Source organism: Leifsonia sp. Ger2509 (assembly GCF_055231915.1).
This window is the reverse complement of the sequence record NZ_JBUYVB010000003.1, coordinates 54,912-111,748: the sequence shown is the minus strand read 5'-3', so window position 1 is coordinate 111,748 and position 56,837 is coordinate 54,912. Positions and strand designations below refer to the sequence as shown.

The following is a 56,837-nucleotide window of genomic DNA, read 5'->3' as shown; positions in this document are numbered from 1 at the left end:
GCGACCGCGTCGCTGAAGGTCGCTACCAAGAAGCTCGACAAGGCTGCCAGCAAGGGCGTCCTTCACAAGAACCAGGCTGCGAACCGCAAGTCGGCCATCGCCAAGCAGGTCGCAAGCCTCTAAGTCTCCTCAGTGCCCGCCGGGGCATTGTGCGAAAGGGCCTCCGTCGAAAGACGGGGGCCCTTTCGCATTGCCGTCGCGCGTAAGCTGGCCCCGTGGCGTGTACGCCTGCACCCGGCCGCCGAGAGGGTCAGCCACGGTCGAGCGCGCCAGGCACACCCCTCACCGACCGCAGCTGTCACGGTCGACCGGCGGCTGAGGCACGCGCGTCAGGCGCGACCTCGCGCGCTGACGATGCGGATCATCCGCTCGAGTGCAAACACCGGATCGCGTCCTCCGCCCTTCACACTCGCATCGGTCTCGGCGAGAACCTCGATGCAGCGCCCGAGCCCTTCGTCGGTCCACCCCCGCAGGTCGCGCTGAGCGCGATCGACCTGCCACGGGGCAAGGCCGAACTGCGACGCGAGCTGCCCGGAGCTGCCCCGCACGCCGGACAGTTTGGCCATGGTGCGCACCTTGACCGCGAACGCTGCGACCATCGGGACCGGGTCGGCACCCGAAGCGAGTGCGTGCCTCAGGGTCACGAGAGCCTCGCCGTGGCGGCCTGCGATGGCCGCATCAGCGACCTGGAACGCGTTGGTCTCGACCCGCCCGCTGTAGTACTTGTCGACGGTCGCTTCGGTGACCTCCGCTCCGATGTCGGAGATGAGCTGCTGGCATGCCGCCGCGAGTTCGGCGAGATCGTCGGTGAACGCCGACGTTATCGCTCGCAGGGCGCCCGCGGAGATCTTCTTGCCAGCGGCAGCGAACTCCGCCTGGGCGAAGTCGTATTTGTCCGAGTCTCGCTTGAGCTCCGTGCAGACCACCTCGATGCCACCGCCCGTACCGGAGCGGATCGCGTCGAGCAGCTTCTTGCCGCGCACACCTCCGGCATGCCGGAGAACGACGACGGTTTCGTCGGCCGGGTCGGCGAGATAGCCGAGCATCTCGTCCAGGAAGACGTCGCTGCACTTCTCGACCGCGTCGACGCGGATCAGTCGGGGCTCGCCGAACAGCGACGGGCTGGCGAGCGAGATCAACTCTCCCGGCGCGTAGTCATTGGCTGCGAGATCGCTGATTTCGAGGCTCGGGTCCTCGGTCTTGAGCTGGTCGCGGAGCGAGCGGATGGCGCGGTCGGCGAGGAACCCCTCGGTGCCGGAGACGAGGACCACCGGTTTCGGGCGGATGGCGTTCCACGCGACCTGCGGAATCGCTGCCGCCGCCGCCCGGCCGGCGCCCGCTGTCGCCCTGCCGCCGCGGGCGCTTCCCGTGCTTCGTGCCGCCACGATCCTCCTTCGTCCGTTCCAGCATAGGTGCCGCCTCCGTCATCGCCCGCGCGGTCCGTCCACACCCGAAGGGCATCACCTCCGCTCGGCGGCGAGACCACCAGGACGCCCTGACGGTCGGTGCGGAGTGCACTCGTGCCGTCACGGGCGAGCAGCCCCAGCAGGGACCGCGTCGGGTGGCCGTAGTTGTTGTCAGCGCCCACGGAGATCAGTCCCACCTGTGCCGCCAACTGCTCGTAGAGGCGCGGCGACTGGTCGGCCGATCCGTGATGCGCGACCTTCACGACGTCGACGGGCCGCACCGCCCCGGTCGCGAGCAGCGCGTCCTGTGCCTTCTCACCCAGATCTCCGAGGAAGATCGACCGGATGCCCCTTCCTTCGAACTCGACGGTGACACTTCCAGGGTTGCCACTGGGCAGGTCGGCGGGGTCTCCCCCGCCGACGGGCCACACGACGTTCCAAACCAGGTCGCCGAGACCGCCGCCGACCCCGGTCATCCCTTGCTCGACGACCGCGCCGCCCTGGCGCAACCGGTCGAGCGCGCCCTCTTCGCCGGGCGCGACCGCACGTCCGACGACCGCCCGGTCGACACGCCCCACGACGGCAGCGAGCCCGCCGGAGTGGTCGACGTCGAAGTGGGTCAGTACGAGCAGGTCCAGCCTGGCGATGCCGAATCGCTCAAGGCACGCGCCGACCGCCTCCGGATGGCGGCCGACGTCGATGAGAGCATGATGCTCGCCGTCGCGCACGAGCAGCGCGTCGCCCTGCCCGACGTCGCACGCCGCGATCTGCCAGTCCGCGGGCAGGGCGAGCTTGTCTCCCACCTGCACACCAGTGACGGAACCGGCATAGACGCCGATGCCGCCGACGAGTCCCACGGTCGCAACGACGGACAACCACGCCGTGCCACGGCTTCTCGGCGCTGCGACCCGGATGCAGACGAGCGCCAGCACCACGGCCGCGAGTACGAGACCCGCGGCTCCTCCGATCCAGGGCAGCCTGTTGGCCGGGAGCTGTTCGACGGTGAGCGCGACCCGCGCGATCCATTCGGCCGGCAACCACGCCAGCCACGAGAGCGCGACGCCGACGACGGGAAGGATCGGAAGAAGCAGACATGCCCCGAGCCCCAGGATGGTGGCCACGGGCGCCGCCGGCTCGATGAGCACATTGGCCGGAACTCCGTAGAGGGGAAGCGACTCGTCCAAGAGGATGAGCACGGGCTGGCAGGCGAGCTGTGCGGCGAGCGGGATCGCGATGATCATCGCCAGCCCCGAGGGCATCCATCGGGAGAGCGCTGCTGCCAGAGGCCCCGCCAGGAGCAGGAGGCCCCCGGTTGCGAGCACCGAGAGCGCGAAGCCGAAATCAACGGCCTTCCACGGGTCCAGCAGGAGGAGCACGATCACCGCGAGCCCGAGCGCAGGCAGCCCTCGGGACGGCCGACCGGAGGCGAGCGCGCAGAGAACGATCGTGGACATGATCGCGGCCCTCACGACGCTGGAGTCGGGCGTCACGAGGATGACGAAACCTGCGAGGGCGCCGACCGCAAACACCACGCGGAGGCGTCGCCCCGCGCCCGCAGCCGCGGCGAGTGCGAACGCGAGGCCCGTGACGAGCGCGCAGTTCGAGCCAGAGACAGCGGTGACGTGGCTGAGCGAGCTGGTCTTCATCGCTGCGTCGAGCTCCGCGCCGACAGCGCTCACATCGCCGATCGCGAGGCCCGGAAGCAGGTGGCCACCGTCACCGGGAAGCCGGGAAGCCGCAGAACTGAAACTCGCACGGAGACCGTCGGTCCAGGACACCCACCATGGCGCTTCATCGGTGAGCGACGGAGCCTCCTTCGAGCTGACGAGGAACGCTGCCCGGTCGCCCTGCTGCGTCGAGCGCGGCAGGCCCGTGACGGCGACGGTGTCGCCGAATCCGATGCCGGCAAGGTCCCCCGAGTCGGCGCTCGCGAAGACGACGATCGGCACGTTCACCCCCACTTCACGCCCGCCGTCGTCGACTCCCACGGCAGTCCCGACGAGCCGCCACCGATCCGGAAGGCCTTGACCGCCACCGGTTCTGCTCGGAGCAGAGTCGAGCCTCACCAGAAGATCGACCGTTCGGCCCTGCTCGGCCGCCGTCACGAGGGAGTGCGGTGCACGCGCGGGGAGGTGGACCACAATCACTGTCGCCAGAAGCGCCACCACGATCACGGAGAGGGCGGAGGCCCGCCCCGCGACCCGAAGCCGCGGGAGCACGACCGCACCCGCCACGAGCAGGACCGCCAGCAGCCAGGCACCCATCAGGACGACGACGGCAGCACCCGGGACGAATACCAGGATCAGCGAAGCCAACCAACCCACGGCCGCCGGCACGACGAGGCGAAGATCGACCCTCATACGGTGATCAGGTCTTTGAGCCCGTCGAAGAGCGTCTGCCCGATCCCGCTCACCTTCATCAGGTCTGCGGGGACGGTGAAGGGGCCGTTCGCCTCGCGCCAGTCGACGATACGCTGCGCGAGGGCCGGGCCTATCCGCGGAAGCGCCTGCAATTCGGTCACGGATGCACGATTCAGGCTCACGGGCGCACCCGCCGCACCGCCCGGAGCCGCCGCTCCGCCACCGCTGGGGCCCGCGGGCGCGATCGTCTCCCCCTCTCGCGGAACGACCAGTTGCTCACCATCGGAGACAGGACGCGCGAGGTTCACTCCGGCCGCGTTCGCGTCCCCGGTGAGTCCGCCCGCTGACGCAATCGCGTCGACGACGCGCGACCCCGGCCGCAGTTCAACGATCCCCGGCTTCTGCACCGCACCGAGCACATGGACGAGCAGAACAGGTGCGGACGATTGAGCGGCGCCTCCGCCACGCGTCGAAGGAGCGACCGACGGCGTCGCGAAAGCCGCCGCCGGTACACCGGCGAGGTCGCGAACCCCTCCGCGTGGTGCAAAGGTCGTCACGAGGACGGCGACAACCATCGCCACCAACAGGAGGACGACACCCGCTCCGACCCCGATGCGGATGCGCGCCCCGCGCCCGGGGCGGGCCTCTGAAGCGAGGTCGCTCAGTCCGCTGTCGGCTCGATGTCGCACACCTGAACGCTACGGTCCGCGTGATGACCGCGGTGCCGACGGCCAGCCGATTGTGGAATCGACGCCAACCGCCGGCACTGGGGAGGACTCGCTAACCGGCTCAGCCGACCGGGCGGGTAGCGATGTTCACCAGTCGCGGAGCACGGACGATGACGTTCACGATCTCCCGATCGCCGACCGAGCGCACGACCGCCGCCGACGACCGGGCGAGCGCTTCGAGTTCCTCGGTCGAGATCTTCGGTGAGACCTCGACGCGGTCGCGGACCTTGCCGTCCACCTGCACCACCGCTGTCACCGCATCCTCGACCAACAGGTTCGGATCGGGTTTGCGCCACTGGGCGAGCGCGACGGACGGCTCGTAACCGAGAGTCGCCCACATGTCTTCTGCCGTGTAAGGCGCGTAGATGTTCAGCGCCATGGCCGCGACCTCCGCCGCCTCGCGGACAGCGGGATCTCCCGCACCCGCGCCGGTGTCGATCACCTTGCGCGTGGCGTTCACGAGCTCCATGAGCCTGGCCACCACCACATTGAACTTGAACGCCTCGATCAGCCCGGGTGCATCCGCCAGGAACCGATGCGTCACGCGCCGCAGCGACGCATCGCCATCCTTCCAGAGCACGTCGGGTGAACTCGTCACGTCGTTCGCGACCCGCCAGGCCCGTGCCAGGAACTTCGCACCGCCGGCAGGCGAGACGTCGGCCCAGTCGATGTTGTCCTCCGGTGGCCCGGCGAACGCCATCGTCAGACGCACCGCGTCCACGCCGTGCTCGTCGAGCTGGTCGGAGAGCTTGACCAGGTTGCCGCGGGACTTGCTCATTGACGACCCGTCCATGAGCACCTGCCCCTGGTTGAGCAGGGCCGTGAACGGCTCCGTGAAGCTCAGGTAGCCCAGATCGAACAGCACCTTGGTGATGAACCGGGCGTACAGCAGGTGCAGGATGGCATGGGTCACCCCGCCCACGTACTGGTCGACGGGCGCCCACTTCTCGGCTTCGGCAGGGTCGAACGCCCGGGTGTCATCCCCGACCGACAGATAGCGCAGGAAGTACCACGAGCTGTCGACGAAGGTGTCCATCGTGTCGGTGTCGCGCTTGGCCGCCCCGCCACAGCTCGGGCAGGCGACGTTCACCCATTCCTCTGCAGCACCGAGCGGGCTGGTGCCCTTGGGCTGCAGGTCGAGTCCGTCTGCCGGGGGAAGCAGGACGGGCAGCTCCGCTTCGGGCACGGGAACCTCGCCGCACTCCACGCAGTGGATGATCGGGATGGGCGTGCCCCAGTACCGCTGGCGGGAGATCAGCCAATCACGCAGGCGGAAGTTCTTCGCCGAGCGGCCGAGCGAACTCGCCTGCAGTGCCTCGGTGACGCGACGGATGGCGTTCGACTTGCTCAGGCCGTCGAAAGGCCCCGAGTTGATGAGGCGCCCTTCACCGGTCAGCGCGATCCCCGTCTCCGCCGGGTTCAGCGGTGGGAAGTCGTCGGGCAGGATGGCCTCGCCCGTCTCCGGGTCGGTGTGGATGACGGGGATGGCGCCCGTTACGGGCTGGTTGGTGTCGACGACGACGCGCACCGGAAGATCGAAGGCACGGGCGAAATCCAGGTCGCGCTGGTCGTGGGCGGGAACCGCCATGATCGCGCCGTGTCCGTAGTCGCTGAGCACGTAGTCGGCGGCCCAGATCGGCAGCCGCTCGCCGTTCAGAGGGTTGATGGCATGCCGTTCGAGGAAGACTCCGGTCTTCTCCCGGTCGGATGCCAGACGGTCCATCTCGGTCGTGCCCCGCACTGTCTCCAGGTAGGTGTCGAACCGTTCCTTGACCTTGGCCGGCGCATCCGTCACCAGCTCTGCAGCCAGGTCGGAATCCGGCGCGACCACCATGAAGGTCGCGCCGTAGAGCGTGTCGGGGCGCGTCGTGTACACCGTGACCGGCTCGTCGCGGCCCTCGATCGCGAACTCGACGTCGGCACCCATCGAGCGGCCGATCCAGTTGCGCTGCATGCTGATGACCTTGCTCGGCCAGGCACCCTCGAGCTGGTTCAGGTCGTCGAGCAGCCGGTCACCGTAATCGGTGATGCGGAAATACCACTGTGTCAGCTTCTTCTTGGTGACCAGGTTGTCGCAGCGTTCGCACCGGCCGTTGACGACCTGCTCGTTCGCGAGCACCGTCTGGTCGAAGGGACACCAGTTGACCTGGCTCGCCTTGCGGTACGCCAGGCCCTTCTCGTACAGCTTCAGGAAGAGCCACTGGTTCCAGCGATAGTACGACGGGTCGCTGGTCTGCAGCACGCGATCCCAGTCGAAGCTGGGCGCATAACGGCGCATGCTCGCCTTCTGCTGAGCGATGTTGTCGTTCGTCCACCCGTTGGGGTCGAGGCCGCGCTTGATGGCCGCGTTCTCTGCCGGGAGGCCGAATGAGTCCCAGCCGATCGGGTGCAGCACGTTGAAGCCCTGCTGTCGCCAGTAGCGGGCGATGACATCGCCCAGCGCGTAGGCCTCGGCGTGGCCCATGTGGAGGTCGCCCGACGGGTACGGGAACATGTCGAGCACATATTTGCGCGGACGCTTGTCGGCAGGGTCGTCGGTCGCGAACGGCTTCAGTTCGTCCCAGACTGGAAGCCACTTCTCCTGGATCGCGGCGAAGTCGTACTGCGCGCCGTCGGTCGGCGCGCTGGCTGAATCGTGCTCGTGTGCCACGTAACTCTCAATCATCGTGTTGATGGGCCCGTCGACGCTGAAGGTGGCCCGCATTCACCAGCGGGCGACGCCCATCGTCAAGGGTACTAAACGTTCGGCGGCCGCCGTTTGTTGCACGGAACCTCACAGTCGCAGCGCAGCGATGAGCGCCGATGCCTTGACCGCGACCTCGTCGAGCTCCTCCAGCGGTACCGAAAGCGCCGTGATCCCGCCACCTGCCCCGATCGACACGCGCTCCGGTTCGACCACGATACTGCGGATGACCATCGCGAGATCGACGCTTCCGTCGAGGCTCAGGTAGCCGAAGCATCCTGAATAGACCCCGCGCGGACCGCGCTCGAGGTCGTGAAGGATGCGCATGGCGCTGATCTTGGGCGCTCCGGTCATCGAACCGGCGGGGAAGCACACAGCGACAGCATCGAGAGGACCTTTGCCCGCCGCGAGGACGCCCTCGACCGTGCTGACCAACTGGTGGACCTGGGCGTAGCTCTCCACGGCGAGAAGGTGGTGCACCTCCACCGATCCGACGACGCAGACGCGCCCCAGATCGTTGCGCATCAGGTCGACGATCATGACGTTCTCCGCGCGCTCCTTGTCGCTCGCTTCGAGCTCCGCGCGGAGGTCGAGATCGCGCGAGACGGTCGCGCCACGCGGCCGTGTTCCTTTGATCGGTTTCGTGCGGATGCGCCGGCCGGGCGTGATCGAGAGGAACTGTTCGGGCGATGCGCTCAGGAGGGCGACGTCACCGAACCGGACGAGCCCGCCGTGATGGGTCGGGCTCGACGCGCGCAGCCGGCGATACACCTCGACCGGGTCGACCGCCGTTTCGATCGTCGCTTCGTTCGTCAGGCACAGCTGGTAGGCGTCCCCCCGGCGGATCGCCTCCTGGCATGCGCCGATCAGCTCCAGGTAGCGGGTGTTGTCGTGTCGCCACCGCAGTCGCCCCCCTACAGACCGTGGCCCGGTCGGCGGGGTGTCCGCGTCGCGCAGAGGCCCGGTGGATGCGCGGAGCGACTGACGCAGTCCGCGTGCCCACTCCGCTGCCCCGCCGCGGTCGAGCGCGATCAGTTCCACCGACCGCGCGGAGTGGTCGAACACGATGGCGCGTTCGACGAACAGCATCGCAGCGTCGGGGATGCGCGTCGGCGAGACCGGTATGCCGTTGGCCGCCGCGCCGTACTCGTACCCGAGCCAGCCGAGCCAGCCGAGGCTGAACTCGGTCGCCTGCGGATGGCGTGCGACGAGATCGTCGAACTCGCGCAGCGACTCGGCGAGAACGGCCAGGAGGTCGCCGGGGCTCGTCTCTGCGGGCTGCCCCGGGCGCCCGACGGAGACCGTGCCGTCCACCACCGAGGCGGTCGCGAACAGCGAGCCTTCGGTGGCCGCCGCGATCACGGACACGCCCGTCTCGGCATCCGCACCCGCATCCAGCCACACGGCAAACGGTTCCTTCGCGAAGACGCTGAGGAAGACGTCCTCGGGCTCCAGCCATTCGTCGAGCGCAAATCGCAGGATCCGGGTGGCCACCGTACTAGCCTAGAGCGGCTCGGCCCACCGGCGAGCGGCGAGAACACGAACGGAAGGAGGACCGCGATCATGAGCGAGATCTCCGCCATCTTCGACTGGCACGCCGGGTCGCTCCGCCTCCTCGAGGACTGCGAGCTCTTCGCCTCCCGTCTCGAGGTCGCCGACTCGTTTCTCGTGCGCGACGGTCGCGCGCTCGCGATCGGCGTCCATCGGAGCCGATTCATCGAGTCGGCCATGCTGCGCGGGTACCCGGATGAACGCGAACTCGACGCCTTCTACAGCTCTGCGCTCCAGCTCGTTCCGCGCGAAGCCTACTGGTTCCCGAGGCTGGAGGTCTCGTCGCACGAAGGTTCCTTCGGCCTCCACTTCCGGCTTCGGTCCGCACCCGAACTCCAGCGATCGGTGGTCGTAGCGACCCATCACGGACCGGACCCGCGCACTGAGCCCACGGTCAAGGGACCCGACCTGGAGTCCATGCTGCGTCTGCGCCAGGAAGCCCAGCGGTCCGGGGCGCGCGAAGCGGTGATCCTCGACGACGGCCTCGTGTCGGAGGGATCGACGAGCAGCCTCCTGTGGTGGCGCGGCGACACGCTGATGGTTCCCCCTGCCCGGCTGTCGCGCATCCCCAGCGTCACCGCCCGCTCGATCCTCACCATCGCCTCCGCGACCGGTGCCCAGGTCGCGGAGGAGGAGGCGACACCGGATGAGCTCACCGGCTGCGAGGTGTGGGCCGTCAATGCGCTGCACGGTATCCGAGTGGTCGAGGGCTGGATCGACGGTCCCGCCGTCGACGCCGGCGGACATCAGGCCGTTCGCTGGCGCCCTCGGCTCACGGCGCTGGCGCGTCCTCTGGACTGAGCTGCTCCAGCAGGCCGTGCTCAATCCGGACCCGCCGGTCGATGAGATCCGCCGCAACGGCAACGTGCGAGATCAGGATGACCGCGGTCCCCGACTCCGCGGCAACCGTGACGATGTCGCGTACGATCCGGTCGGCGACATCCACGTCCACGTTGGCCGTCGGTTCGTCGGCGATCAGCACGGAGACATCGGCGAGGAGCGCCCTGGCGAGCGCGATGCGCTGCGCCTGGCCGCCGGACACGAGGGCTCCGCTCTCACCCACCCGCGCATCCAGACCGCCGCGTTCGCGCAACCAGCTGTCCAGCCCGACGCGCGCGAGCACCGCTTCGAGCTCGGGGTCGGTCGCGGTATCCCGCGCGAAGAGCAGGTTCTGCCGGATGTCCGAGTCGAAGAGGTACGGCTGCTGTTCGCACAGTCCGACGATCGTTCGGACGTCGTCCTGTGCCAGGTCGCGCGCCTCGACACCACCGAGGCGGTAGCTGCCGCTGTAGTCGATGAAACGGGTGAGCACGTGGGCCAGCGCCGTCTTGCCTGAACCCGTCGGCCCCTCGATCACCAGTCGTTCGCCCCGGGCGAGTTCGAGGCTGACGCCGCTGAGGACGTCAGGCTTCTCGCCGGGCCAGTGCGCCGAGACTCCGTCGAGCACGAGGACGGGTTCGTCGTCGGAGAGTGCTTCGAGCGGCGTGGGCTGTGGCCCATCCACCGGGATGCCCGCCGGAACCACCTCGGGCACCGTCTGCGCGATGCGCGCGGCGCTCGCCATGACCTGCCGACGCGCACTGAGCGCGAGCGGTACCGCAGCGAAGATGTCGAAGATCGCGAGCGGCACGAGGGCGAGCACGGCGAGGGTCGGCGCGTCGATCGTGTGCGCGCCGAGCGCAGGGACGCCCACGAGGAGGGCGCCGACCGTGGCCCCGCCCGCGAGCACGGACACGACCCCGGCCGTCAGTGCAGCTCCCGACGCACGCGAGCGGGTGGCGCGGGTGAGCCGCACGCCTGCCGCATGGGCCGAATCGGTCGAGGCGGTGAGCGCGCCGAACGCTGCGAGCACCGGGAGGTTGGTCATCAGCTCGAGAACGCGATCGTTGAGCTCCGCACGCAGGGGCGACAGCCTCCGTTCGGCCGTGGAGGCCAGTGACCCGTTGACGAGGGTGCCGAGGAGGCCGGCGAGGAGCAGCGCCACGGCGAGGACGACGCCGGCGACCGGGAGCAGGATCGCGACCCCGACGACGGTCACGATCGAGATGGTTCCCGCGGTGACCAGCGGCTGCACCACCCGCAGCGACCGGTTCTGGAGTTCATCCACGTCATCGGCCAGGGCCGAGAGGAGTTCCCCGCGTCGCGTGGTGCCCAGACCGTCCGGAGCGAGGGGCACGAGCGCGTCGACCATACCCGCGCGGATGGTCGCGAGCTGGTGGAACGCGGCATCGTGCCCGACGAGCCGTTCGAGGTAACGGAAGAACGCCCGCCCGAGCGCGAAGGCCCTGACGCCGACGACGGCGACCGAGATGTAGATCAGGGACGGCTGTTCGGATGCGCGGGTGATAAGCCACGCAGAGACAGCCAGCAGGGCGACCGCCGAACCTGCGCTGAGGACACCCAGGGCGACAGCGGGCCAGAACCTCCGCAAGGGAGGCTGCGACCCGCGCAGGATGGAGCGGACGCGTGCGTCAGGCATGGGTCAGCTCCCCCACCGGAACGACGGCGTGGGCCGCCGCGATCACGGCCGCTCGGTGACTGACGACGATGACCGTGCGCCCCTCGGCCGCGAACTCCCGGAGTCGGAGGATGAGGCGCGCTTCGGTCGGATCATCGAGAGCGGATGTCGGCTCGTCGAGCACGAGCACAGGACAGTCGCGCTCGATCATCCGGTGGATCGCGCGTGCGATGGCGACGCGCTGGGCCTGCCCGCCCGACAGCCCCGTTCCACCGACCCCCAGCACTGTCGACGGTGAGATCTCTTCTGCAGCAGCCGCCCTCAAAGCCGCAGTGACGCGCTCGTCGCTGTACTGGTCGGTCCCGAGCGACACGTTGTCGGCGACTGTCCCCCCTACGAGACCCGGCCGTTGCCCGGACCACGCGATCAGCCGGCGCGTGTCCGCTCCGGCGGCGGGATGCGCATCCGCGCCGAGACGGATGTCCCCCTCGAACGGCGTGAAGCCGAGCAGGGCGGCGACCAGGCTCGACTTGCCTGCACCGCTCGGGCCGGCCAGGACGGTCACGGTGCCCGGTTCGAATCGAGCTCCGAAGGCGCGCACTCCTGTTGTGCCCCCGTAGTCGATCGAGACCGCATCCATGACCACCGTTCCAGGCGTCAGGGACCCGTCCACCCACGGCACCCGGCGCGCATCCCCCGCGCCCGCTGCGCGGTCCTCGTCGAGAATGGAGAAGGCGCTCTCCGCGGCGGCGATTCCCTCGGTCGCTGCGTGATAGCTGGTGCCGATGCCGCGTACCGGAAGGAAAGCCTCCGGCGCCAGGAGGAGGACGAAGAGGCCGACGGCGAGGTTCAGGTCGCCGGACAGCAGGCGCAGCCCGACCTCGACCGCCACGATCGCGACCGCCAGGCTGGCCCCGAGCTCCAGGACGAATCCACTGAGGAACGAGACGCGCAGGACCTTCATGGTCCGCACGCGATACTCCTCGCTGATGGCCCTGATCCGACCGGCCTGCCGGTGTTGTCGTCCGAAAAGCTTGAGGGTGGATAGGCCGTTGACGATGTCGAGGAACGCACGCGAGAGTCTGCCGAGCGTCTCCCACTGGCGCTGCTGGGCGCTCTGCGTCGCCCATCCCACCAGCACCATGAACAGCGGGATCAGAGGAAGCGTCACGATGACGATCACGCCGCTCAACGGATCGCTGACCAGCATGACCACGACGATGAGCGGCGTCGCCACCGCTGTCATGACCAGTTGGGGAAGATAGCGGCCGAAGTATCCGTCGAGGGCCTCGAGACCACGACCGACGGTCAGCGTCACTTCTGCTGTGCTTCGCGACGCCAGCCACGACGGGCCCAGTCGACCGATCGCGGCGAGCAGTGCTGTGCGCAGCTGGCGGATCGATTCCGCGCCGCCCCTGCTCGCCGTGCGGTCGGCCAGCCAGAGAACCAGGCCGCGCACCACGACGACCGCCACGAGAGCGGCAAGCGGGCCACTGAGTTCGTCGACGCCATCACCCGCGATCGCGCGCACCACCACCTGCGTGACGAGCCACGCGAACGCGACGATGCAGGCCGCCTGCGCGAGCGCGAGGAGGGCGCCGGCGGCGAGCATGGTGCGCGCCGCCGACGCGTAGGCGAGAAGCCGCCGATCAAGAGGTCGCATGTGCTCAGCCGGCCACGGTCTCCGTGTGGTCGGACGGGATGCTCGTCCGGGACAGCCGTTTGCGGAACGTCCAATACGTCCAGCTCTGGTACAGGATCACCAGCGGCAGGAAGATCAACGCCGTCCAGCTCATCACCGTGAGGGTGTACGGCGTGCTCGACGCGTTCGCGATCGTCAGACTGTTGGCGGGATCCGTCGCCGGCATGACGTTCGGGAACAGATTCGCGAACAGCGAGACCACCGCGAGAGCGATCGTCAGCGCCATGAAGAGGAACGACACGCCCTCCGCACCGCGCAGATTGGCCACCCACGCGAGGACGAGGGACACGGCGGCGAGGAGCGCGAGGATCACGAATGCGACACTCGGGTGCGCAATGCCCGTCCACAGCAGGAAGGCGGCCGCGACGACGATCGCGAGGAGCCCTGCGCGGCCGGCCAGCTTGGTGGCGCGTCGCCGGATGTCGCCCTCGGTCTTCAGGGAGATGAAGACCACTCCGTGGGTGAAGAACAGCAGAAGCGTCGTCAGGCCGCCGAGCAGAGCGTACGGGTTGAGAAGGTCGAAGAGGGTACCCGTGTAGTTGTGGTGCGCGTCGAGCGCGACCCCCTGCACGATGTTGGCGAAGGCGACACCCCAGAGGAGAGCGGGAACCGCCGACCCCACGATGATCATCCCGTCGAACCACGCCTTCCACCGCGAGTCCGGCCGCTGGTGACGGTACTCGAACGAGACCCCGCGGACGATCAGGGCGAGGAGGATGAGCAGGAGGGCCAGGTAGAACCCGCTGAACAACGTCGCATACCACTCCGGGAACGCCGCGAAGAGGCAGGCGCCGGCCACGATCACCCAGGTCTCGTTGAGATCCCAGACGGGTCCGATCGTGTTGATCATCACGCGTCGATCGACGTCGTCCTTTCCGAGGAAGGGCAGGGCCATCCCGACGCCGAAATCGAAACCGTCGAGGACGAAGTAGCCGACGAAGAGACCGGCGACGATCCAGAACCAGAGAATTGTCAGATCCATCACGCGCTCCTAGTACACCGTTGCCAGCGGGGCGATCTCGCCCGATTCGTCTGTGTGATCCTCGATCGGATCGGGACCCTTCTGCGCCGCCCGTTTGATCAGCCGGAACTCGACGACCGCGAGGATTCCGTAGATCAGCGTGAACGCGATGAGCGAGATGAGCACGGTGAGGCCTGTCACATTCGGCGAGACCCCGTCGCTCGTCTTCATCAGACTGAAGACGATCCACGGTTGACGGCCCATCTCCGTGAAGACCCAGCCCATGATCATGGCGCCGAGAGACAGCGGGAACGCCCAGATGGCCACTTTCCAGATCCAGACGCGTTGTGGGGAACGGCCCTTCCGTGTCACCCACAGGCCACCGATCGCGACCGCGACGTGCAGGAGACCGAGGCCGATCATCCAGCGGAACGCCCAGTACGTGACCCAGATGATCGGGGTGTAGTCGCCCGGCCCGTAGAGCTGGACGTACTGCGCCTGCAGCTGGTTGATCCCTTCGACGGTGCCATCGAACGTGTGGGTCGAGAGGAACGACAACAGGTACGGGATGCGGATCGAGAACAGTTCATGGACGCCGTCCGGCGTGCCCCACGTGAAGATCGAGAACGAGGCATCCGCGCCGGTTGCCGTGTGGTAGAGCGCCTCTGCGGCCGCCATCTTCATGGGTTGCGTCTCGACCATCACCAGTGCCAGTTGGTCCCCGGTGAGCACAGTCAGGACACCGGCTACGACCATCGTCCACAGCCCGAACCTGAGCGCGGGGCGCATGGTGTCGACGTTGCGGCCGCGGGACAGATGCCACGCCGCGACCGTGATCACGAGTCCGGCCGCCACCATGAAGCACGCGACGAGCGTGTGCGGGAAGGCGGCCAGCGCGACCTTGTTCGTCAGCAGGGCCCAGATGTCGGTCAGCTCGGCGCGGCCCCGCGACCGGTTGAGAGTGAAGCCGACGGGCCACTGCATGAACGCGTTGGCGGCGATGATGAAGTAGGCAGAGAGGATCGAACCGATGGCGGTCGCCCAGATGGTGGCGAGGTGAAGGCCACGCGGCAACCGGTTCCAGCCGAAGATCCACAGGCCGATGAACGTCGCTTCGAGGAAGAAGGCGAGAATCCCCTCGAGCGCGAGCGGCGCGCCGAAGACGTCGCCGACGAAGCGCGAGTAGCTGGACCAGTTCATACCGAACTGGAACTCCTGGACGATCCCGGTCACGACACCCATCGCGAAGTTGATCAGGAAGATCTTGCCGAAGAAATGCGTCAACTGCAGGTAGTGCACCTTGCCGGTGCGGTACCAGGCGGTCTGGAAGATGGCCACCGTCGAGGCCATCCCGATCGTGATCGGAACGAACAGAAAATGGTAGATGGTGGTCAGGCCGAACTGCCAGCGAGCCAGCAGCAGGGCGTCCAATGCATCGTTCACACCGCACTCCTCAGGAACGCGACCGAATCTCGGCCGCATCATCGACAGAGCTTCCGGGCAGGATGGTCATTCCTGTGGAGGCGGGCGCTTGTGGCGCCCTCCTCCAACCTAGCAACGCTCGCACAGTCGCGGCCAATCGACCGGGTGTCAGGATGCCAGTACCATCGTGTCCATGCCGAAGAAAGGGCCGTACGCCAAGGGCCTCGCCAAGCGCGAGGAGATCCTGACGACCGCCCTCGAGGTGTTCGCCGAGCGCGGCTACCGCCGGGCGTCTCTCCGGGAGATCGCCGAAGCGGTCGGACTCAGCCAGGCAGGACTCCTGCACCACTTCAGTTCGAAAGAGGAGCTCTTCGCCGAAGTGCTCCGCAAACGCGACGAAGCCGACCTGAATTCGTCGGTCGACCGCAGCGACCCCTTCCAGGGGATCATCGACGCGATGCGCCATAACGCCGAAGTTCCCGGCCTCGTGCACCTCTACGCGACGATCTCAGCGGAAGCCGCTGACGATGGCCATCCGGGCCACGACTACTTCGTCCAGCGCTACCAGTTCTTCATCGATGAGCTCGCCCGGTACATCGCGGGCGCTCAGGAGACCGGCGAGTTCGACCCCACGCTGGACGCCCGCGAAGTGGCGCGGCTCACGATCGCGGTCGCCGACGGCATGCAGGTGCAGTGGATGCTCGACGAGACCGCCGACATGGCTGGCGCTCTCGAATACTTCCGGATGCTGATCCGGCGGCTGCGGCCCGAGTCGGCCGAGTAGACCATGCGAATCGCAGGCGGCGACCCGCATGGTCCGGATCGCCGCCTGCGCCGTTCGAACGATCAGCTGAGGTTGTGGTCGCTGAGCCACTTCTTCGCTGCGTCGGCCGGGGAGACCTTCTGGGCACCCTGGTTCTCGCTGTTCAGTTCGATCAGGTCAGCGGTGGTCAGGGCCGCGGACACCTTGTTCAGGACGTCCTTGACCGTGCTGGTCACCTTCTTCGAGTTGATCAGCGGCAGCACGTTCTGGGCGAGGATCATGTGCTTCGGGTCAGCGAGCGTCACGAAGCCGTTGTCCTTGATGGCGGGCGTCGTCGTGTAGATGTCGGCCAGCTGCACGGACCCATCCTTCAGCGCGGCGACGGTGGCGGGGCCGCCGCTGTCGTTGATCGGCTTGAGCGCGGCCGTCACGCCGTACTGGCTCTTCAGCCCGGGAATCCCGTATGGCCGCGTTGCGAACTCAGGGTTGCCTGCGACGGTGAGCGCAACCTTCGCGGCCGCAAGATCGGCGAGGCTCTTGACGTTGTATTTGTCGGAGAACGCCTTGGTCACGTTGTACGAGTCGGCGTCCTGCGCCTGCGACTGGTCGAGGACCTCGAAACCGGCCGGGAGTGCCGTCTTGAGCGCCGCAAACACGTCGTCACTGGACTGCGCCGTGGCCGTCTTGTCGTAGAACTGGAGCAGATTTCCGCTGTACTCCGGAATCAGGTCGATCGACCCGTCCTTGAGCGCTGCGAGGTAGACATCGCGCTGGCCGATGCTGAGATTGCGGTTGACCTTGACCCCCTTCGCCTCGAGGGCCTGGGCGTAGATCTCGGCGACGATCTGGGATTCGCCGAACGCTGCGGATCCGACCGTGATGGTGCCAGCGGAGCTCGAGGAGGTGCTGCCGCTGTCAAGCGCATTACCGGACGAGCAGGCGCTGAGGGCGAGCAACGCCCCCGCGGCGAGCACGCCTGCGGCGATGCGGCCTCTTCTTGATGCAAACATGATTCTTCCTATTCTCTTTCTCTACTCGGTGGTGCTTTCCTGGATGGGCACACCTACCACCGCGCGAGGACGCGAGGTCTTCACACGGACATCTGCGACGCGGGAGACGATGACCCCGCGTGGGACGACGAGGCGCTGGATGATCGCGAAGACCCCGTCGGTGATGAGCGCGAGGACCACGACCAGGATCGACCCCGCGAGCATCTCGTCGTATGCGCGAACGGACAGTCCGTCGATCAGGTATCGGCCGAGACCGCCGACGGGCAGGAATGCTGCGACAGTCCACGTGGCGATGACCTGGAGCATCGCGGACCGGAGTCCCCCGATCATGAGCGGGAGCGCGAGCGGCAGTTCGACCTTGCCGAGGATCTGGAATTCGGTCATGCCCATTGCGCGCGCGGCATCGACCGTGCCCTTGTCCACCGCATCGACGCCGGCGTACGCCCCGGCGAGCACCGGCGGGATCGCGAGGATGGTGAGGGCGATTAGGGGCGACGTGATGTCGAGGCCGCCGAGCTCGAGTGCGAGGAAGACGACCAGTCCGAGCGTGGGGATCGCGCGTAGCGCGCCGGAGATCGAGACAGCGATCCCGCGACCGCGCCCCGTGTGCCCGATGGCGAGCCCGATCGGGATGGCGATGACGGCCGCGATGAGCAGGGTCAGGCCGGAATACCAGATGTGCTCCCACATCCGTGTCGGAATCCCGTCGGGCCCGACCCAGTGGGCCGGGTCTCCCAGCCAGGCGAAAGCGGCGACGAAGTTGATCATGCTTCCGTCACCAGCCTCAGCTGCTGTCGGCGGGCGGCCCGGCGGCCGCGGCGGTCGATCCGGGTCCACGGCATCAGGAAGCGACCGGCGAGAAGGAGAATGCCGTCGAACACGAAAGCAATCGCCATCACCGCGAGGATGCCGACCACGACTTCTTCGGGGAAGGACCGCTGGTACCCGTCGATGAAGAGGTTGCCGAGGTTGTTGACGCCGATCAGGGAGCCGACACTCACAAGGCTGACGGTACTCACCGAGACCACACGGAGGCCGGCCAGCAGCACGGGGCCGGCCAGCGGCAGTTCGACGGTCCAGAATCGGCGCCACGCCGAGAATCCGACAGCCGTCGCCGATTGCAGAACGTCGCCGGGAACCGATCCGAGCGCGTCGGCCGTCGTTCGCACCATCAGCGCCAGCGCGTAGATGGTGAGCGCGACGATCACGTTGACCGGGTTCAGGATCTTCGTGCCGATCAGGGAAGGCATGGCGATGAAGAGCGGGAGGGACGGGATCGTGTAGAGAATGCCGCCGATGGTCAGGAGGGTGCCCCTGGTCGCGTGGTACCGGTTGGCCACCCAGCCGATCGGAAGCGAGATGAGGAAGCCGAAGACGATCGGCGGAATGCTCAGACCGATATGGGCGACGGTGAGCTGCCAGACCTGGCCGTAGTCGATGAGGCCGAAATTCGACCACAACCAGCTCACGGCGCTTCCTCACCCTGCGCCGGAGCACCCGCGCCCTGAAGGGTCACGGCCTTTGCTTCGTGGGTGGATGCGCCGGAGAGCACGCCTGCTGTGCGTCCGTCGCTGTCGACCAACACTTCGCCGGCCGGCGTCTGCTCGATGTGGAGCGCCCGCTTGCCCCGTTCGGCGCCGACGAACGTCGCGACGAAGTCGTCGGCGGGATTACTGAGGATCTCGGCCGGGGTGCCCTTCTGCGCCACGATTCCGCCTGTGCGGAAGATGACCACCTGCTCGCCGAGCAGGAACGCCTCGTCGATGTCGTGGGTCACGAAGACGACCGTCTTGTCGAGTTCGCGCTGCAGGTGGAGGAGCTCCTGCTGCAGGTCGTCGCGAACGATCGGGTCGACCGCGCCGAACGGCTCATCCATCAGCAGGATGTTCGGATCGACCGCAAGGCCGCGCGCAACTCCGACACGTTGCTGCTGGCCGCCCGAGAGCTGGCTGGGGTATTTGTCGGCGAGAGAGCGGTCGAGCCCGACAGTGTCCATCAGGCCGAGTGCGTTCTCGCGGGCGACGCGCTTCTTGACACCGCGCAGCAGAGGGACGGTCGCAATATTGTCGACGACTTTGCGGTGCGGGAGAAGGCCGGAGTTCTGCATCACGTAACCGATGCCGCGCCGCAGGTGAACGGGCGCGAGCGTCGAGATGTCTTCGCCGTCGATCTCGATCGTGCCGCTCGTAGGGTCGACCATGCGGTTGATCATGCGGAGGATCGTCGTCTTGCCGCTGCCGGACGAGCCGACCAGCACCGTGATCTTGCGCGAAGGGATGACGAGCGAGAAGTCACGGACCGCCACAGTCCCGTCGGGGAACTGCTTGGTCACCGATCGGAACTCGATCATCTTTGCGGCTCATTCCTCGAGAAGTCTTCGGATCAACACGTGCCAGATGTTCAACCCAAACACCATTCGGAGCGTTTGGCAAAGACGGATTGCAATTTGTGAAGATGATCTTCAGCTATCACAGACCGTCTCGCCGCGCGTGTCTTCAGGAGAAACGCTGCCGCAGGCCACCGACATTCCCGCCGTATCGCGTGTGATCAGGACCGACTCAGGAGACCGCGCTCTCGTCGTAGCGCTTCGCGAGGTATTCACGGATGACCACGCGTGCTTCGTCGATGAACCGCTCGTCCCCCTTCGGATCGAGAAGGAAAGCCCGCGTGATCAGCGAATCAGCGATCTCGACGGCGACTTCGAGCCGGAAGTTTAGCTGTTCCCCCGCAGGCAGCCCGAACTCCTCAGCGAGGATGTCCGCGAACCGGTGCGCGAAGAAGTCGTCGACGAATCCTGGCTCGGCCGGTGCGGCCTGGCGCTGCGCGTCGGTGAACCGGATGATGCGGAAGCCAGGCTCGGTGCGGAACATATCGACGAACGCGTCGATGGCGCACTCCATCGCGTCCCACCAGTGGTCGGGCGATGCCTTGTGGATCCGGTCCACAACCGCGTTGCGATAGCGCTGCAACGCCCGGTCGCGCAACGCCTGGAGGAGAACGATCCGGTCGGGGAAGTATCGGTAGACGGTTCCGATGGACGCATCCGCCCGCTCCGCCACCATCGCGGTCGTGAGACGGTCGAATCCGATCTCGTCGACGACGTCGGCCGCCGCATCGAGGAGCGCATCGATTCGCGCTGCACTGCGCTCCTGGATGGGCTCGGTACGAACGAGAGGTACTCCCGACTGGCTCTGGCTGGTCGCGAGATCATTGATGGGCACTAGGGCAACTCCTTCTTTCCTGCATGTCCACAATACGGCGCTACGGGTCCCCAGCCCTGCGACGGGTGGGCCGTCGCGTTGATTGGATCATAAACCGGGAATCCCTCATTTTTGCTGTAAAGCTTGTGGCGCGCCGCAGGAAGGTGGCCGGAGTCGGAGCACTTCGCGCCCGCCGCCGCGTCCGGAAAGCCGGCCCGTTCATGAGAAACTGGCACATATGGCCCGTTCACCCGTGAATCGCGGCGCGAGCGTCGAGCCCATCATGCATCGCGCCGCGCGCATCGAGGACGCCTTCCATGATTTTCGTGCGAAGCGCGCGCGCAAGCGTGGTTTTCTCTCCACGGTTCTTCCGTACACCGGTTACGGCGCACCCACCTGGGCGCGCATCCTCGGGCGTGTCGTCCTCGCGGGCGAACCGCGCCCCGGTAGCCGGGCGGAGCGCGCGAACCGCAGGCGCGAGGAGAGCATCCGGGGCTGGCGGTCGTTCATCAGCGTCCCCGTCAACGATGTGACGGTCTCCATCGAGATCGAGGGGATGACGCACGAGGTCCGGCCCGACCGCGGCGGGGTCATCGACACCGTCATCCCTGTCCAGCTCACGCCGGGATGGCACACCGTCCGCATGTACACGGCGGATTCCAGAGGCGCCGTCGAGTCGCCCGTCTTCATCGTCGACCCGTCCGCGAGGTTCGGCGTCATCTCCGACATCGACGACACCGTGATGGTCACCGCCCTCCCACGCCCCCTCCTGGCCTTCTGGAACACCTTCGTCCTCGACGAGCACGCCCGCGTGCCGACACCGGGGATGGCGGTGCTTCTCGAGCGACTCGCAGCAACCCACCCGGGGACGCCCGTCATCTACCTGTCGACCGGCGCCTGGAACGTCGCGCCGACGATCAAGCGTTTCCTCTCCCGGAACCTGTTCCCCGCCGGCGCGCTGCTGCTGACCGACTGGGGTCCGACTCACGACCGCTGGTTCCGGAGCGGTCGCGAGCACAAGGAGTCCAGCCTGGTGAGGCTGGCGAGCGAGTTCCCCGGCCTGCGCTGGCTTCTGGTCGGCGACGACGGGCAGCACGACGAGATCATCTACGGCGAGTTCACGACGAAACATCCCGAGAGCGTCTCCGCCGTCGCGATCCGGCAGCTCTCGACAGGTGAGGCCGTCCTGGCCGGTGGCCGTTCCAAGGCCGAGAAGCACTCGGAGACGAGCGGCGTTCCGTGGGTGTACTCCCCCGACGGCGCAGGGCTCAGCGATCAGCTCAGCGAGCTCGGCATCCTGACCTGACGCAGCACCGGTGTCGGCGGTGCCCGGCATACTGATGCCATGCCGACGCACGCCGGGTACGCCGACCTTCTCCGATTCCGTCAGGCCGCCCAGGCCCTGACCGACCCGCTCGAATCACCGACCGCCGTCGCCGAGCGGATGCTCGCAGTGCAGGCGCAGGACTTCGCGGCGGCCTGTTGGGCGCTCGGAGTCCGTTCCCTCGGTGTGACGCAGGCCGATGTCATCGGCGCGCTCGAGCGGGGCGAGATCGTGCGCTCCTGGCCGATGCGCGGGACCCTGCATTTCGTCCCGGCCCGGGAGCTCGGGTGGATGCTGAGCCTCACGACGCGGCGGATGCTCGCCGGCCTCACGCTCCGTCACCGGCAGCTCGAGCTCGAGGAGGCCGATTTCGCACACGCGCGCGACGTCGTGGTGAAGGACCTGGAGGGAGGGCGCGCGCTCGGCCGAACCGAGCTGATGGAGCTGTGGGAGAGCCACCGCATCCGTACCACCGGACAGCGCGGGTACCACCTCATCTACTATCTGTCGCAGACCGGAGTGCTCTGCTGGGGGCCGCCTCACGGCACCCAGCAGTCGCTCGTCCTCCTGGCGGAGTGGGCTCCCGACCAGCGGCAGCTCGACGAGGATGAGGCGCACGCGGAGTTCCTGCTGCGCTACCTGGTCGGGCACGGCCCGGCGACGCTCAAGGACTACGTCTGGTGGACGAAGGGGACGATGGCGGGTGCGAAGACCGGGCTCGCGCTGATCCGTGATCGGCTCACGTCGTTCGACATCGACGCGACGACCTACTGGATGACGACGGAGCTCGCGGATTCGGCACCGCCTGCGCGCCGAGCGGTCCACCTGCTGCCCGGTTTCGACGAGTACCTCCTCGGCTATCAGGATCGCAGCCCTGTGCTCGCGCCGGAGTTCGCCGAGCGGGTGGTCCCGGGCTTGAACGGCATCTTCAAACCGCTCGTCCTCTCCCGGGGTCGTGTCGCCGGAACCTGGCGGCGCGCCGCCAACGGCTCGCGCGTCGCGATCGAGGCCGAGCCGTTCGACCGGTTCACGGCGACCGAGACGTCCGGCGTTGCGACGAGTGTCCGCCGCTACGGCCGATTCCTCGGGCTGCGCGGGGAGGTCGCAGCACCGAAGTAGCCTTGAGTCGTGCGACTGCCAACGAACCTGCGAGCATCGGCGCGCATCCCTCTGCTCCAGGTGGCGAAGACGGCCGTCGCCATGATCCTCGCGTGGCTCATCGCCGGCGCGTTCCTGCCGACGCAGTTGCCGATCTTCGCCGCGATCGCGGCCCTCCTGGTCGTGCAGCCGAGCGTCAACCAGTCGATCGGGCGCGCCATCGAGCGCAGCATCGGCGTCATCGTCGGAGTGGCGATCGCCTATGCTGTCGGGCTCCTGTTCGGCACGACGAGCTGGATCGTTCTCCTCGCCGTCGTGGCGGCGATCTTCCTCTCGTGGGCGCTTAAGCTCACGCCGGGCACCGCGAACCAGGTGCCGATCACGGCGATGCTGGTGCTGGCGATCGGCGCGGCCTCGCCTGGGTACGCCTTCGTCCGCATCATCGAGACGGTGATCGGGGCCATCATCGGCGTCATCGTGAACATCGCGATCGTCCCTCCTGTACTCATCGGGCCTGCGCGAACGTCGGTCAACGGTCTCGGAAACGAGGCCGCCGCGACACTCGACCGGCTCGCAGCGGCGTTGACCACGCCGCAGTCGCAGGCTCTGCTGGACGAACTGCTCATCACGGCTCGGCTGCTGCGGCCGATGCAGGCGAAATCGGAGGCGGCCCTGGAACAGGCGCGTGAGAGCCTCACCCTGAATCCCCGCCAATCGCGCCACCGGCGGGATCTCGACGCAGTCGACGCATTCTTCCGCCGGCTCGGTCCAGTGATCACCCGCACGTTGGGCATGACGCGCGCCTTCCACGACCGTTACGACGACAGCATCTCGCGGGAGCCGACCGTGCAAGCGATCGCCGATGAGCTCAACCGGGCGTCGCACGACCTCAGGCTGCTGTCGAGGGAGCCGGGCGACGTGCCGTCGGAGCCGGACACGGTCACCGCCGATATCCCCGTGCTCACCGCTCCCTTATCGGTCGCGGCACCCAACTCCCGGCATTGGGTGCTCATCGGTTCGCTCGTCGAGGATCTGCGCCGCATCCACGACGAGATCACCGGCGACGACGCCTCCTGAGACGAACTCAGGGGCCCCGAAAGTGCGGGACCCCTGAGAGAAGAAGTGTAATGCGGAGGACTAGTCCTGGGCGAGGACCGCCTGGAGCTCCAGCGTGATCGTGACCTTGTCGCCGAGCAGCATGCCGCCCGTCTCGAGGGCGGCATTGTAGGTGAGGCCGAAGTCCTCGCGGTTGATCTCGGTCTTGGCGGTCGCGCCCGCCTTGTAGTTGCCGTACGGGTCCTGGCCGAACCCACCGAAGTCGAAGTCGAAGGTGACCGGCTTGGTGACGCCCTTGATCGTCAGGTCGCCGTCGACGAGGAAGTCGCCGCCCTCGACGCGGACTCCGGTCGAGACGAAGTCGATGGTCGGGTGCTCCTCAGCGAGGAAGAAGTCGCCGGTCCGCAGGTGCGCGTCGCGGTTCTTGTCCTTCGTGTTCACCGAAGCGACCTCGGCCTTGGCGCTCACGGACGACTCGAGCGGGTTCTCGGCGGTCACGAAGGTCGCGTCGAAGTTCTCGAACACACCCTTGACCTTGCTGATCATGAGGTGGCGGATGCTGAAGCCGACCTCGCTGTGCGAGGGGTCGATGGTCCAGGTGCCGGCCTTGTATCCGGGAATGGTGACGTTTTCGGACATAGTGATCTCCTGTGGTTGACTCGGTGGGAGTGTCGGACTTTCTCGTCCGATCTATGCAAGCGCATAGATCGCGGGCTTATTCCGAATTCGCCGAATTTCTTCGGATCAGTCGCCGCGGACCGCGAGAGATCGGCGCAGTTCGAGCAGTTTCCGCGCATCCGCGTCGATTTGCGCGAGGGGAATCCGCCCCGTGTCCACCGCCGCGACCACGGAGTCGATCACATGGCCCGGATCGACGCCGTCCTCGCCGGCGTCCGCCCCGAGGACGAACAGCAGCATCGTGTTCCCTGCCACCAGCGCACGAACCGCATTCTCCCCCGGGTCCTGGTATTGCGGCACACCCGAATCCTGGAGCATCCGCAGGTCGTCGGTGATCGTCACGCCATCGAACCCGGTCTCGTCGGAGAGGATGCGATGCCACGCACCCGAGAGAGACGCCGGTGCGCTGTCCACCGCGCTGTAGACGAGATGCCCGAACATGACGATGTCGGCCCCGCTGCGCACCCCCGCCGCGAAGGAGGGCTCGTCGCGTTCCCGCCACTGGGCAAGCGAGACGGGGGTCGTCGGGATGGTCAGGTGCGAGTCGGCGTCGACCTCGCCGTGCCCCGGAAAGTGCTTGAGCGTCGAGAGTACCGCGCCCGTCTGGCCGGCCACGGACGCCGCAACCCGACTGCTGGCATCGGCCGGGGTGGTCCCGAGCACCCGGTCGAAGATGAACGAATTCGGATCGGCGGTGACATCGGCGACCGTCCCGAAATCGATGGAGATACCGGCATCCTTCAGCAGTGCGGCGCGGCTCGCGAAGGCAGCGCGGGTCGCCTCCGGTGGCTCGGCCCTCAACTGCTCAGGACCCGGCGCCGTGTCCTCGGGCAGCCGCCTGACGATGCCGCCCTCCTCGTCCGTTGCCGTGAGCACCGGAAGACCGGGATCGGCGCTGATGGCTTTCGTCTCCGCCCGGAGCGCCGGCATCCCCGGCGGGATGTTGTCGCCCATCAGGATGAGCCCGCCCAGCCCGTAGCCGTCGACGAACGCGCGCAGGGCCGCGCCGTCGACACCGGGACGGTGAAGCATGAGAAGGCTCGCCACCTTCTGCCGGAGAGTCATCGACGCGAGGCGGGCGTCCGCGTACGCCTCGATCGGATTCGGCGCTGACCGTTGGGGCGAGCTCGACGAGGTCGGCGACGTGGTCTGCTCGGGGCCGGCTACGCCTGACGATGCGCATCCGGCGAGCATCAGCCCGGCGACAGCCAGGATCGCCGCAGCGCGCTGGACGCGCCTGCGGAGCACTGGGAAGGTCGGATGCGCTGGCATCGTCCGATGGTAACTGCGCTCCCCGGACGGAACCTGCGGATAGGCGGGTCACCGGATCACCCCTTAACGGCACCGCCGAGCCCGGCGCTGCGGAGGAACAGCCCCTGGAAGACGAGGAACAGCCCGATCGGGATGAGCGTAGAGATGGCGAGAGCGGCGAGATACACGTCGAGCTCGATCGCCGCCTGCAGATTCGGCAGGCGGACCGAGAGCGGCTGGATGGCCGGGTCCTGGAGGACGAGCATGGGCCAGAGGTAGTCCTTCCATGCGGCGATGATCGCGAACACGGAGACGACCCCGAGGATCGGCTTCGACATCGGCAGCACGATCGACCAGAACAGGCGGAACGGGCCGGCCCCGTCGGTGCGCGCGGCCTCGAACACCTCGCGAGGCAGGTTGTCGAAGAACCGCTTGACGAGGACGACGTTGAACGCGTTCGCGCCGGCCGGCAACCACACCGCCCAGAACGTGTTGATGAGCGACGTACCCAGCAGCGGCGGGTTCAGGATCGTCAGGTAGAGCGGCACGAGGAGCACGACCGCAGGCACGAACAGCGTCCCGAGGACCAGTCCGTAGATCACGGTGCCGTATTTCGGCCGCAGCACGCTCAGCGCGTAGCCGGCGGTCGTGGCGACGACGATCTGGCACACCCACGAGCCCGCGGCGACCCAGATCGTGTTCACGAACTGGACATCGATGTGCACGGTCGACCATGCCGTCGCGACGATCGACCAGTCTGCACCGTGCGGGAACAGCGCCATCGGCGTCTTGAGCGTGTCGACGGTCGGGGTGATCGCCGACTTGGCCAGCCAGAGCAGGGGGCCGAGGCCGACAATGATGAGGACGACGAGCAGCACGATATGAAGGGTCTGGTTGGTCCAGCGCGTGCTGCGGCTGCGCCAGTCGGACGGCGAAAGGATGCCGCGTTCCGTGCTCTCCTGCACCCGCCTCACGCGTCGCTTACGGCGCGGAGGGCGTGGGGGTCCTCCCGCGATCCCTGAACTCCCGAGCTCGTCGGTCATCAGGTTCATGACCTCGGGCGTGAAATCGGTCGAGGTCGTCAATTCTGGCTCCAGGACTTGGTGAGGCGGAAGTACACGAGGGACAGGACCGCGAGGAAGACGGCGAGCATCAGACTCAGTGCCGTCGCGGCCCCGTAGTTCCCGCCGAGACTGTTCTGGAACGCGTAGCGGTAGATGAGGAGCAGGATGGTCACCGTCGCGTTGACCGGACCGCCAGAGGTGAACAGGAACGGTTCGAGGAACACCTGTGCGGTGCCGATGATCTGCAGGATGAGGGTGATGAGCAGGATGGCGCGCAGCTGCGGCAGCGTCACGTGCCAGATCTTCTTCCAGATGCTGGCGCCGTCCACCTCCGCCGCGTCGTACAGTTCGGGTGACACTCCGGTGAGAGCCGCGAGATAGATGATGATGGTCCCGCCCGCGGCCGCCCACGTCGCCTCGACGACGAGCGACGGCATCGCCTGGGTCGCATCCTGGATCCACGGCTGAGGCGGTATCCCGACCCAGCCGAGGATCGTGTTGAAGACACCGGTCGGGCTCGCGTCGTAGAAGAACTTCCAGAGGAGCACGGCGACGACCGGCGGCACCACGACGGGAAGGTACGCCAGCGCACTGTAGAGGCCCTTCGCCCGCTTGACCTCGCTCATCAGGACGGCCGCGATCAGGGGCACGGGATAGCCGAGGATGAGCGCGAGGAGCGCGAACCAGGCCGTGTTGCCGACCGCGGTCCAGAAGAGCGGGTCGTTGACGACCTGGACGAAATTGTCCCAGCCGACCCAGGTCGGAGCCGAGACGAGGTTCGTGTGCTGGAAGCTCATGATGATCGCCCGGACGATCGGGTACCACGAGAAGACGCCGAAGATCAGGAGCATCGGCAGGAGGAAGACGAGACTGCTGAGGCCGCCCCCTCGCAGCCAGGTGACGGGGGTTCGGCGTCTTCCGACTCCGCGCGAGGTGGTTCTCGGCCGGTCGATGGCTGTCATGGGTGTGCCTTTTCTCTGTTCGGTGCAGGGTTCGCCGAAAGCGGCTGAAGGCTGGCGGAGCGTCGTGCGCCCCGCCAGCCTCGCAGCGACCGGTTACTTGTCTGCGTCGACCAACGCCTGGATGTTGGTGTCGACGGTGGTGAGGAGCTTGTCGATGTCCGCGTTCTTGTCGGTGAGGACGGCCTGGACCACCGAGTCGAGCGCCCCGTAGAGCTCCTGCGTGTGCTTGTTGGGCTCAGGCACGAGGTTCGCGTCGAAGATCTTGTCGGTGAACGGCGCCACGTTCTCGAGCGGGATGTTCACTTCGTCCTTGATCCACGACAGTGTCTGGTCGTACGTCGCCTTGTCGAACACCGGCAAAGTCGGGACCCCGACCGGCTGGTTGGACGCAGCCAGCACCTTCGCGTCGGCCACGGCCTGTTCCTGGTTGAGCAGCTTCTGCATGTAGTAGAAGTCGATCCACTTGACGGCGGCCGCGCGCTGCGCATCCGACGACTTCGGGCTCACCGCTGCGACGTTGCCGCCGACGAGCACGCCGGCGTCGCTGGAGTCGGCCACCGGGAGGATCGTCAGTCCGTAGTTCTTCGGGTCGACGTGGTCCTGCTGCACGAGCGAGGTCAGCACGTCGGAGCCGCTCGGGTACATCGCGAGCTGCCCGGCGCCGAAGGCCTGGTTGATGCCGCTCCAGTCGAGCAGGAAGTTGTGCCCGACCGAATTGTCCTCCCAGCGCATGTCGTGCAGGAACTGCAGCGCTTCCTTCGTCTGCGGATTGTTGGTGGTGACCTTCGTCTTGCCGTCGCTGACGGTCTCCATCCGCCCTCCACGGGTGTAGACCGAGGTGGTCAGTTCCCATCCACCGGTGTTTCCCTTGGTCATCTGCATGTAGCCGGCGACGCCGGGAAGCTTCTGCGAGATGATCTTCGCGTCCTGGCGGACTTCGTCCCAGGTCGTCGGCGGCTTGTTCGGGTCGAGCCCCGCCTTCTGGAAGAGGTCGCGATTGTACGACAGTCCCATCGCGTAGGGGCCGTACGGGATGCCGTAGATCTTGTCGCCGCTCTTGGCCACGGCGAGGATGTTCTCGTTGAACTTGTCCGCGTACGGAAGTTTGTTCACTTCAGCCGTGATGTCCGCGAGCTGGCCCGCCTGCAGCAGCGACTGCGAGTCGGTGAAGGGCACGTTGAACACATCCGGCAGCGTTCCGCCGGCGAGCTGCGTGGCGAACGTGGGGCCCGTCCACTGGTACTCCTTCGACGTGACCACGATGTCGGGGTTCGCCTTCTCGAACTCCTTCACGCGGTCGTCGAACGCCTTGAATGCGGACTTGTCGCTGCCGGGGATCAGGCTAGCAACGGTGATGTGCACCTTGCCGTCGTTGCTGCCGCCACTGCCCGAGCTCGAGCAGCCGGCCAGCAGGCCGACGCCGGCGAGTGTGATCGCAGCGACTGCAGCGACCGTTCTTGGTGACCTCATTGTCGGTTCCTTTCAGAATGTGTTGTATTGCTGATGTGGTTTGTCATCGCTGGTTGGTGCGTTGTGCGCCGCGGCGGGGTTCCGCGGCGCGCTCCGGCGGCTCGTGCTGTGTTCGTAGCCACGCCGTGGAGTCCGGGGGCAGGAGTCCGTGCTGGAGTGGACTGCTGCTGAGCAGGATGGCCGTGTGCTCCGGCAGCGCGACCGGCGCATCCGAGAGATTGGTGACGTTCACGAAGCGGTCGCCACGAGCGAATACGAGCACGTCATCGGCGCTGCCACGCCAGCTGAGCGGACCATCGCCGAGCCCGTCGGTCTTGCGGCGGATGCGCAGGGCCTGCCGGTAGAGCCAGAGCATGGACGCCGGGTCGCTCTGCTGCGCCTCGACGGTGAGGTGCGCCCACGATTCCGGCTGCGGAAGCCACGGTTCGTCGGATGCGCCGGCCGGGCTGAAGCCGAAGGGAGGCTGGATGCCGCGCCACGGCAGCGGCACCCGGCATCCGTCGCGCCCGGGGTCGACCCCGCCCGACCGGAAGTGCATCGGGTCTTCGAGGCGGTCAGCCGGGAGGTCCTCGACCTCGGGCAGACCCAGTTCGTCGCCCTGGTAGATATAGAGAGACCCGGGCAGCGCTGCCGTGAGCAGGGCGGCCGCACGCGCGCGCCGCTCACCGACGGCGAGGTCCGTGGGCGTCCCGACCCTTTTCTTCAGGAAGGCGAACGACGTGTCCTCGCGACCGTACCGGGTGACGGGTCTGGTCACATCGTGGTTGGAGAGTACCCACGTCGATGGCGCATGGACCGGTGCATGGGCTGCCAGCGTCTGGTCGATGGATGCGCGCAGCTCTGCGGCGTTCCAGGGCCGCGCGAGGAAGTCGAAGTTGAACGCCGTGTGGAGTTCATCGGGCCGCAGGTACATGGCGAACCGTTCGATGTCGGGGAGCCAGATCTCTCCGACGAGCACACGGGTGCCCGGGTAGGAGTCTGCGATGGCGCGCCAGCTCCGGTAGATGTCGTGGAGTTCGTCACGGTCCTGGTTCGGATGCTCGCCCGGACCGGGATCCTGCGGCACCTCCGGCAGCGTCGGGTCCTTGACGAGCAGTGCCGCCGAGTCGATGCGCACTCCGGCGACCCCGCGGTCGAACCAGAAACGGAGGATCGCCTCGTGTTCGGCACGGACGTCGGGATGATTCCAGTTCAGGTCGGGCTGCTGGGGCGTGAAGAGGTGCAGGTACCACTCGCCGGGGGTGCCGTCGGGGTCGGTGGTCTGCGTCCAGGTCTCCCCGGAGAAGTTGGAGACCCAGTGGGTGGGCATCCGGTCACCGTCCGGACCTCCGCCGCGGCGGAACCAGAATCGCTCGCGCTCTGGCGAGCCTGGGCCGGCAGCCAGCGCCGCCTGGAACCAGGGGTGCTGGTCGGAGATGTGGTTCGGCACCACGTCGATGACCGTGCGGATGCCGAACTGCAGCGCCTCCTGGATCAGCGCTTCCGCTTCGGCGAGCTGTCCGAATGCCGGGTTGATGGTGCGATAGTCGGCAACGTCGTAGCCGCCGTCGGCGAGCGGGGACTCGTACCACGGCGTGAACCAGATGGCGTCGACTCCGAGGTCGCGGAGGTAGCCGAGATGCTTGCGGACCCCGGCCAGGTCGCCGATGCCGTCGCCGTTTCCGTCCGCGAAGCTCCGGATATAGATCTGGTAGATCACCGCGCTTCGCCACCAGAGCGGGTCGTTCTGCGACGGCACGGCCGTCCGCGCGATCGCGGTCTGCGCCGCGCCTGCGGACGCTGGAGACTCCGGCTGGGCGTCGAGCACGGGAAGATCCACTCGGAGTCCTTGTCAATCGGGCGGCTCCGGATGCTCGGGCTACGAGTGCCGGGTCGACGGGTTCGTTCGGTCGGTGCGACCGCGTCGAACCATCCGGCGCCGTCGTCGAACGCAAACGTAGCGTTATCGACAAATTGATGCAAGAACTAAACAGTACGTAAGTTATTTGCGTACTTTTGCGTTGCGTTGCGGGCGAATCAGCCCACGCGCACGGGCCCGGTCGACCCCCGGACGACCAGCTCGGGCTCGAAGAAGAGTTCATCCGAGGTGGCCGAATCACTCGAGATCTGTCGCAGGAGCAGCTCGATGATCGTGCGTCCCATGGGCTCGATGGGCTGCCGGACCGTCGTGAGCGGCGGCTCCGTGCAGTTCATCAGAGCCGAGTCGTCGTAGCCGATGACGGAGACATCGCCGGGCACAGAGAGCCCCGCCCTCCGCACGGCGCGAATGGCGCCGAGCGCCATCGGATCGCTGGCGCAGACGATCGCCGTGACCCCGGCAGCCAGGAGTCGCGTGGCGGCCGCCTGCCCCGCTTCGAGCGAGTAGAGCGAGTGGACCACGAGCTCGTCCTGGAACGGCAGCCCCCAGCCGGCGACCACCCGCTTCGCGGCCGCGAGCTTGCGCTGCGACGGCACGTGGTCGCGCGGCCCGAGGAGGAGCCCGATCCGCTCGTGACCGAGCTGCCGCAGGTGATTCAGCGCCTGTTCGGTGGCGACCGCGTCGTCGCAGGAGACGGTCGCGAACTCCAGGTCATCCACCGGCGCGTTCACCAGCACCGTCGGTAGATGGAGGTCTGTCAGCCGTGCGTAGTGGTCGTGCGAGGCATCCCGCTGCGCATACGCGCCGCCCACGAAGACCACCCCGGAGACCTGCTGCTGCAGGAGCAGCTCCACATAGTCGGCCTCGGAGATCCCGCCCGCGGTCTGTGTGCAGAGCACCGGCGTGTAGCCGTTCTGCGCGAGCGCGCCGCCGATCACTTCGGCGAATGCGGGAAAGATCGGGTTCTGCAACTCCGGCAGCACGAGGCCGACCAGCCGAGCCCTCTCGCCGCGGAGCTTGCTCGGGCGTTCGTAGCCGAGGATGTCGAGTGCGGTGAGCACTGCCTCCCTCGTGGCGTCGGAGACGCCCGGCTTCTCGTTGAGCACGCGGCTCACGGTCGCTTCGCTCACTCCGACTTTGCGAGCCACCTCGGCCAGACGCTTCGACATGTCTCGATCATACGCAATTCGTTGCAAGATCACGCAAGTTCTTTACAGCTTGGTTGTCACTAGCATGTGACCATGCCGAAAACGGTCCGATCCCTGCTGCTCGCCAGCCACCCGGGTCCGACCGTCGTGGTCACCGCGGTCGCCGGCGTCCTCGGTTTCGGTCTCGCGTACCAACCCGCGCGGCTCATCCTCCTCATGGCGGCCGTGCTGGCCGGCCAGCTGTCGATCGGATGGTCGAACGACTGGATCGACGCCGGTCGCGACGCCGCGGTCCACCGCCCCGACAAACCTGCCGCACAAGGCGCCGTCGCCGTGACTGTCGTGCGCGCTGCGGCGTTCGTCGCAGCAGCCGTCATGGTCGTTCTCTCGTTCCTGCTCGGGCCGCTCGCCGGAATCACGCACATCATCGCCGTCGCCATGGGCTGGGCGTACAATCTCGGTCTCAAGAACACGCCCGTCTCCGTGCTCCCGTATGCGGTGAGTTTCGGGCTGCTCCCCGCGGTCGCGACCCTCGGTCTGCCGGTTCCGCAGTGGCCGGCGCCGTGGGTGATCGTCGTCGGCGCGCTCCTCGGCATCGCCGCGCACTTCACCAACGTGCTTCCCGATCTGGCAGACGACCGCGACACCGGAGTCCGAGGTCTTCCCCATCGGCTCGGGGAACGAGCGTCCGGCTACACCGCGTTCGCCTGCGTGGCGATCGCAACGGTCATCCTGACCTTCGGCCCTGGACCTCATCCCGGACCGGTCCTGCTGGCCGGTCTCGTCATCGGCCTCGCGATCGCGATCGTCGGCGTGGTCCTCGTGACGCGGACCAACACCACGCGGATCCTCATGCGGCTGATCATGGCCTGCGCACTCATCGACGTCGTCATGCTCGCGCTCGCGGGTCAGTCGACCGCGCTCTGAACCTCCGCGCCGTCCTCCCAGTGAACGTACGGCCGGTATGGGACCGAGCGGAAGCCCGCACCCAGCCGGATCGAGCGTACGCTGGGTTTCGCCATGGCAATGGATCGACCAGCTGAGTCGGAACGCGCCGAACAGGTCGGCACGCGGTCCGCAACATCCACGCGCGTCGCCTGGGTCGTTATCCTCTCGCTCACCGGGGCTTTCCACGTGTTCCGCGGTGCTCCCGTCGACGGGCTGATCTTCCTCGGCGGTGCCCTGGTGGTCGCCGCGGATGCGTTCGGCTGGCTTCGACTCCGCATCCTGAACCGCGAACGGCACCCCCGGCGGATTCTCCTGGTGGTGCTGATGGCGGTGCTGCTTCTCGCGCTCGCGCTCGCTCCGCTCTACGGAGGCGTCGACACGGTCGTCGTCGTGGCGATCGGCGTCGCGCTCATGCCGATCGTCTGGCCACAGCCCGGGGTCCCGGCGCCTCGGGCCCGTCCCGATGCGGTGCGCCGCGCCGCGGTCGCGTGGTCCGTCATCGCGGTCACCAGTGCGGCTTGGGAGATCGGCGCCTATTTCATGAGCCGACCGTCGCTGGCGGCCGAATACGCCTTCCCGCCGCTCTCCGACCTCATCGATCCGATCGTCGCCTCACCGATAGGACGGGCCGTGCTCATCGCGCTCTGGCTCGCCGGCGGCTATGCGCTGATCAAACGCGGGAGGGCCGCATGAGCCGGATCGTCACCATCGCAGGATTCGTCGCCTGCGGCGTCGCCATGCTGGTCCTGGTGCTGACCTCGCGTCGCGAGGAGTCCCGCCTGGCGAGCTTCGGCGAGCTGCTCGACGGTGTCATGCAGGATCGTGCTGCGAGGGTGACGATCGTGCTGTTCTGGTGGTGGCTGGGCTGGCACTTCCTGGTGACGGCTCCGCTGGCTGCGTGATCCGCGGGTTCGCCTCTCTCAGCCGTTCCCCTTGGTGCACGTCTGCTGGATCGCGGTCTGCCCTGTGATGGAAGGCGGCAGCACCACGGGAGCCGGACCGGACGGCGCCGGGGTCGAAGTGGGGGTCGCCGCCGGAGCGGGCGTCGTCGTCGCGCCCGGCGTTGCCGGGGCTGTCGGCCCGCTCGGCGACGGCGTGGGCGTCGGAACGGTCGGGGCGAGCTCCGCGGCACGCCCGGGCGTTCCGGTGAGCTGGATGGGCTGGTCCTGCACGAGCGCATCGTCGAGGATCTGAGCGGCGTAGCTCTGAGGAATGACCCGGTTCACGTTGTCGGGGTCCGAGATCGTCGGGTACTGGACGAAGGTCATCTTGTCGAGACCGGTGTCCTTGAGCGCGAGGGCGATCTGCACCATCGTGGTCGGGTTCGTCAGCGTGTCCGAGAGCGTCATGTTGGTCGCTGCGGCCTTGGCGAGCGGATACAACTGGAACGGATTGGCGAGGACCCCACCGCCGACGATCTTGCGTGCGAGCGCCGACAGGAAGACCTGCTGGTTGCTGATGCGCCCGAGATCGCTTCCATCGCCGACGCCATGGCGGCTGCGCAGGAAGGAGAGGGCCACCGGGCCGACGAGCGTCTGCTGCCCCGCGGCCAGGTCGAGCGGCGGATTCGTGTATTTGTCCACCACCGGGCTCGCCAGGCAGACCGTCACTCCCCCGACCGCGTTCGACATCGCGCTCACACCGTCGAAGCTGATCTCGGCCGCGAAGGGGATCGATACACCGGTGAGCTTCTCGATGGTGAGCACCACGCACGACAGCCCGCCGCGCGAGAGGGTCGTGTTCATCATCGCTTTGTCCACCGACGAGTACGTGCCGCCGTTCGGCGACGGGCACTCCGGGATGGGGATCATCAGGTCGCGCGGAAAGCTCACGACGGTGACGCTCTGGTGGTTCTGGGCGATGTGGAGCAGCATCGTCACATCGTTGTTCCCCGCCCCTGAACTCGCGTCGAGCTCATCCGCGGTGTTGAAAGCACCGCCCTGGCCACTTCGGGTGTCCGTGCCGGTGAGCAGGAGGTTGACGCCGCCCGCAATGGCTCCGATGCTCGGGATCGGCACAGCGGTCTTGCCCGGCGCCAATGCGAGGTGCACCCCCGGCTTGATGGTGCGGGCGACATCCCACGCCGCGATCGCAGCGATGGACCCGCCGCTCACGATCAGCACTCCGAGCGTCGCGACCAGTACTTTGGCGATCGTCGCGAACGGCCTGCGCTTGTGCAGGCGGCCATGGCGGATGGACGGGGACCCGTTGGATCGCCGCCTCCGCTGGGGCGCGTCGTCGCTCATCTCACTTTTCCTCGTGGGCTGCTGTGCCGCGGGAACCGCGACGCGTGTCTATCGACACATCGCGAGCACTATATTCGACCACCGTCATGTATTGCCTGTTAAACACACAACTGAAACCATCCGGTTATCGCAGACTTCGCAAAGGACAGTCAGAACGCCCGGTCAGGCAGAGTTTACTCCAGCAATCGCGTCATAGGCGGTCGCGTATGCAGGTGGGACTCCCTCGCCGGCCTTCGCGGTTGACGCGGATCGGTCAGGGTCGGTCATGCGCAGTCGTCAGCCGCCCGGGCTGGCGAACACGAAGGTCATGTCGCGACGGGGCTCGAAGCCGAGTCTGCGGTAGAGCGCGACCGCTCCGTCATTCCCCTTCTCGACGTGTAAGAAGGCACGCTGTCCGTCGCCGTGGATTCCGTCGACGACCGCGCGGACGAGGCGTGCGCCCATCCCCCGCCCACGATATCCCTCGTCGGTACAGACGGCGCTCACCTCGATCCAGCCGTGCGGATTCATGCGTCGCCCTGCCATCGCGACGAGCCGGCCGCCATCCCGGATCCCCACGTATCCGCCGAATTGCACGGTGCCGAGCAGGAAGGGACCGGGCTTCGTGCGCTCGGCCAGTGCGAGCATCTCTGCCGCATCCTCCTCGCCGAGCGCGACGATATCGTCAGCCCAGGCTCCCTCGGCCCCCGACTCGACGAACTGGATGCCTTCGAGAATCCGGAGCGCCTTCCAGCCGTCCGGCAGGCGGATGCTGCTTCCGACGAGCAGCACACCGCTCTCCGCACCGAGCAGAGCGGCCAGGTCCGTCCACTCCGCCGCGGTGGGCTCGGTCGGCATTCCGCCGAAGAGCGCGACCTGCGGGTCGTAGATGCGAGCGTCGCCGTGGATGCGCGCCAGCGACGAGTGCGCTCCGGTCAGCGATGACCACACCGGGTTCTCGAGCGCGTGAGTTGCGGACGGTTCTGGCATGGTCACGGCTCAGGCTAGTGCATCGCCGTGCGACGGGGCAATCTGCTAACCTCAGCTCGTTGGGATCGTTACCAACACCGGACGACCTGGCTGCGGACTCGCTCCGGCTGTCGATCAAGGAAGATGTGATGGCTCAGATCAAACGGCTCCTCGTGGCGAACCATACGCACCACGACATCGGATTCAACGACTATCAGGATGTCTGCTTCCGCCAGCACGGGGAATTCGTCCGCGACGCCCTCGATCTCATCGAGGCGACCTCATCCCGAGAACCGGCGAGCCAGTATCGCTGGGTCTGCGAAGTCACCGGTCCCCTCGTGCGCTACCTGAAAGAGGCCGGGCCCGGCGAGGTCGAGCGATTCCGGTACTGGCAGGAGCGCGGCGCTATCGACGTCGCCGCGATGCAGTACAACCTCACTCCCCTGCTGTCGCCGGAGCAGATGCGCCGGAGCCTCTATCCGGTCCGCGTTCTCCGCGAGGATATGGGCATCGACGTAGAGACGGCCATGCAGGACGATGTCAACGGAGTGAGCTGGATCTTCGCCGACCTCCTGCCGTCGATCGGCATCGACTTCCTCACGATGGCCATCAACCAATCGCGTGGCCGCGCTCCGCGACCGTTCCCCGGCGCATTCTGGTGGGAGGGTCCTGCAGGTGGCCGGTTGCTGACCTGGAACGGCTTCCACTACCTGTTCGGGCGGAGTCAGGCGAAACTCGGAGACTGGCGCTTCGTCGACGAGTCCCTCCCGTACTACCTCGACGCCCTCGAGGAGTCCGATACGTTCCCCTATGACTTCCTCTACGTGGAATCAACCCACCCGATGCGCGTCGACAACGGACCGCCCGACGTTCGCATCGCCGACTTCGTGCGGGAGTGGAACGACCGCGGACGCCAACCGCGGATCGAGTTCAGCACGCCGCGCCTGTTCCGCCAGGAACTCGAACTGCACGGTACGGACGCCCTTCCGACGGTCCGCGGCGACTGGACCGACTGGTGGTCCGACGGGGCCGCCTCGAGCGCATACGAGACCGGCATCAACCGCGCGTCGCACGAAATCCTCGCGTCCGCCGAAGTCCTCGCCGCGTGGGTCGTCGCGAGCGGTCGAACGCCCCAGTTCGGAAAAGAACTGGTCGAGAAGACCTACGAAGCGATGTCCCTGTTCGATGAGCACACGTGGGGCGGGTTCTCGAGCATCGATGCGCCGGATTCGCTGTTCACCCGGGCCCAGTGGAACCGCAAGGCGGGTTTCGCCTACCAGGCGGCGATGGAGTCGCACGACATGCTCACCCGATCCGCCCGTCAGCTGGCCGATGCCCATGCCGACCGCGCGACCGAGGGACGGTTCGACCTCGGCGATCTGGGAAGCGATCGCGCCTACCCGACGGAGGAAGACAGCGAACTGCTCGTTTTCAACACCCTGCCGTTCGAGCGGACGGTCAACGTCGAGGTGCCCGAGTTCCGCGCGGGAGGTGCGCCCGCGGGCATGCTGGAGAGCTTCTTCCCGCGCGAGGTCCCGTGGGGCGGCCCGCCGACCACTGACATCGCGACGGTCAGGCTGACGGTTCCCGGATCCGGTTTCGCGTTCATCCACCCCTCGAGGCACGCGGAGTCCGACGATCTCGTCGCCGAGGGCACCGTGATCGAGAACGAGTTCTACCGCGTCGAGGTCGATCCGGGCACGGGACGGATCTCGTCCTGGTACGACAAACAGCTCTCCCACGAGTTCGCGGACTCGAATGAGCTCGGCGGGTTCGGCAGCTACCTCCACGAGACGGTCGACAGCCCGTCGGGGCGCGACGCCCTGTTCGTGAATGACTTCAGCGACTGGGACTTCGGGCACTGGGTGAAGAACCCTCCGTTCGATCGCCAGGGAGTCTCGACGGTCGAACTCTCCCCCGCCCGCATCGAGGCGGGTAGCGCGATCATCGACCTCGCCATCACCGCACGAGGAATCCGTGGTGGCACCTGCCGCATCAGCCTGCCGACGCAGACCAGCACGCTCCACGTCGACTGGATGCTGGACAAGGAACCGCAGACGAACCCCGAATCGGTCTACATCCTCTTCCCGGTGCAGCTCGACGGGCACGAGTACATTGTCGACCTCAACGGGACCCCTGTCCGGCCCAACGACGACCAGGTCCCCGGCTCCGTGTTCGACTGGTACCCGACGCGGCGCTGGACGGATGTGAGCGACGGGACCCGCGGAGTGACCGTCGCCGCTCTCGATGCACCGCTCATGCAGCTGGGTGGCATCACCACCAATGTGGTCGGCGACCGGGTCGAGCCGGAGCGCCCGGCCCTCGTGTCATGGGCACTGAACAACCACTGGATGGTGAACTTCAAGGCGAGCCAGGAGGGTCAGATCCCCCTGCGCTACCGGTTCACGACGCACGCCGGCAGTTGCGACAACGCGGAGGCCAACCGGTTCGCGCTCGAGGAGTGCGTTGCGCCGATCGTGCTGCGCGACTACAAACCGACCGGCGCCGAGTCGGGGACCCTGTTCCCGGTTCCGGATGTGCCAGGGATCGAGGCGCACCTGAAGGTCGCGACGTTCGGTGACGGCCTGATTCTCCGGCTCAGGAACATGATGTCGAAGACCGTGAAGGTGCCGCTCGATGCCCTGAGTGCCCGGGGAACGCTGTGCGCTGTCGACGTGCTCGAACGGACCACCGAGGCCGGTGTGCTGGAATCCTCGGCGGAGCTCCACATCCCGGCCTTCGGGGAAGTGAGCCTCCGCATCGTGAGCGATCGAGATCCCTTCGTCGAGACCCGCTAGCCTGGGCGCGGGCTGCGACATCCGCCTCATCGCCTGCGGATCCGGCTGACCCTGGCATCCATCCCAGCCTTGTGCAACAGGTCCGTCGAGGGCTAGACAGGCAACGACCGAGCAATCGATCGGCGTGGATGCAGCACGGGAGAGCGAGCCGACCATGGACACGTCCAACTGGATCAATCTGGGGATCCTCCTCGTCGCCGGAATCGCAGCCGCCGTCGCGATCCTTCAGGCGGTCGACGCGCGTGGCGCGCGCGACGAGGCGAACACCTTCAAGATGGATGCGCTCGAAGCCTCGAGACTCGCTGCAAGCAGCGCGAAGGACTCCGCGAAGGCCCAGCAACGGATCGCGACGACGCTCGAGAAACAAGCGGCGCTCGCGAAACCGTGGATGTTCGAATCCGCCCCCGACGCCGACGGCAACAAGCTCTGGACGGTGACGAACAACACCGGCTCGTGGCAACTCCTCTGGCTCCGGACCGAGATCGAAGACGACAACCAGTGGATCACGGCCGCTGATGCTCCACCATTCGACCTCGCCCACGGGGAACGAACCACGTTCACGGTGCGCCGCGATCCGAACGCGCCTGACTGCATCCGGGTCATCGCGAAGTGGTTCAACGGTGATCAGGAACGTGAACAGTTCGAAGACCTCCGCTGACCTACGAAAGAACACGATGACGACGAAGAATGCGCTCATCTCCGGCGCGGGCATCGCGGGGGCATCCCTCGCCTTCTGGCTCGCCCGAACAGGATGGGCTGTCACCATCGTCGAGAAGTCCGGGTCCAGTCGCTCGAGCGGCAACCCGGTGGATGTGCGTGGAGACGCTGCGATCATCGCACGCGATATGGGCCTCGAGTCGCGTCTGCGTGCGGCGGACACCCGAGTGGATCGCGCAGCCTTCGTCGATCGCGACGGCCACGTGAAAGCGACCATCCGCACCCAGCGGCCGTCACCGCCGGACGGACCGCCCGACGTCGAGGTCGCGCGGGCGGATCTCGCCGCGGCACTGTTGGGTGCCGCGCAAGACGAGGTCCGCATCATCGAGGACGACTCGATCACCACGCTCGACCAGGACGCCTCTGGAGTCGACGTGCAGTTCCAACGCGGGCGACCGGCACGCTTCGACCTCGTGTTCGGCGCCGACGGCCTCCACTCGAACGTCCGGCGGCTCGTCTTCGGGCGCGAGGCGGACTACGCGCGACCGTTCGGCCTCTTCATCGGCACCGTGCGGACCGATGTCGACATCGCCGACCCCACCCGGGTGCTGCTCTACAACGAGCCCGGGCGGCTGCTGGCCATACACCCGGCGGGCGGACGACCAGGGGCCGCCTTCATCTTCCGCCACTCCGGCACGTTCGACTACCGGGACCTCCACGCGGGCCGCAGGATGGTGGAGAAGGCATACGCCGGCGCCGGGTGGCTGGCGCCGGCCATGCTGGACCGGTGGCGCGCTGCGGACGACGTCTATTTCGACGCCGTGACCCGAATCACCGTTCCCCGTTGGTCGAGGGGACGCATCGCCCTGCTCGGCGATGCCGCCGACTGCCTCTCGCTCCTCGGCGAGGGATCCAGCAACGCGATCGTCGCGGGCAAGACGCTCGCGGATGCGCTGGCTGCGTTCGCAGACGACCACGACCCAGCCTTCGCCGCCTACGAGAAAACACATCGCCGGCGCGTCCGGCACTTTCAGCGCGGGGCGGGCGTGGCCTCACGTTTTCTGGTGCCGAATCGCCGGACCGGCATCGCGGTCCGAGATTTCGCACTCGGAATCGCGTCGTCGGTGCGCAGGGGATGAGCGCATCGGCAGGGCACGAACGTGCCCAACAAGCGCGAAAAACCCCTGACCAAAATGGAGTTTGATCAGGGGATTTTGGTGGATCTGAGGGGACTCGAACCCCTGACCCCCTGCATGCCATGCAGGTGCGCTACCAGCTGCGCCACAGACCCAGACGCTGTTTTCGATCTCTCGGAAACAACCTCCTCAGACTACTACATTCGGCGCGCACGCAAAAACTGAGCAGCGCGGCGAGCGTGCCGATCGGCTATTCGGCCGACTCGTGGACCGGCAGTTCGAGTGGGACGACCGGGCAGTCCTTCCAGAGCCGTTCGAGCGCGTAGTACATGCGGTCCTCTTCGTGGAACACGTGCACGACGAGGTCTCCGAAGTCGAGGAGGATCCACCGGCCCTCGGCTTTGCCTTCGCGACGGAGCGTCTTGACGCCCGCCTCGTTGAGTTTGTCTTCGACCTCGCTCGCAATGGCGACGACGTTGCGCTCGGAGCGGCCGGTGACGAGCAGGAAGATGTCGGCGAGCGGCAGCGGGTTGGACACGTCGAGCGCGACCAGATCGTCGCCGCCCTTCGAGTCCGCGGCGCGTGCAGCGACCTGCAGGATCTCGATGGAACGATCGGAGGCGGTCACGCGTGTGCCACCAGGACTGCGGAACAGATGAGGGAAATGATCAGAAGACCTTCAGGATGTAGCCGGCGACCAGGAGTCCAACGACCCCGATGGCGAGGACCGCCGCCGTGATGGACAAAACGACGGGGAGACGGCCACCGCGCTTCTTGGGCGGAGTGATGACCCCGCGGGTCGACGTGTGCGTGCTGACCGCGCGAGATGCCCGGATCGGAGCCACGTCGGAGGTGTTGAACTCGTTCTCGTCCTGTTCGAACATGCGGTCCATGTCCGACGTGTCGAAGCGGTCCGGATGCTGGCCAGTCGAACCGAGTCCGCGCGGCAGGTCGATCGACCCTGTCACCAGGATCTCTCCCGTGCTCGTCAGCGGTCCCGTCGCGTCGGGCGCGGAGGGAACGACCGGCAGGATGAGCGCGTTCGTCGTCGTCGCTGCACCGGATGCCCCGACGCTGCGCGACAGGATCTGGTCGAACTGCTGGTTCTTGTCGTCCAGTTCGCCCGCCGTCGACCAATGACCGACCGGTGGCTGGTAGGGCTGGCGCTCCTCGCCGTTCGCGTTACCTTGTGCATCCTGAACAGGAGCCACAGGAGCGGGCGTCGCCGATGCAGGCACATACGCAGGCGGCTGCATCGACTCGACCGGCTGAACGGGTGCGGGCGGCTGAGCAAGCGGGATTCCGAAGCTCACGTTCTCTTCGGGTGCCGGCTCGACCGGCGGTTCGGAAGCCGCGTCGGGGGCGGAGTTCGTCGGCGTCAGAGGCGCGAACGGCCACGCCGTGGCAGCCGTTGGGCTCCCAGCGATCGGAGGAGCTGCGGCGGTCGCCGGGGCCGCCTCAGGTTCTGCTTCCGGCGGATTCTGGGCGAACAGGGCCGCAAGCGGGTCTGCGACGACGGGGGTGTCGTCCGACGGTTGGGTGGATGGAAGTCCATCGGGCGACGCAGCGTCGACTGCCCCGTCCGTACGGCCGCCCGCGAACTGGTTCGCTTCCTGAGCCTGGAGCATCGCGCGAAGTTCCCGGCGGGTGAGGGTGCGCTCCGGCACCCAAGAGTCGGACTCGTCCAACGCCGGCGTGGTCATCGCGGGAGCCGAAGGGAGTTCGGATGCAGGAACAAGCGCGACCGGCGTGGTGACCGGCTCGACGGCGTCGGCCGCCGGGGTTTCGCGGAAGAGCGGCGACTGCTGCGGCCCCGAGTCCGGCTCGTTCTGAGTGGGCGCCGGCTGGGCAAGCAGAGAGTCGAACGAGGTGCCGTAGGTCGGCAGGTTCGGCCGTGCCGGGGGCGCACTCGATGCGCCGAATGGAGCCGAGTCTCCCTGCGATTCGGCCTCTGCAGCGTCGCGACCGGACGCGAAGACGAAGGGGGTGGTCACGGCCGGGATCTCACCGGCCGGGGTCGGTTCAACGGTGGCCGCCCGACGGGACGAGGCCGGCGCATTCTCTTCGGGAGCCTTCAGGCGCTCCTGTTCGCGGGCCTGTCGCCGTGTCTGTGGCGGCTGGTCTTGCCACAAAGTCATGCCACACTCCGATACAGATGGTGTTTGGAGATGTACTGAACAACACCGTCGGGTACGAGATACCAGACAGGGAATCCCCTGCTCACCCGGCTCCGGCAGTCCGTTGACGAGATTGCCAAGGCCGGAACCTCCAACAAGCTTACGTCCTGGTTCGGCAATCCTGAAATGGTCAGGTCATGTCCCGGGCGACTCACAGCCACGAAATGAGCGAGCGCCCAGAGCTCGTTGACGTCGCGCCAACTGAGGATCTGAGCGATCGCGTCGGCACCCGTGATGAAGAACAGTTCGGCTTCAGGATGGGCGCGGTGGATGTCGCTCAGGGTGTCGATCGTGTAGGTCGGCCCTTCGCGATCGATGTCGACCCGACTGACCGTGAAGCGCGGATTCGACGCGGTCGCGATGACCGTCATCAGATAGCGGTGCTCGCCGGGCGAGACGTCGCCCTTCTGCCAGGGATGCCCGGTCGGCACGAAGATGACCTCGTCCAGGTCGAACGATTGGGCGACCTCGCTCGCTGCGACGAGGTGCCCGTGATGGATCGGATCGAACGTTCCACCCATCACGCCGATGCGTGGGCGGCGCTTCTCCGGCAGTGTCATGCGATCCGGGTTCAGTGCCCGGACTCGGTGGGGTGCCCCGTGCCGTGGTGGGTCGCACCCGGCGCCGTCGCGTGCTCGGCGGCGTGCGGGCCCGTCCGGTGGCTGTGACGGTTGGCGACGTCACGGTAGGTCCAGATGACGAAACCCAGGACGGCGAAGATGACTATGGCGGTGAGGCCGAACCCCCACGGCGGCATGAAGAGCTCTGTCGTGGACTCAGTCTGGGCCGCAATGGCCGTCGCGAATGACATATCGGGTGCTTCCTTTCCTCGGCGCGAACGCCATCCCACAGTCTAGTGCGCCAACGCTTCCGGTCCTCGCAAAGCGGCCACCCAGCAGCGTGTCAGCGGTGGCTCAGGCCCTGGTCTGACCTGAGCCGCGCACGACCCATTTGGTACTGGTGAGCTCTGGGAGGCCCATCGGACCGCGGGCGTGCAGCTTCTGCGTCGAGATCCCGACTTCGGCGCCGAAGCCGAATTCGCCTCCGTCGCTGAATCTGGTGGAGGCGTTGACCATCACGACCGCCGAATCCACTTCGGCGAGGAATCGTTCCGCGTTCTGCAGATCGTTGGTGATGATCGATTCGGTGTGCTGCGTCGAATAGCGGCGGATGTGCGCCATGGCCTCATCGATCGAGTCGACCACTTTGACCGTCACGTCGAGGCTCATATGCTCGGTCGACCAGTCCTCATCGACAGCTCTGACAGCGAACGGGAGGAGGGCGCGCGAGCGCTCGTCGGCGTGGATGGTCACACCCGCGTCGACCAGGCGTCGCGCCACCGCGGGCAGGAGCCGATCTGCCGCCGCCGAGTGGACGAGAACCGTCTCGACGGAATTGCACACGCTCGGCCGCTGCACCTTGGCGTTGTGCACGATCTCGACCGCCCAGTCCTCACGGGCCGATTCGTCGAGGAAGATGTGCACCACACCCGCACCGGTCTCGATGACGGGGATCTTCGACTCCAGGACGACCGTGGAGATGAGTTCCGCACTCCCCCGCGGGATGAGCACGTCGACGAGGCCGCGGGCCTTCATGAGCTCGGTCGCGCCGTCGCGCCCGAACTCGTCGATGGTCTGAACCGATTCCGCAGGCAGGCCGGACCCGGCGAGTGCCGACTGGATCACATCGACGAGAACGCGGTTCGTGTTGATCGCAGCGCTGCCGCCGCGCAGCACGACGGCATTGCCGCTCTTGAGGGCGAGCGCCGCGATGTCCACCGTCACATTGGGCCGCGCCTCGTAGATCGCGCCGACCACGCCGAACGGCACGCGTACCTGGGTGATCTTCACTCCGTTGGGCAATGCGCTCCCCCGGACCGCCTGGCCCACGGGATCGGTGAGCCCGACGATCTGTTCGACGGCATCCGCCAGGCCTTCGAGGCGCGCATCGGTCAGCGTCAGGCGGTCGATGAGGCCGGCGGACAGGCCGTTCTCGCGACCGTTCGCGAGGTCGAGTTCGTTCGCCTCGAGGATGCTCTGTGCAGATCGACGGATTCCGGATGCGATCGCGGACAGTGCCGCATCCTTCCGCGCTGTGGTCGCCGTGGCGAGCACGATCGAGGCCGACTTGGCAGCCGTCAGTTTGTCGAAGAGGGTTGCGCGGTCCAGCGTGGTCTCGGGCATGAGCCCAGCTTAATGGAAGGGTGGAACCTACGGCGCGGGGGCGAACCAGGTGCCGACGCGTTCCCCGCGGAGCGCTTCAGTGACGAGGGTCGTGGCCGTGAGGATGACCGCCGTGCCTTCCTCCGCGGCCTGACGCGCTGCGGAGACCTTCGTCAGCGCGCCGCCCGTGCCGACTCCGGACAGGCCGGTCGACCCGATCACGACGCCTTCGAGTGCATCGTCGAACGCGACCTCCTCGATGCGCTCGGCTCCGGGATCCTGCGGCGGCTTCGTGTAGAGGGCATCCACATCGGAGAGCAGGACCAGCAGGTCGGCTTTGACGAGCAGCGCCACGAGAGCTGCCAGCCGGTCGTTGTCGCCGAACCGGATCTCATGCGTGGCGACCGTGTCGTTCTCGTTCACGATGGGCAGGATGCGCAGGTCCAGCAATCGTTCCATCGCGCGCTGCGCGTTGCTGCGGTGCGTCGGATTCTCGAGATCCCCTGCCGTCAGCAGCACCTGCCCCGCGACGATGTCGTACCGGTCGAGGCTGTCCTGGTAGCGGTAGATCAGGACGTTCTGGCCGACGGCCGCTGCGGCCTGCTGGGTGGCGAGGTCGGTCGGTCGGGAATCGAGAGCAAGATACGGGATGCCGGTCGCGATAGCACCGGAGGAGACCAGGATGACCTGCGTTCCCCGGCCGTGCGCCTCGGCGAGGGCATCGACGAGCGGGGCGATCTGTCCCGCGTTGTCACCGCTGATGGACGAAGAGCCCACCTTCACGACGACGCGTCTCGCGGCGGGAACCTGGCTGCGATCCGCGATCGTCATTCCGGATCGGTCTCCTCACGTGAGATCTCGAAACCTTCGTCGTCGTTCCAGAGTCCGGCCTCGCGCTCGCGCACCAACTCCGCGCGCGCCTCGGCCTTCGCATCCATTCGCTCGAAGTACTCCTCGCGTCGCTGGTTGCGCGTCGGCCGGTGGTTGGCGTCGAGGCGCGCATCCGTACCGCGTGGAGCGGTCATGAGCTCGGCGGTCGAGGTCAGGGTCGGCTCCCAGTCGAAGACCACGCCGTTGTCGTGCCCGATCACGACGGTCGACCCTGCAACGGCACCGGCCTTGAAGAGTTCGTCCTCGACCCCGAGTTTGGCGAGTCGGTCCGCGAGGAAGCCAACCGCCTCGTCGTTCGCGAAGTCGGTCTGGGCGACCCAACGCTCCGGTTTGGCACCGAGGATGCGGTAGACGTTTCCGAACGATCCACCCTCGACACGCACGACGAACCCGCCCTCGTCGACGGCCTTCGGGCGGATGACGATGCGCGGCCTGACCAGTTCGGCGGCGGCCGCCTCAGCGCGGGCCTTCTCGACGACCTCCGCGAGCGCGAACGACAGCGGACGCAGGCCCTCGTGGCTCACGGTCGAGATCTCGAAGACGCGGTACCCGCGCGACTCGAGTTCAGGCCGAACGAAGTCGGCGAGCTCGCGCCCGTCAGGAACGTCGATCTTGTTCAGCGCGATGAGCTGGGGGCGCTCCAGAAGCGGCACCTGGCCGTCCGGCACCGGATACGCGGCCAGTTCGGCGAGGATGACGTCGAGATCGCTGAGCGGATCGCGTCCCGGCTCGAGCGTTGCGCAGTCGAGCACGTGAAGCAGTGCGCTGCAGCGCTCGACATGGCGCAGGAATTCGAGACCGAGTCCCTTGCCCTCGCTGGCGCCTTCGATGAGACCGGGGACATCCGCCACCGTGTAGCGGACCTCTCCCGCCTGGACGACGCCGAGGTTCGGGTGCAGGGTCGTGAAGGGATAATCGGCGATCTTCGGCTTCGCAGCGGAGATGGCCGCGACGAGGCTGGACTTTCCGGCGGACGGATAGCCGACGAGCGCGATGTCCGCGACCGTCTTCAATTCGAGGTTGACATCGCCCTCCCACCCCGGAGTGCCGAGAAGGGCGAATCCGGGTGCCTTGCGCTTGGTCGATGCGAGCGCAGCGTTGCCGAGGCCGCCCTGGCCTCCGGGAGCCACGACGAAGCGCATCCCCGGCTCGTTCATGTCGACGAGCTCGTTGCCGTCGACATCCTTCACGACGGTGCCGAGCGGAACGGGCAGTTCGAGCTCTTCACCGGTGTGACCGCTGCGGTGATCGCCCATGCCGAAACCGCCGTTGTCCGACGACCGGTGGGGGTTGCGATGGTACCCGAGCAGTGTGGTCACCTGCGGGTCGGCGACGAGCACGATGTCGCCACCGTTGCCGCCGTTGCCGCCGTCGGGACCCGCCAGCGGCTTGAACTTCTCGCGACGGACCGAGACACACCCGTTGCCGCCGTTGCCGGCGCGGAGGTGCAACGTCACGTGATCCACGAACGTTGCCATCGATACTCCAGGTGCGCTTGTTGTTAGGGACTACGGTACTGCGTGGCGGGGATTCGCCGAGGTGCTCAAACACGGATGGGCGAGCCGAAGCTCGCCCATCCGAAAAGCCGTGTGTGTCTGGTGCGTGTTAGGCGTCGACCACGATGTTGACGACCTTGCGGCCGCCCTTGTTGCCGAACTCGACCGCACCGGCGGCGAGGGCGAACAGGGTGTCGTCTCCGCCACGGCCGACGTTCACGCCGGGGTGGAAGTGCGTGCCGCGCTGGCGGACGATGATCTCGCCGGCGCTGACGACCTGGCCACCGAAGCGCTTCACGCCGAGGCGCTGGGCGTTCGAGTCACGGCCGTTGCGAGTGGAGCTCGCTCCCTTTTTGTGTGCCATCTGCTTCTTCTCCTAAGCCTTGGGTCGGCGCTACGCGATGCCGGTGATCTTGACGCGCGTGAGCTCCTGACGGTGGCCCTGGCGCTTCTTGTAGCCGGTCTTGTTCTTGAACTTCTGGATGACGATCTTCGGGCCGCGAAGGTCGCCGAGGACCTCTGCGGTGACCTTCACCTTGGCGAGCGACTTCGCGTCGGAGGTGATCTTGTCACCGTCAACAAGCAGCACAGCAGCCAGCTCGACGTTGCCGTCCTTGTCGGCCTTGATGCGGTCCATCGTCACGATGGTGCCGACCTCGACCTTTTCCTGCCGACCACCGGCGCGCACAACTGCGTAAACCACTTTTACGTACCTTTTCTCTGGGGATCCGCACCCGCGCTTCGAAAAGCTGCTGCTGCAGTTCCTACTTATTCTTCAGGGAGTCACTGGGGAGAATGGAGCCGCCCTTTCGGCGCTCCACCTCTCAGAAAACCATGGCAAACGTGCGGGCTACGCCCAACACACACCAACGGTCAACTTTACCTGATGGGTCTTCCCCGGTCAATTCGCGGCGCGGCGCGGGCTGTAGCCCACTCATCCCGGCACGACCGGTTCCTACAATCATCCTATGACGGTGCTGATCGATCCCCCGGTGTGGCCGGCGCACGGCACGCTCTGGTCGCATCTGGTGAGCGATTCGTCGTTGACAGAATTGCACGATTTCGCCGAGGCGAACGGCATCCGCTCCCGGGCTTTCGACCTCGATCATTACGACGTGCCCGCCGAGCGGTACGACCAGCTCGTCGCTGCCGGAGCGACCGCGGTCAGCGGCAAAGACCTCGTGCGGAGGCTGCGGGCCAGCGGGCTCCGCATCCCGGCTAAGGAACGCGAAGCCCGCAGGCGCACGCAGGACTAGGGTCAGTCCTCCGACTCGGTGCGCGTGACCTCGGGCGCGATGACCCCGCCCGACAGGGATGCGGTGGTGACCCGGCGGTTGCGGCTGCGACCCTGGCCGGGCTGCTTGGGCTGGGGCAGGGCATCGAGAACGGAGTCGAGCAGCTGCTCGGCTTCCTTGGTCTTCACGCGTCGGTTCGTCTTCGGCGCGGGTGCGACGGGGATATCGAGGATGGCCACGGGCTCGGCAGGCGCCGCAGCCGTCTCTGTGATGGCGTCCGGCCCGGCCGGAGCCTCGTCGACAGTCGCTGCGACGTGCTTGCCGTGCACGGGTTCCGCACCGTCCTGCGTGGCGGCCTGGTTCGTGCCCGCCTGCTCCGCGCCCTGCTCCTCATGAGCGTGGGCGAGGATCGTGCTCGCGGCGATCTGGGCGAGGGCGTTCTTCGCATCGTCGGTGATGGCGTGGGTCGCACCGTTCGTGGTCGACGGAGCCGAAGCGCCTCCCGTGTTCTGCTGTCCGCCCTGGCCGCCACGACCGCGGCGACGCTCGGTCGGCGCCTGCTGCGCCGGACGGTGCTTCACAACGGGATCGTGATGCACGATGACTCCGCGGCCCGCGCAGACCTCGCACGGCTCGCTGAACGTCTCGAGCAGGCCGAGGCCGAGCTTCTTGCGGGTCATCTGGACGAGACCGAGCGACGTGACCTCCGCCACCTGGTGCTTCGTGCGGTCGCGGCTGAGGCACTCGATCAGTCGTCGCAGCACGAGGTCGCGGTTGGTCTCGAGGACCATGTCGATGAAGTCGACCACGATGATTCCGCCGATGTCGCGTAGGCGGAGCTGGCGGACGATCTCTTCTGCGGCCTCGAGGTTGTTCTTCGTGACCGTCTCTTCGAGGTTGCCGCCGGATCCGACGAACTTGCCGGTGTTCACGTCGACGACCGTCATCGCCTCAGTCCGGTCGATGACGAGCGAGCCGCCGGACGGAAGCCAGACCTTGCGGTCGAGCGCCTTCTCGATCTGCTCGCTGATGCGGTACTCGTCGAACGCATCGCGGTCTCCGGTGTACGGCTCGACGCGGTCGAGGAGGTCGGGGGCGACCTGGCGCAGATAGCTCTCGATGGTCTGTTTCGCTTCGTCGCCCGCGATGATCAGCTTCTGGAAGTCCTCGTTGAAGACATCCCGCACGATCTTGATCAGGAGGTCGGGCTCGCTGTGGAGCAGCGCCGGCGCCTGGACCGTCTCGACCTGCTTGCTGATGTCCGCCCACTGCGCCGTGAGGCGGTTGACGTCGAGCGTCAGCTGCTCCTCGGTCGCACCTTCGGCCGCCGTGCGCACGATGACGCCGACGTTCTCGGGAAGGACATCCTTCAGGATCTTCTTGAGGCGAGCGCGCTCGGTGTCCGGCAGCTTGCGGCTGATGCCGTTCATCGAGCCGTTCGGCACGTAGACGAGGTAACGACCGGGAAGCGAGACCTGGCTCGTCAGGCGTGCACCTTTGTGGCCGACGGGGTCCTTGGTGACCTGCACGAGCACGCGGTCGCCTGGCTTCAGAGCGAGCTCGATACGGCGCGGCTGGTTGCCGGTCTCCGCCGCATCCCAGTCGACTTCACCGGAATAGAGCACTGCGTTGCGGCCCCGCCCGATGTCGACGAACGCGGCCTCCATGCTCGGCAGCACGTTCTGCACGCGTCCGAGGTAGACATTCCCGATCAGTGATGCTTCCTGCGAGCGCGCGACGTAGTGCTCGACGAGCACCTTGTCTTCGAGGACCCCGATCTGGATCCGGCCGTTCTTCGAGCGGACGATCATCTGGCGATCGACGGACTCGCGACGAGCAAGGAACTCGGCTTCGGTGATGACCGGACGGCGGCGGCCCGCGTCCCGTCCGTCACGACGGCGCTGCTTCTTGGCCTCGAGACGGGTCGAGCCCTTGACACGCTGCGGTTCGGTGATCAGCTCGGGTTCGCGCGGGGCGCGGACCTTGACGACGGTGTTCGCTGGATCGTCCGAACCGGGCCGGCTCTCGTCGCCGGGGCGACGTCGGGCGCGACGGCGCACCGTGCTGGGCTCCTCGCCCTCATCGCGGACGCTCCGCGGCAGCGGGGGCAGGGGCTTGATGTCGGGGGCCTGGAAGAGGATCGCGGTAGCAGGGCGCTGCGGGGCCGCAGGCGCCGCCTGAATCGCCTGCTCCGGCTCCGAAGGTTCCTCCTGCGCCTCGTCCACGCCGCGGGTGTCCGCAGCGGTCGGCGGTTCGGCTATGGTGCCGCCGGTGCGCGTGCCCGCCGCCGAGGTGGGCTCCTTGACGGGTGACGCGGCGGCGGCCGCCGGCTCGGTCGTCACAGGCTGGGCTTCGTCCGGCGAGGTCGAAGTCTTCTTCGACGACTTGCGTGCCCCGAAGAGTCGCGTGCGCTTCCTCGATCCCGTCTCGGCGGATGCATCCGCCCCGTTTGTCTGCGTGTTCTCGGTATTTTCGTTTTCCACCATCTCTGGTGCACTCCTCAACCGGGTGGGCGACCGCGCCACCTGCCCGGGTACTCTCCAGAGCGGAAACCACGCTGCGCGCCGTTCCGCCAATCCTTTACACGTGCGACCGGCTCTTGGCTCTGATCACACTGTCTCAATGTCTGACTGCCGGTCACTCTGACCGACCACTGCTGGGCGAATCAACGCCCAAAAAGCCTTCTTTGGCGCCCCTCCGGGCGCGGCCCGGGAGACTTCCCTCCAATTATCGCACGACCCCACTCGGGTCCGTGCGCACGGCCCGATGACACGCAGAGTGATATGTCATAATTTCAGCGTGTCCCAGACTGAGCCAGCCAAACGCCCGACTGTCCTCGCCGTCTCTCTCATAGTCATGGGCCTCATCGGCTTCTGGGCGGCGTTCCAGCTCACACTCGACAAGTTCGCGGTGCTCGCGAACCCGAACGCCCAGCTCTCGTGCAACATCAGCGTGCTCGTCGGATGCAGCAAGAACCTGGAGGCGTGGCAGGGTTCGCTCCTGGGCTTCCCCAATCCCATCCTCGGTATCGCCGGGTGGACGGCGACCATCGCGGTCGGCGTCGGTATCCTCGCCGGTGGCCGCTTCGCACGCTGGTACTGGATGCTGTTCAACCTCGGCGTGGTGCTGGCGCTCGCCCTGGTGATCTTCCTGATCTACACGAGCATCTACCAGCTCTTCGTGCTGTGCCCGTGGTGCATGCTCACCTGGTCGGTCACCATACCCACGTTCTGGCTGGTGACCCTCTACAACCTCAAGACGGGCAATATACCCGTTCCGGCATCCGTCCGGCGGATCGCTGCAGCATGGTACGGCTGGGTTCCGCTCATCACACTCGTGTGTTACATCATCGTGGCGGTCATCGCCCAGGTGCAGCTCGACTGGCTGCACCGCCTCTGACCTCTCCGCCTAAACCGCCTCGCCGCACGTGTTCCGTGTCACCGCACGAGGTCTACTCAGTGCGGGGAGACGGAACACGTGCGGCGAGGTCCGGTTCTCCCTTAGAACCAGAGCGCAAGCCCCGCGCTGGAGCTGAAAGAATCGCATGGCGATTCCGCGACGCCAGCGCCGATGAAGCTGCGCTTCATCGGTTCTAGAACCAGAGCGCCAGCTCCCTCTCCGCGGACTCCGGCGAGTCGCTTCCGTGGACGAGGTTCTGCTGCACGCGCAGCCCCCAGTCGCGGGCGAGGTCGCCGCGGATCGTGCCCGGCAGCGCGGTCGTCGGGTCGGTGGCGCCTGCCAGCGAACGGAAGCCCTCGATCACCCGATTGCCCGCGAGACGAATCGCCACGATCGGTCCACTCTCCATGAATTCGACGAGCGGCTCGTAGAACGGCTTGCCCTCGTGCTCCTCGTAGTGCTTGGCGAGCAGTTCGCGGTCGGCCTGGAGCATCCGGATGTCGACGAGCGCGTATCCCTTCGCCTCGATCCTGCGGAGGATCTCGCCGGTCAGGTTGCGCGCGACGCCGTCGGGCTTCACGAGTACGAGGGTCTCTTCGATGGTGGTGGTCATTCTGGTTTCTCCGTTCCGCGGTGGGATTCGTTGTCGGTGTCGAGGTCGTCGCGCGGCGTAGCGGTCCGAGCGGCTTCGCGGGCGAGACGGTCCTGCCGGTCCAGCCTGGCGCCGACGATCATGCAGTATGTCCACATCGCCGTGAAGATCGCCCCCACGATGAAGAAGGCGGGGACGAGGAATCCGGCGGCGATCACGATGAACTGGACCGCCCACCCGAGGATGATGCCGACGGGGTACCGAAGGAGCGTCACGGCGACGATCATCAGAACGACGAGCGCCGCTCCCCCGCCCAGTGCAACCGGCGCCGGCAAGCTCTTGAGCCCGAACAGCACGAGGGCGCCGAGGAACACGATGATGATCTCGAAGCCGAGGACGATGGATCCGAGGGTCTCCCGCACGGTGCGGGTGCGCCGGGCGCGCCGCGGGGCCGGCGCGATCTCAGCTCCGGTCGCATCTGCGCCGGGCACGTCGGATGCGCCGGGGGTCTCGGGTGCGTCGCTCACGAAGCCGTCTTCCAGTCGCGTTCGGTGGCGATCGCCATTGCATCGCCGACGAGGGTGATCGACCCGGTCACGACGACGGCCCTCCGAGGCGACTCCGCGGCCCAGTCCCTGGCCCGTTCGATCGCGTCATCGAGCTCGGAGAAGACGTACGTGGCCTCCGCGTTCGTGGCGGCGAGCACCAGGTCGCCGAGGACCTCGTGGTCGATCGCTCGCTCGGAGCCGGACTGCGTCACGTGGAACCGCGTCGCCAGCGGCGCGAGCTCGCGGATGATACCGACCGCGTCCTTGTCGGCGAGCACGCCGATCACGAACGCGATCTCGTCGAAGTCGAAGTAGGTGCGCAGCGCGGCCGCCAGTGTCGCGGCGCCGCTCGGGTTGTGTGCGGCGTCCACGAGCACGGTCGGTTCGATCCCGATGAGCTGGAGTCGCCCGGGCGAGGTGGCCTCCGCCAGGCCCTCCTCGACGAGCTCGGTGTTCAAGGGCATCGTGCCGCGCCCGAGGAACGTCTCGACGGCCGCGACGGCGACCGCAGCGTTCTGAGCCTGGTGATCGCCGTAGAGCGGAAGGAAGATCTCGTTGTACGTCGCGGCGCGCCCGCGGATCGTCACCAGCTGACCTCCGACGGCCACAGCGGTATTGACGACCTCGAACGCGGCAGGCTGCACGGCCAGCGTCGACTCGGTGAGTTCGGCAGCCTTCTCCAGTTCGCGGAGGGCATCGGCCGGCTGGGCCGCACTCACAACATCGGCGGCCGGCTTGATGATTCCCGACTTCGTGCGGGCGATCGCCGCGATCGTGCTGCCGAGCCGGTTGGTGTGATCGAGGGAGATGGGTGTGAACACTGCGACCTGCCCGTCGCCGACGTTCGTCGAATCCCACTCGCCGCCCATGCCCACCTCGATGACCGCTACGTCCACAGGGGCGTCCGCGAAGCACGCGAATGCGAGCACCGTCATCGCCTCGAAGAAGGTCAACGGCAGTTCGCCGGCCGTCTCGAGTTCGCTGTCGACGATCTGCAGGTAGGGCTGGATGTCGTCCCAGTTGCGCGCGAGAGCCTCGTCACTGATGGGCTGGCCGTCGATCATGATCCGTTCGTTGAAGCGAATCAGGTGCGGGCTCGTGAACAGACCGGTGCGCAACCCGTAGGCGCGCAGGATGCTCTCGGCGATCCTGCTCGTGCTCGTCTTGCCGTTGGTCCCGGTCACGTGGATGATCGGGTACGCCCGCTGGGGATCCCCGAGCAGTTCGACGGCGCGCCTGGTCGCGGTTAGTCGCGGCTGCGGGCTCGCCTCCCCGAGTCGCTCGAGCAACGCCTGGTAGACCGCGTCTCCCGCGGCGGTGAAGTCCTCGTCGTCAGACATCGATACTCCCGTCCCATCGGGTGACCGCCACGATGAAGCGGCCCGCATTTGCGAACTGGCCGGCGGTGAAGTCCTGGTAGAAGGCCGCGTCGTGCTCGACGACGCTCGCGAGCCACTCCGACGGAATCTGGCGCGCGAACCCGTCGATCGATGGGTGCGTCTCCGGCCGACTCACCGTCGTCTCGAGCGCGAGGGTCTCCGACGCGATGTCGACATCGGATGCACGCAGGATTGCCGCAGCATCCGCGCCGTCGAAGAAGACGAGGTCGAGGCGGATGCGGTCGCTCACGTCGAGCCCGGCGGCCCGTCGCGTGTCCTGCACGGCACGGATGACGTCGCGCGCGAGCCCTTCGGCTTCCAGCTCCGGTGTTGTCGCCGTGTCGAGGAGCACGAAGCCGCCGCTCGGGAGAAGAGCGAGTGCCGTCCCGGTCTGCCCGTCGGCCTGAGTCGTCTCGAGCACCAGGTCGTATTCGCCCTCCACGAGTTCGATGCCTCCGGCCGTCACGACTCCGTCGATCTCCGACCAGTCGCCGGTTCGCGCGGACTGGATGACCCGCTGGACGTCCTTGCCGAGCCTCGGCCCGGCAGCGCGGGCGTTCACCGTGAGTTTGCTGGTGATGCCGTAGTCGGCTGCGCTGGACTCCTGCACCTCCACCAGGTCGACGGCCTTCACGTTGAGCTCGTCGCGCAGGATCGACTCGAACGGGACGAGCGCCCCGGCATGGTGAGCGACGACGGTGAGCCGAGCGAGCGGAAGTCGCACACGGAGCCCTGCCTGCTTGCGGAGCGACAGCACCGTCGAACTGATCGCACGGATGCGGTCCATGGCGTCGACGAGCGCGCCGTCCGCCGGGAAGAGCCCGGCATCCGGCCAGTCGGTCAGATGCACGCTCCGGCCGCCCGTGAGCCCCTGCCAGATCCGCTCGGTGACGAGTGGGAGGAGCGGGGCCGCGACGCGCGCGAACGTCTCGAGCACGGTGTACAGGGTGTCGAACGCCTCGCTGTTCTCCCCGTCGTCCACGACGCCGGTCCAGAAGCGGTCTCGCGACCGGCGAACGTACCAGTTGGTGAGCACATCCGCGAAGTCGCGGAGCTTCGCCGCCGCCAGCGTGCTGTCGAGCGCCTCGAGGTCGTTCGTGACCTCCTCGACCAGGTCGCGCGTCTTCGCCAGCAGGTACCGGTCGAGGACATCAGTGGAATCCGTGCGCCAGACCGCCTCGTAGCCGTCAGCACCGGCACCGCGGCTCGCATTGGCGTAGAGCGAGAAGAAGTACCACGTGCTCCAGAGGGGAAGGAGCACCTGGCGCACGCCTTCGCGGATGCCCTCCTCGGTGACGACGAGGTTGCCGCCGCGCAGCACCGGGCTGGCCATCAGGAACCACCGCATCGCATCCGAGCCGTCGCGGTCGAAGACCTCGTTGACATCCGGATAGTTGCGCAGCGATTTCGACATCTTCTGCCCATCGTTGCCGAGGACGATGCCGTGGCTGATGACGTTCTTGAACGCCGGGCGGTCGAACAGCGCGGTCGAGAGCACGTGCAGCAGGTAGAACCAGCCGCGGGTCTGCCCGATGTACTCGACGATGAAGTCCGCCGGGTTGTGCGAGTCGAACCAGTCGTGGTTCTCGAACGGGTAGTGCGCCTGGGCGAACGGCATCGACCCGGAGTCGAACCAGACGTCGAGCACGTCGGGGATGCGGCGCATCGTCGAGCGGCCCGTCGGGTCATCGGGGTTCGGCCGGGTCAGCTCATCGATGTAGGGGCGATGCAGGTCGGGCTGGCCGTCTGCACCGACCGGAACCGTGCCGAAATCGGCTTCGAGCTCCGCCAGCGACCCGTAGACGTCGACGCGCGGGTATGCCGGGTCGTCGCTCTTCCACACCGGGATGGGCGAGCCCCAGTACCGGTTGCGCGAGATCGACCAGTCGCGGGCGTTGCCCACCCACTTGCCGAACTGGCCGTCCTTGACGTTCTCGGGCACCCAGGTGATCTCCTGGTTCAGCTCGCCCATCCGGTCGCGGATGTCGGAGACACGCACGAACCAGCTCGACACCGCCTTGTAGATCAACGGATTGCGGCACCGCCAGCAGTGCGGATACGAGTGCTCATAG

51 protein-coding genes and 1 tRNA gene (2 of these 52 cut by a window edge) are annotated in these 56,837 nt (G+C 67.1%); 14 read left to right on the top strand and 38 right to left on the bottom strand.

All coding sequences use genetic code 11. The features are described 5' to 3' along the window. Positions 1–123 carry the 3' end of a 30S ribosomal protein S20 gene (gene rpsT, locus ACV7NN_RS00815; RefSeq protein WP_463347702.1) on the top strand. Its footprint begins 138 nt before the window's first position, so 123 of the gene's 261 nt are visible here — the last part of the coding sequence; its start codon lies beyond the left edge, outside the window; its stop codon occupies positions 121–123. 206 nt (positions 124–329) lie between these two features. Here rpsT and holA read toward each other — a convergent pair whose 3' ends face one another. From holA to ACV7NN_RS00790, 5 genes are all read right to left on the bottom strand, one after another. Further along, complete coding sequence (holA, locus tag ACV7NN_RS00810) at positions 330–1,226, bottom strand: DNA polymerase III subunit delta (RefSeq protein WP_463351206.1); 897 nt, start codon at positions 1,224–1,226, stop codon at positions 330–332. Further along, positions 1,136–3,766 carry a ComEC/Rec2 family competence protein gene (locus ACV7NN_RS00805; RefSeq protein ID WP_463347701.1) on the bottom strand — a complete coding sequence of 877 codons (2,631 nt, stop codon included), beginning with the start codon at positions 3,764–3,766 and terminating at the stop codon, positions 1,136–1,138. The genes holA and ACV7NN_RS00805 overlap by 91 nt, the downstream gene beginning before the upstream one ends. Continuing rightward, positions 3,763–4,455 (bottom strand): helix-hairpin-helix domain-containing protein, encoded by a 693-nt coding sequence (locus ACV7NN_RS00800; protein ID WP_463347700.1) that lies wholly within the window; start codon positions 4,453–4,455, stop codon positions 3,763–3,765. The genes ACV7NN_RS00805 and ACV7NN_RS00800 overlap by 4 nt, the downstream gene beginning before the upstream one ends. 100 nt (positions 4,456–4,555) lie before the next feature. Then, a complete protein-coding gene (leuS, locus tag ACV7NN_RS00795) occupies positions 4,556–7,144 on the bottom strand; it encodes a leucine--tRNA ligase (protein ID WP_463351205.1) in 2,589 nt (862 codons plus the stop codon). A 123-nt stretch (positions 7,145–7,267) separates the two neighbouring features. Continuing rightward, positions 7,268–8,671: an anthranilate synthase component I family protein gene (locus ACV7NN_RS00790; protein ID WP_463347699.1), complete on the bottom strand. Its 1,404-nt coding sequence runs from the start codon at positions 8,669–8,671 to the stop codon at positions 7,268–7,270. Positions 8,672–8,740: 69 nt separating this feature from the next. On the opposite strand from ACV7NN_RS00790, the gene ACV7NN_RS00785 reads away from it, so the two are divergent. Then, the gene (locus ACV7NN_RS00785) at positions 8,741–9,529 is read left to right on the top strand and encodes an aminotransferase class IV (RefSeq protein WP_463347698.1); all 789 of its coding nucleotides are present in this window, start codon (positions 8,741–8,743) and stop codon (positions 9,527–9,529) included. Here the strand turns inward: ACV7NN_RS00785 and cydC are convergent. Genes cydC through ACV7NN_RS00765 form a run of 4 tightly spaced genes read right to left on the bottom strand, consistent with a single transcriptional unit; the run spans position 9,501 to position 15,292 of the window. Then, positions 9,501–11,207, bottom strand: coding sequence for a thiol reductant ABC exporter subunit CydC (gene cydC / locus ACV7NN_RS00780; RefSeq protein WP_463347697.1), 1,707 nt, complete (start codon positions 11,205–11,207; stop codon positions 9,501–9,503). The two genes, ACV7NN_RS00785 and cydC, sit on opposite strands and share 29 nt — an antisense overlap. Continuing rightward, positions 11,200–12,849, bottom strand: coding sequence for a thiol reductant ABC exporter subunit CydD (gene cydD / locus ACV7NN_RS00775; RefSeq protein ID WP_463347696.1), 1,650 nt, complete (start codon positions 12,847–12,849; stop codon positions 11,200–11,202). The genes cydC and cydD overlap by 8 nt, the downstream gene beginning before the upstream one ends. A gap of 4 nt (positions 12,850–12,853) precedes the next feature. Beyond that, positions 12,854–13,870, bottom strand: a complete 1,017-nt coding sequence (gene cydB / locus ACV7NN_RS00770) for a cytochrome d ubiquinol oxidase subunit II (protein WP_463347695.1) — start codon at positions 13,868–13,870, stop codon at positions 12,854–12,856. Positions 13,871–13,879: 9 nt separating this feature from the next. Then, entirely contained in the window at positions 13,880–15,292 is a 1,413-nt protein-coding gene (locus ACV7NN_RS00765; protein ID WP_463347694.1) for a cytochrome ubiquinol oxidase subunit I, read from the bottom strand. A 172-nt stretch (positions 15,293–15,464) separates the two neighbouring features. Here ACV7NN_RS00765 and ACV7NN_RS00760 point away from each other — a divergent pair, with 172 nt between their 5' ends. After that, positions 15,465–16,055: a TetR/AcrR family transcriptional regulator gene (locus tag ACV7NN_RS00760; protein ID WP_463347693.1), complete on the top strand. Its 591-nt coding sequence runs from the start codon at positions 15,465–15,467 to the stop codon at positions 16,053–16,055. A gap of 62 nt (positions 16,056–16,117) precedes the next feature. Here ACV7NN_RS00760 and ACV7NN_RS00755 read toward each other — a convergent pair whose 3' ends face one another. From ACV7NN_RS00755 to ACV7NN_RS00735, 5 genes are all read right to left on the bottom strand, one after another. After that, entirely contained in the window at positions 16,118–17,044 is a 927-nt protein-coding gene (locus ACV7NN_RS00755; protein WP_463347692.1) for an ABC transporter substrate-binding protein, read from the bottom strand. 21 nt (positions 17,045–17,065) lie between these two features. Further along, the gene (locus ACV7NN_RS00750; RefSeq protein WP_463347691.1) at positions 17,066–17,812 is read right to left on the bottom strand and encodes an ABC transporter permease; all 747 of its coding nucleotides are present in this window, start codon (positions 17,810–17,812) and stop codon (positions 17,066–17,068) included. After that, on the bottom strand, positions 17,809–18,513 hold the full coding sequence (locus ACV7NN_RS00745; protein ID WP_463347690.1) for an ABC transporter permease: 705 nt from the start codon (positions 18,511–18,513) through the stop codon (positions 17,809–17,811). Before ACV7NN_RS00745 ends, ACV7NN_RS00750 begins: the two co-directional genes overlap by 4 nt. Then, on the bottom strand, positions 18,510–19,394 hold the full coding sequence (locus tag ACV7NN_RS00740; protein WP_463347689.1) for an ABC transporter ATP-binding protein: 885 nt from the start codon (positions 19,392–19,394) through the stop codon (positions 18,510–18,512). Before ACV7NN_RS00740 ends, ACV7NN_RS00745 begins: the two co-directional genes overlap by 4 nt. 208 nt (positions 19,395–19,602) lie before the next feature. Further along, the gene (locus tag ACV7NN_RS00735; protein ID WP_463347688.1) at positions 19,603–20,265 is read right to left on the bottom strand and encodes a TetR family transcriptional regulator; all 663 of its coding nucleotides are present in this window, start codon (positions 20,263–20,265) and stop codon (positions 19,603–19,605) included. Positions 20,266–20,482: 217 nt separating this feature from the next. Here ACV7NN_RS00735 and ACV7NN_RS00730 point away from each other — a divergent pair, with 217 nt between their 5' ends. From ACV7NN_RS00730 to ACV7NN_RS00720, 3 genes are read left to right on the top strand one after another with little or no spacing between them, the layout of a single operon-like run. Then, positions 20,483–21,550 (top strand): App1 family protein, encoded by a 1,068-nt coding sequence (locus ACV7NN_RS00730; RefSeq protein ID WP_463347687.1) that lies wholly within the window; start codon positions 20,483–20,485, stop codon positions 21,548–21,550. A gap of 39 nt (positions 21,551–21,589) precedes the next feature. After that, complete coding sequence (locus ACV7NN_RS00725; RefSeq protein ID WP_463347686.1) at positions 21,590–22,687, top strand: winged helix DNA-binding domain-containing protein; 1,098 nt, start codon at positions 21,590–21,592, stop codon at positions 22,685–22,687. Positions 22,688–22,696: 9 nt separating this feature from the next. Continuing rightward, a complete protein-coding gene (locus tag ACV7NN_RS00720; RefSeq protein WP_463347685.1) occupies positions 22,697–23,743 on the top strand; it encodes an FUSC family protein in 1,047 nt (348 codons plus the stop codon). Between the two features lie 60 nt (positions 23,744–23,803). Here ACV7NN_RS00720 and ACV7NN_RS00715 read toward each other — a convergent pair whose 3' ends face one another. The 7 genes from ACV7NN_RS00715 to ACV7NN_RS00685 all read right to left on the bottom strand — a co-directional run bounded on the left by ACV7NN_RS00715 (position 23,804) and on the right by ACV7NN_RS00685 (position 32,174). Further along, positions 23,804–24,361, bottom strand: coding sequence for a YceI family protein (locus tag ACV7NN_RS00715; protein ID WP_463347684.1), 558 nt, complete (start codon positions 24,359–24,361; stop codon positions 23,804–23,806). Positions 24,362–24,466: 105 nt separating this feature from the next. Next, positions 24,467–25,672: a glycoside hydrolase family 3 N-terminal domain-containing protein gene (locus ACV7NN_RS00710; protein WP_463347683.1), complete on the bottom strand. Its 1,206-nt coding sequence runs from the start codon at positions 25,670–25,672 to the stop codon at positions 24,467–24,469. A gap of 56 nt (positions 25,673–25,728) precedes the next feature. Beyond that, on the bottom strand, positions 25,729–26,694 hold the full coding sequence (locus ACV7NN_RS00705; RefSeq protein ID WP_463351204.1) for a carbohydrate ABC transporter permease: 966 nt from the start codon (positions 26,692–26,694) through the stop codon (positions 25,729–25,731). 38 nt (positions 26,695–26,732) lie between these two features. Further along, positions 26,733–27,677 (bottom strand): carbohydrate ABC transporter permease, encoded by a 945-nt coding sequence (locus ACV7NN_RS00700; RefSeq protein WP_463347682.1) that lies wholly within the window; start codon positions 27,675–27,677, stop codon positions 26,733–26,735. 93 nt (positions 27,678–27,770) lie between these two features. Continuing rightward, positions 27,771–29,147 carry an extracellular solute-binding protein gene (locus ACV7NN_RS00695; RefSeq protein ID WP_463347681.1) on the bottom strand — a complete coding sequence of 459 codons (1,377 nt, stop codon included), beginning with the start codon at positions 29,145–29,147 and terminating at the stop codon, positions 27,771–27,773. Between the two features lie 43 nt (positions 29,148–29,190). After that, positions 29,191–30,885 carry a glycoside hydrolase family 13 protein gene (locus ACV7NN_RS00690; RefSeq protein ID WP_463351203.1) on the bottom strand — a complete coding sequence of 565 codons (1,695 nt, stop codon included), beginning with the start codon at positions 30,883–30,885 and terminating at the stop codon, positions 29,191–29,193. 278 nt (positions 30,886–31,163) lie between these two features. Further along, positions 31,164–32,174: a LacI family DNA-binding transcriptional regulator gene (locus ACV7NN_RS00685; protein ID WP_463347680.1), complete on the bottom strand. Its 1,011-nt coding sequence runs from the start codon at positions 32,172–32,174 to the stop codon at positions 31,164–31,166. Positions 32,175–32,246: 72 nt separating this feature from the next. Here ACV7NN_RS00685 and ACV7NN_RS00680 point away from each other — a divergent pair, with 72 nt between their 5' ends. From ACV7NN_RS00680 to ACV7NN_RS00670, 3 genes are all read left to right on the top strand, one after another. Further along, on the top strand, positions 32,247–33,080 hold the full coding sequence (locus ACV7NN_RS00680) for a UbiA family prenyltransferase (protein WP_463347679.1): 834 nt from the start codon (positions 32,247–32,249) through the stop codon (positions 33,078–33,080). Between the two features lie 99 nt (positions 33,081–33,179). After that, a complete protein-coding gene (locus tag ACV7NN_RS00675; RefSeq protein ID WP_463347678.1) occupies positions 33,180–33,794 on the top strand; it encodes a hypothetical protein in 615 nt (204 codons plus the stop codon). Beyond that, positions 33,791–34,003, top strand: a complete 213-nt coding sequence (locus ACV7NN_RS00670) for a DUF6186 family protein (protein WP_463347677.1) — start codon at positions 33,791–33,793, stop codon at positions 34,001–34,003. Before ACV7NN_RS00675 ends, ACV7NN_RS00670 begins: the two co-directional genes overlap by 4 nt. 18 nt (positions 34,004–34,021) lie before the next feature. Here the strand turns inward: ACV7NN_RS00670 and ACV7NN_RS00665 are convergent, their stop codons facing one another. Together ACV7NN_RS00665 and ACV7NN_RS00660 are read right to left on the bottom strand one after the other, a co-directional pair. Next, complete coding sequence (locus ACV7NN_RS00665; protein ID WP_463347676.1) at positions 34,022–35,347, bottom strand: LCP family protein; 1,326 nt, start codon at positions 35,345–35,347, stop codon at positions 34,022–34,024. A 276-nt stretch (positions 35,348–35,623) separates the two neighbouring features. Beyond that, a complete protein-coding gene (locus ACV7NN_RS00660; protein ID WP_463351202.1) occupies positions 35,624–36,316 on the bottom strand; it encodes a GNAT family N-acetyltransferase in 693 nt (230 codons plus the stop codon). 128 nt (positions 36,317–36,444) lie between these two features. Here ACV7NN_RS00660 and ACV7NN_RS00655 point away from each other — a divergent pair, with 128 nt between their 5' ends. From ACV7NN_RS00655 to ACV7NN_RS00645, 3 genes are all read left to right on the top strand, one after another. Further along, on the top strand, positions 36,445–39,093 hold the full coding sequence (locus ACV7NN_RS00655) for a glycoside hydrolase family 38 N-terminal domain-containing protein (protein WP_463347675.1): 2,649 nt from the start codon (positions 36,445–36,447) through the stop codon (positions 39,091–39,093). A 124-nt stretch (positions 39,094–39,217) separates the two neighbouring features. Continuing rightward, on the top strand, positions 39,218–39,751 hold the full coding sequence (locus ACV7NN_RS00650; protein ID WP_463347674.1) for a hypothetical protein: 534 nt from the start codon (positions 39,218–39,220) through the stop codon (positions 39,749–39,751). Positions 39,752–39,767: 16 nt separating this feature from the next. Beyond that, positions 39,768–40,889 carry an FAD-dependent monooxygenase gene (locus ACV7NN_RS00645; RefSeq protein WP_463347673.1) on the top strand — a complete coding sequence of 374 codons (1,122 nt, stop codon included), beginning with the start codon at positions 39,768–39,770 and terminating at the stop codon, positions 40,887–40,889. Positions 40,890–40,965: 76 nt separating this feature from the next. Here ACV7NN_RS00645 and ACV7NN_RS00640 read toward each other — a convergent pair. The 10 genes from ACV7NN_RS00640 to rplU all read right to left on the bottom strand — a co-directional run bounded on the left by ACV7NN_RS00640 (position 40,966) and on the right by rplU (position 48,315). Next, positions 40,966–41,041 (bottom strand) — tRNA-Ala (locus ACV7NN_RS00640). A gap of 95 nt (positions 41,042–41,136) precedes the next feature. Next, on the bottom strand, positions 41,137–41,514 hold the full coding sequence (gene rsfS / locus ACV7NN_RS00635; RefSeq protein ID WP_463347672.1) for a ribosome silencing factor: 378 nt from the start codon (positions 41,512–41,514) through the stop codon (positions 41,137–41,139). 40 nt (positions 41,515–41,554) lie between these two features. Beyond that, positions 41,555–43,024 carry a hypothetical protein gene (locus ACV7NN_RS00630; RefSeq protein ID WP_463347671.1) on the bottom strand — a complete coding sequence of 490 codons (1,470 nt, stop codon included), beginning with the start codon at positions 43,022–43,024 and terminating at the stop codon, positions 41,555–41,557. Continuing rightward, a complete protein-coding gene (gene nadD, locus ACV7NN_RS00625; RefSeq protein ID WP_463347670.1) occupies positions 43,021–43,623 on the bottom strand; it encodes a nicotinate-nucleotide adenylyltransferase in 603 nt (200 codons plus the stop codon). Before nadD ends, ACV7NN_RS00630 begins: the two co-directional genes overlap by 4 nt. Positions 43,624–43,634: 11 nt before the next feature. Further along, positions 43,635–43,874: a hypothetical protein gene (locus tag ACV7NN_RS00620; RefSeq protein ID WP_463347669.1), complete on the bottom strand. Its 240-nt coding sequence runs from the start codon at positions 43,872–43,874 to the stop codon at positions 43,635–43,637. A gap of 103 nt (positions 43,875–43,977) precedes the next feature. Beyond that, positions 43,978–45,246, bottom strand: a complete 1,269-nt coding sequence (locus ACV7NN_RS00615) for a glutamate-5-semialdehyde dehydrogenase (protein ID WP_463347668.1) — start codon at positions 45,244–45,246, stop codon at positions 43,978–43,980. 27 nt (positions 45,247–45,273) lie between these two features. Further along, positions 45,274–46,056: a glutamate 5-kinase gene (gene proB, locus ACV7NN_RS00610; RefSeq protein WP_463347667.1), complete on the bottom strand. Its 783-nt coding sequence runs from the start codon at positions 46,054–46,056 to the stop codon at positions 45,274–45,276. After that, positions 46,053–47,594 carry a GTPase ObgE gene (obgE, locus tag ACV7NN_RS00605; RefSeq protein WP_463347666.1) on the bottom strand — a complete coding sequence of 514 codons (1,542 nt, stop codon included), beginning with the start codon at positions 47,592–47,594 and terminating at the stop codon, positions 46,053–46,055. Before obgE ends, proB begins: the two co-directional genes overlap by 4 nt. 127 nt (positions 47,595–47,721) lie before the next feature. Next, positions 47,722–47,976, bottom strand: coding sequence for a 50S ribosomal protein L27 (rpmA, locus tag ACV7NN_RS00600; protein WP_163289946.1), 255 nt, complete (start codon positions 47,974–47,976; stop codon positions 47,722–47,724). Between the two features lie 30 nt (positions 47,977–48,006). Then, positions 48,007–48,315, bottom strand: a complete 309-nt coding sequence (gene rplU / locus ACV7NN_RS00595) for a 50S ribosomal protein L21 (RefSeq protein WP_163289947.1) — start codon at positions 48,313–48,315, stop codon at positions 48,007–48,009. A gap of 265 nt (positions 48,316–48,580) precedes the next feature. Between rplU and ACV7NN_RS00590 the strand changes: the two genes are divergently transcribed. Then, the gene (locus ACV7NN_RS00590; protein WP_463347665.1) at positions 48,581–48,868 is read left to right on the top strand and encodes a DUF4031 domain-containing protein; all 288 of its coding nucleotides are present in this window, start codon (positions 48,581–48,583) and stop codon (positions 48,866–48,868) included. 2 nt (positions 48,869–48,870) lie between these two features. Here the strand turns inward: ACV7NN_RS00590 and ACV7NN_RS00585 are convergent, their stop codons facing one another. Continuing rightward, entirely contained in the window at positions 48,871–51,333 is a 2,463-nt protein-coding gene (locus tag ACV7NN_RS00585; protein ID WP_463347664.1) for an Rne/Rng family ribonuclease, read from the bottom strand. A gap of 370 nt (positions 51,334–51,703) precedes the next feature. On the opposite strand from ACV7NN_RS00585, the gene ACV7NN_RS00580 reads away from it, so the two are divergent. Further along, positions 51,704–52,246, top strand: coding sequence for a vitamin K epoxide reductase family protein (locus ACV7NN_RS00580; RefSeq protein WP_463351201.1), 543 nt, complete (start codon positions 51,704–51,706; stop codon positions 52,244–52,246). A gap of 193 nt (positions 52,247–52,439) precedes the next feature. Here ACV7NN_RS00580 and ndk read toward each other — a convergent pair whose 3' ends face one another. The 4 genes in view from ndk to ileS are tightly spaced (each overlapping or abutting the next) and all read right to left on the bottom strand, a layout consistent with a single transcriptional unit that may run on beyond the window. Continuing rightward, positions 52,440–52,859: a nucleoside-diphosphate kinase gene (ndk, locus tag ACV7NN_RS00575; protein WP_463347663.1), complete on the bottom strand. Its 420-nt coding sequence runs from the start codon at positions 52,857–52,859 to the stop codon at positions 52,440–52,442. Next, positions 52,856–53,365 carry a DUF4233 domain-containing protein gene (locus ACV7NN_RS00570; RefSeq protein WP_463347662.1) on the bottom strand — a complete coding sequence of 170 codons (510 nt, stop codon included), beginning with the start codon at positions 53,363–53,365 and terminating at the stop codon, positions 52,856–52,858. The genes ndk and ACV7NN_RS00570 overlap by 4 nt, the downstream gene beginning before the upstream one ends. Next, positions 53,362–54,726: a bifunctional folylpolyglutamate synthase/dihydrofolate synthase gene (locus ACV7NN_RS00565; RefSeq protein ID WP_463347661.1), complete on the bottom strand. Its 1,365-nt coding sequence runs from the start codon at positions 54,724–54,726 to the stop codon at positions 53,362–53,364. The genes ACV7NN_RS00570 and ACV7NN_RS00565 overlap by 4 nt, the downstream gene beginning before the upstream one ends. Further along, positions 54,719–56,837 carry the 3' portion of an isoleucine--tRNA ligase gene (ileS, locus tag ACV7NN_RS00560; RefSeq protein ID WP_463347660.1) on the bottom strand. It continues 1,307 nt past the right edge of the window, so 2,119 of the gene's 3,426 nt are visible here — the last part of the coding sequence; the start codon falls outside the window, past its right edge — the gene reads right to left on this strand; the stop codon is at positions 54,719–54,721. The genes ACV7NN_RS00565 and ileS overlap by 8 nt, the downstream gene beginning before the upstream one ends.

What these genes read in the sequence shown, in the direction of transcription:
- ACV7NN_RS00805 (WP_463347701.1), bottom strand. Translation starts at nt 3,766, where the DNA reads ATGAGGGTCGATCTTCGCCTCGTCGTGCCGGCGGCCGTGGGTTGGTTG.
- ACV7NN_RS00785 (WP_463347698.1), top strand. Translation starts at nt 8,741, where the DNA reads ATGAGCGAGATCTCCGCCATCTTCGACTGGCACGCCGGGTCGCTCCGC.
- cydC (WP_463347697.1), bottom strand. Translation starts at nt 11,207, where the DNA reads ATGCCTGACGCACGCGTCCGCTCCATCCTGCGCGGGTCGCAGCCTCCC.
- cydD (WP_463347696.1), bottom strand. Translation starts at nt 12,849, where the DNA reads ATGCGACCTCTTGATCGGCGGCTTCTCGCCTACGCGTCGGCGGCGCGC.
- cydB (WP_463347695.1), bottom strand. Translation starts at nt 13,870, where the DNA reads ATGGATCTGACAATTCTCTGGTTCTGGATCGTCGCCGGTCTCTTCGTC.
- ACV7NN_RS00760 (WP_463347693.1), top strand. Translation starts at nt 15,465, where the DNA reads ATGCCGAAGAAAGGGCCGTACGCCAAGGGCCTCGCCAAGCGCGAGGAG.
- ACV7NN_RS00755 (WP_463347692.1), bottom strand. Translation starts at nt 17,044, where the DNA reads ATGTTTGCATCAAGAAGAGGCCGCATCGCCGCAGGCGTGCTCGCCGCG.
- ACV7NN_RS00750 (WP_463347691.1), bottom strand. Translation starts at nt 17,812, where the DNA reads ATGATCAACTTCGTCGCCGCTTTCGCCTGGCTGGGAGACCCGGCCCAC.
- ACV7NN_RS00740 (WP_463347689.1), bottom strand. Translation starts at nt 19,394, where the DNA reads ATGATCGAGTTCCGATCGGTGACCAAGCAGTTCCCCGACGGGACTGTG.
- ACV7NN_RS00730 (WP_463347687.1), top strand. Translation starts at nt 20,483, where the DNA reads ATGGCCCGTTCACCCGTGAATCGCGGCGCGAGCGTCGAGCCCATCATG.
- ACV7NN_RS00725 (WP_463347686.1), top strand. Translation starts at nt 21,590, where the DNA reads ATGCCGACGCACGCCGGGTACGCCGACCTTCTCCGATTCCGTCAGGCC.
- ACV7NN_RS00715 (WP_463347684.1), bottom strand. Translation starts at nt 24,361, where the DNA reads ATGTCCGAAAACGTCACCATTCCCGGATACAAGGCCGGCACCTGGACC.
- ACV7NN_RS00710 (WP_463347683.1), bottom strand. Translation starts at nt 25,672, where the DNA reads ATGCCAGCGCATCCGACCTTCCCAGTGCTCCGCAGGCGCGTCCAGCGC.
- ACV7NN_RS00705 (WP_463351204.1), bottom strand. Translation starts at nt 26,694, where the DNA reads ATGACCGACGAGCTCGGGAGTTCAGGGATCGCGGGAGGACCCCCACGC.
- ACV7NN_RS00700 (WP_463347682.1), bottom strand. Translation starts at nt 27,677, where the DNA reads ATGACAGCCATCGACCGGCCGAGAACCACCTCGCGCGGAGTCGGAAGA.
- ACV7NN_RS00695 (WP_463347681.1), bottom strand. Translation starts at nt 29,147, where the DNA reads ATGAGGTCACCAAGAACGGTCGCTGCAGTCGCTGCGATCACACTCGCC.
- ACV7NN_RS00685 (WP_463347680.1), bottom strand. Translation starts at nt 32,174, where the DNA reads ATGTCGAAGCGTCTGGCCGAGGTGGCTCGCAAAGTCGGAGTGAGCGAA.
- ACV7NN_RS00680 (WP_463347679.1), top strand. Translation starts at nt 32,247, where the DNA reads ATGCCGAAAACGGTCCGATCCCTGCTGCTCGCCAGCCACCCGGGTCCG.
- ACV7NN_RS00675 (WP_463347678.1), top strand. Translation starts at nt 33,180, where the DNA reads ATGGATCGACCAGCTGAGTCGGAACGCGCCGAACAGGTCGGCACGCGG.
- ACV7NN_RS00670 (WP_463347677.1), top strand. Translation starts at nt 33,791, where the DNA reads ATGAGCCGGATCGTCACCATCGCAGGATTCGTCGCCTGCGGCGTCGCC.
- ACV7NN_RS00665 (WP_463347676.1), bottom strand. Translation starts at nt 35,347, where the DNA reads ATGAGCGACGACGCGCCCCAGCGGAGGCGGCGATCCAACGGGTCCCCG.
- ACV7NN_RS00660 (WP_463351202.1), bottom strand. Translation starts at nt 36,316, where the DNA reads ATGCCAGAACCGTCCGCAACTCACGCGCTCGAGAACCCGGTGTGGTCA.
- ACV7NN_RS00655 (WP_463347675.1), top strand. Translation starts at nt 36,445, where the DNA reads ATGGCTCAGATCAAACGGCTCCTCGTGGCGAACCATACGCACCACGAC.
- ACV7NN_RS00645 (WP_463347673.1), top strand. Translation starts at nt 39,768, where the DNA reads ATGACGACGAAGAATGCGCTCATCTCCGGCGCGGGCATCGCGGGGGCA.
- ACV7NN_RS00630 (WP_463347671.1), bottom strand. Translation starts at nt 43,024, where the DNA reads ATGACTTTGTGGCAAGACCAGCCGCCACAGACACGGCGACAGGCCCGC.
- nadD (WP_463347670.1), bottom strand. Translation starts at nt 43,623, where the DNA reads ATGACACTGCCGGAGAAGCGCCGCCCACGCATCGGCGTGATGGGTGGA.
- ACV7NN_RS00620 (WP_463347669.1), bottom strand. Translation starts at nt 43,874, where the DNA reads ATGTCATTCGCGACGGCCATTGCGGCCCAGACTGAGTCCACGACAGAG.
- ACV7NN_RS00615 (WP_463347668.1), bottom strand. Translation starts at nt 45,246, where the DNA reads ATGCCCGAGACCACGCTGGACCGCGCAACCCTCTTCGACAAACTGACG.
- proB (WP_463347667.1), bottom strand. Translation starts at nt 46,056, where the DNA reads ATGACGATCGCGGATCGCAGCCAGGTTCCCGCCGCGAGACGCGTCGTC.
- obgE (WP_463347666.1), bottom strand. Translation starts at nt 47,594, where the DNA reads ATGGCAACGTTCGTGGATCACGTGACGTTGCACCTCCGCGCCGGCAAC.
- rpmA (WP_163289946.1), bottom strand. Translation starts at nt 47,976, where the DNA reads ATGGCACACAAAAAGGGAGCGAGCTCCACTCGCAACGGCCGTGACTCG.
- ACV7NN_RS00590 (WP_463347665.1), top strand. Translation starts at nt 48,581, where the DNA reads ATGACGGTGCTGATCGATCCCCCGGTGTGGCCGGCGCACGGCACGCTC.
- ACV7NN_RS00585 (WP_463347664.1), bottom strand. Translation starts at nt 51,333, where the DNA reads ATGGTGGAAAACGAAAATACCGAGAACACGCAGACAAACGGGGCGGAT.
- ACV7NN_RS00580 (WP_463351201.1), top strand. Translation starts at nt 51,704, where the DNA reads ATGGGCCTCATCGGCTTCTGGGCGGCGTTCCAGCTCACACTCGACAAG.
- ndk (WP_463347663.1), bottom strand. Translation starts at nt 52,859, where the DNA reads ATGACCACCACCATCGAAGAGACCCTCGTACTCGTGAAGCCCGACGGC.
- ACV7NN_RS00565 (WP_463347661.1), bottom strand. Translation starts at nt 54,726, where the DNA reads ATGTCTGACGACGAGGACTTCACCGCCGCGGGAGACGCGGTCTACCAG.